Annotated in this window: 50 protein-coding genes and 1 riboswitch; of the genes, 31 read left to right on the top strand and 19 right to left on the bottom strand. The window is 72.6% G+C overall.

From position 1 onward, the window contains the following. Window positions 1-282 precede the first annotated feature (282 nt). The 6 genes from ACIQWA_RS04350 to ACIQWA_RS04325 all read left to right on the top strand — a co-directional run bounded on the left by ACIQWA_RS04350 (window position 283) and on the right by ACIQWA_RS04325 (window position 5271). Window positions 283-1302: an LLM class flavin-dependent oxidoreductase gene (locus ACIQWA_RS04350; RefSeq protein ID WP_402477995.1), complete on the top strand. Its 1020-nt coding sequence runs from the start codon at window positions 283-285 to the stop codon at window positions 1300-1302. 295 nt (window positions 1303-1597) lie between these two features. Then, entirely contained in the window at window positions 1598-2164 is a 567-nt protein-coding gene (locus ACIQWA_RS04345; protein ID WP_402477992.1) for a TetR/AcrR family transcriptional regulator, read from the top strand. Window positions 2165-2316: 152 nt separating this feature from the next. Then, window positions 2317-2901 carry a DUF4865 family protein gene (locus tag ACIQWA_RS04340; protein WP_402477990.1) on the top strand — a complete coding sequence of 195 codons (585 nt, stop codon included), beginning with the start codon at window positions 2317-2319 and terminating at the stop codon, window positions 2899-2901. Window positions 2902-2918: 17 nt separating this feature from the next. Further along, window positions 2919-3542 carry a carboxymuconolactone decarboxylase family protein gene (locus tag ACIQWA_RS04335; RefSeq protein WP_402477987.1) on the top strand — a complete coding sequence of 208 codons (624 nt, stop codon included), beginning with the start codon at window positions 2919-2921 and terminating at the stop codon, window positions 3540-3542. Next, window positions 3539-4489 carry a phosphotriesterase gene (locus ACIQWA_RS04330; protein WP_402477984.1) on the top strand — a complete coding sequence of 317 codons (951 nt, stop codon included), beginning with the start codon at window positions 3539-3541 and terminating at the stop codon, window positions 4487-4489. Before ACIQWA_RS04335 ends, ACIQWA_RS04330 begins: the two co-directional genes overlap by 4 nt. Before the next feature lie 125 nt (window positions 4490-4614). Next, on the top strand, window positions 4615-5271 hold the full coding sequence (locus tag ACIQWA_RS04325; protein WP_402477983.1) for a Pr6Pr family membrane protein: 657 nt from the start codon (window positions 4615-4617) through the stop codon (window positions 5269-5271). A gap of 122 nt (window positions 5272-5393) precedes the next feature. Here the strand turns inward: ACIQWA_RS04325 and ACIQWA_RS04320 are convergent, their stop codons facing one another. After that, on the bottom strand, window positions 5394-6158 hold the full coding sequence (locus ACIQWA_RS04320) for an SDR family NAD(P)-dependent oxidoreductase (RefSeq protein ID WP_402477980.1): 765 nt from the start codon (window positions 6156-6158) through the stop codon (window positions 5394-5396). Between the two features lie 137 nt (window positions 6159-6295). Between ACIQWA_RS04320 and ACIQWA_RS04315 the strand changes: the two genes are divergently transcribed. Next, window positions 6296-6922: a TetR/AcrR family transcriptional regulator gene (locus ACIQWA_RS04315; protein ID WP_402477978.1), complete on the top strand. Its 627-nt coding sequence runs from the start codon at window positions 6296-6298 to the stop codon at window positions 6920-6922. Window positions 6923-7197: 275 nt separating this feature from the next. Then, complete coding sequence (locus tag ACIQWA_RS04310; protein ID WP_360229691.1) at window positions 7198-8358, top strand: alpha/beta hydrolase-fold protein; 1161 nt, start codon at window positions 7198-7200, stop codon at window positions 8356-8358. A gap of 121 nt (window positions 8359-8479) precedes the next feature. Here ACIQWA_RS04310 and ACIQWA_RS04305 read toward each other — a convergent pair whose 3' ends face one another. After that, window positions 8480-8815 (bottom strand): MoaF-related domain-containing protein, encoded by a 336-nt coding sequence (locus ACIQWA_RS04305; protein ID WP_360229689.1) that lies wholly within the window; start codon window positions 8813-8815, stop codon window positions 8480-8482. Between the two features lie 420 nt (window positions 8816-9235). Further along, window positions 9236-9399, top strand: a riboswitch (cyclic di-AMP (ydaO/yuaA leader). 2 nt (window positions 9400-9401) lie between these two features. On the opposite strand from ACIQWA_RS04305, the gene ACIQWA_RS04300 reads away from it, so the two are divergent. Beyond that, window positions 9402-10748 carry a hypothetical protein gene (locus tag ACIQWA_RS04300; RefSeq protein WP_402477975.1) on the top strand — a complete coding sequence of 449 codons (1347 nt, stop codon included), beginning with the start codon at window positions 9402-9404 and terminating at the stop codon, window positions 10746-10748. A 158-nt stretch (window positions 10749-10906) separates the two neighbouring features. Here ACIQWA_RS04300 and ACIQWA_RS04295 read toward each other — a convergent pair whose 3' ends face one another. Further along, window positions 10907-11551, bottom strand: a complete 645-nt coding sequence (locus ACIQWA_RS04295) for a hypothetical protein (RefSeq protein ID WP_402477973.1) — start codon at window positions 11549-11551, stop codon at window positions 10907-10909. 172 nt (window positions 11552-11723) lie between these two features. Beyond that, a complete protein-coding gene (locus tag ACIQWA_RS04290; RefSeq protein WP_360229683.1) occupies window positions 11724-12521 on the bottom strand; it encodes an IclR family transcriptional regulator in 798 nt (265 codons plus the stop codon). 201 nt (window positions 12522-12722) lie between these two features. On the opposite strand from ACIQWA_RS04290, the gene aceB reads away from it, so the two are divergent. Next, window positions 12723-14375, top strand: coding sequence for a malate synthase A (gene aceB / locus ACIQWA_RS04285; protein WP_402477970.1), 1653 nt, complete (start codon window positions 12723-12725; stop codon window positions 14373-14375). Between the two features lie 162 nt (window positions 14376-14537). Then, a complete protein-coding gene (locus tag ACIQWA_RS04280; protein WP_402477968.1) occupies window positions 14538-14939 on the top strand; it encodes a gamma-glutamylcyclotransferase in 402 nt (133 codons plus the stop codon). Window positions 14940-15300: 361 nt separating this feature from the next. On the opposite strand, the gene ACIQWA_RS04275 is transcribed toward ACIQWA_RS04280, so the two are convergent. The 7 genes from ACIQWA_RS04275 to ACIQWA_RS04245 form a co-directional block, all read right to left on the bottom strand. Beyond that, window positions 15301-16686 (bottom strand): 8-oxoguanine deaminase, encoded by a 1386-nt coding sequence (locus ACIQWA_RS04275; protein WP_402477965.1) that lies wholly within the window; start codon window positions 16684-16686, stop codon window positions 15301-15303. 69 nt (window positions 16687-16755) lie between these two features. Next, on the bottom strand, window positions 16756-18246 hold the full coding sequence (locus ACIQWA_RS04270) for a nucleobase:cation symporter-2 family protein (protein ID WP_402477962.1): 1491 nt from the start codon (window positions 18244-18246) through the stop codon (window positions 16756-16758). 379 nt (window positions 18247-18625) lie between these two features. After that, the gene (gene pucL, locus ACIQWA_RS04265) at window positions 18626-19546 is read right to left on the bottom strand and encodes a factor-independent urate hydroxylase (RefSeq protein ID WP_360229673.1); all 921 of its coding nucleotides are present in this window, start codon (window positions 19544-19546) and stop codon (window positions 18626-18628) included. Between the two features lie 30 nt (window positions 19547-19576). Further along, window positions 19577-19912, bottom strand: coding sequence for a hydroxyisourate hydrolase (uraH, locus tag ACIQWA_RS04260; RefSeq protein ID WP_188309321.1), 336 nt, complete (start codon window positions 19910-19912; stop codon window positions 19577-19579). A gap of 146 nt (window positions 19913-20058) precedes the next feature. Next, window positions 20059-20562: a 2-oxo-4-hydroxy-4-carboxy-5-ureidoimidazoline decarboxylase gene (uraD, locus tag ACIQWA_RS04255; protein WP_360229670.1), complete on the bottom strand. Its 504-nt coding sequence runs from the start codon at window positions 20560-20562 to the stop codon at window positions 20059-20061. Window positions 20563-20799: 237 nt separating this feature from the next. Then, window positions 20800-21180: a helix-turn-helix domain-containing protein gene (locus tag ACIQWA_RS04250; RefSeq protein WP_360229668.1), complete on the bottom strand. Its 381-nt coding sequence runs from the start codon at window positions 21178-21180 to the stop codon at window positions 20800-20802. Next, the gene (locus tag ACIQWA_RS04245) at window positions 21177-21422 is read right to left on the bottom strand and encodes a thiamine-binding protein (RefSeq protein ID WP_380404961.1); all 246 of its coding nucleotides are present in this window, start codon (window positions 21420-21422) and stop codon (window positions 21177-21179) included. Before ACIQWA_RS04245 ends, ACIQWA_RS04250 begins: the two co-directional genes overlap by 4 nt. Window positions 21423-21640: 218 nt before the next feature. On the opposite strand from ACIQWA_RS04245, the gene ACIQWA_RS04240 reads away from it, so the two are divergent. The 12 genes from ACIQWA_RS04240 (at window position 21641) to ACIQWA_RS04185 (ending at window position 36658) form a co-directional block, all read left to right on the top strand. Then, window positions 21641-22483 (top strand): TIM barrel protein, encoded by an 843-nt coding sequence (locus tag ACIQWA_RS04240; protein WP_402477957.1) that lies wholly within the window; start codon window positions 21641-21643, stop codon window positions 22481-22483. Between the two features lie 144 nt (window positions 22484-22627). Next, on the top strand, window positions 22628-23521 hold the full coding sequence (locus tag ACIQWA_RS04235; RefSeq protein ID WP_360229662.1) for a 2-hydroxy-3-oxopropionate reductase: 894 nt from the start codon (window positions 22628-22630) through the stop codon (window positions 23519-23521). Window positions 23522-23999: 478 nt separating this feature from the next. Further along, complete coding sequence (locus tag ACIQWA_RS04230) at window positions 24000-25142, top strand: glycerate kinase (protein WP_402477953.1); 1143 nt, start codon at window positions 24000-24002, stop codon at window positions 25140-25142. A 305-nt stretch (window positions 25143-25447) separates the two neighbouring features. Further along, window positions 25448-26806 (top strand): allantoinase AllB, encoded by a 1359-nt coding sequence (allB, locus tag ACIQWA_RS04225; RefSeq protein WP_402477950.1) that lies wholly within the window; start codon window positions 25448-25450, stop codon window positions 26804-26806. A 67-nt stretch (window positions 26807-26873) separates the two neighbouring features. Next, the gene (gene alc, locus ACIQWA_RS04220; RefSeq protein ID WP_402477948.1) at window positions 26874-28148 is read left to right on the top strand and encodes an allantoicase; all 1275 of its coding nucleotides are present in this window, start codon (window positions 26874-26876) and stop codon (window positions 28146-28148) included. Between the two features lie 86 nt (window positions 28149-28234). Then, window positions 28235-29695, top strand: coding sequence for a catalase (locus ACIQWA_RS04215; RefSeq protein WP_360229654.1), 1461 nt, complete (start codon window positions 28235-28237; stop codon window positions 29693-29695). 335 nt (window positions 29696-30030) lie between these two features. Beyond that, a complete protein-coding gene (locus ACIQWA_RS04210) occupies window positions 30031-30810 on the top strand; it encodes an IclR family transcriptional regulator C-terminal domain-containing protein (protein WP_360229652.1) in 780 nt (259 codons plus the stop codon). A 207-nt stretch (window positions 30811-31017) separates the two neighbouring features. Beyond that, window positions 31018-31935, top strand: coding sequence for a metal-dependent hydrolase (locus tag ACIQWA_RS04205; protein ID WP_402477943.1), 918 nt, complete (start codon window positions 31018-31020; stop codon window positions 31933-31935). Between the two features lie 192 nt (window positions 31936-32127). After that, entirely contained in the window at window positions 32128-33222 is a 1095-nt protein-coding gene (locus ACIQWA_RS04200; protein WP_402477942.1) for a PDR/VanB family oxidoreductase, read from the top strand. A 13-nt stretch (window positions 33223-33235) separates the two neighbouring features. Then, window positions 33236-34216: a M24 family metallopeptidase gene (locus tag ACIQWA_RS04195; protein ID WP_402477939.1), complete on the top strand. Its 981-nt coding sequence runs from the start codon at window positions 33236-33238 to the stop codon at window positions 34214-34216. Beyond that, window positions 34213-35982 carry an SDR family oxidoreductase gene (locus ACIQWA_RS04190; protein ID WP_402477936.1) on the top strand — a complete coding sequence of 590 codons (1770 nt, stop codon included), beginning with the start codon at window positions 34213-34215 and terminating at the stop codon, window positions 35980-35982. Before ACIQWA_RS04195 ends, ACIQWA_RS04190 begins: the two co-directional genes overlap by 4 nt. A gap of 55 nt (window positions 35983-36037) precedes the next feature. Then, a complete protein-coding gene (locus ACIQWA_RS04185; protein ID WP_402477933.1) occupies window positions 36038-36658 on the top strand; it encodes a LysE family translocator in 621 nt (206 codons plus the stop codon). Between the two features lie 46 nt (window positions 36659-36704). On the opposite strand, the gene ACIQWA_RS04180 is transcribed toward ACIQWA_RS04185, so the two are convergent. From ACIQWA_RS04180 to ACIQWA_RS04155, 6 genes are all read right to left on the bottom strand, one after another. Further along, window positions 36705-37004: a hypothetical protein gene (locus tag ACIQWA_RS04180; RefSeq protein ID WP_360229640.1), complete on the bottom strand. Its 300-nt coding sequence runs from the start codon at window positions 37002-37004 to the stop codon at window positions 36705-36707. A 236-nt stretch (window positions 37005-37240) separates the two neighbouring features. Further along, window positions 37241-38443: an XdhC family protein gene (locus ACIQWA_RS04175; protein ID WP_402477930.1), complete on the bottom strand. Its 1203-nt coding sequence runs from the start codon at window positions 38441-38443 to the stop codon at window positions 37241-37243. A 91-nt stretch (window positions 38444-38534) separates the two neighbouring features. Beyond that, complete coding sequence (locus tag ACIQWA_RS04170) at window positions 38535-40019, bottom strand: NCS2 family permease (protein ID WP_402477927.1); 1485 nt, start codon at window positions 40017-40019, stop codon at window positions 38535-38537. Between the two features lie 353 nt (window positions 40020-40372). Beyond that, a complete protein-coding gene (gene pucD, locus ACIQWA_RS04165) occupies window positions 40373-42739 on the bottom strand; it encodes a xanthine dehydrogenase subunit D (RefSeq protein ID WP_402477924.1) in 2367 nt (788 codons plus the stop codon). Beyond that, window positions 42736-43224: a (2Fe-2S)-binding protein gene (locus ACIQWA_RS04160; RefSeq protein ID WP_360229632.1), complete on the bottom strand. Its 489-nt coding sequence runs from the start codon at window positions 43222-43224 to the stop codon at window positions 42736-42738. The genes pucD and ACIQWA_RS04160 overlap by 4 nt, the downstream gene beginning before the upstream one ends. Then, on the bottom strand, window positions 43221-44108 hold the full coding sequence (locus ACIQWA_RS04155; RefSeq protein ID WP_360229630.1) for an FAD binding domain-containing protein: 888 nt from the start codon (window positions 44106-44108) through the stop codon (window positions 43221-43223). The genes ACIQWA_RS04160 and ACIQWA_RS04155 overlap by 4 nt, the downstream gene beginning before the upstream one ends. Before the next feature lie 408 nt (window positions 44109-44516). On the opposite strand from ACIQWA_RS04155, the gene ACIQWA_RS04150 reads away from it, so the two are divergent. Beyond that, window positions 44517-46109 (top strand): PucR family transcriptional regulator, encoded by a 1593-nt coding sequence (locus ACIQWA_RS04150; protein ID WP_402477920.1) that lies wholly within the window; start codon window positions 44517-44519, stop codon window positions 46107-46109. Between the two features lie 174 nt (window positions 46110-46283). Here ACIQWA_RS04150 and ACIQWA_RS04145 read toward each other — a convergent pair whose 3' ends face one another. Then, window positions 46284-47417 carry an alpha/beta hydrolase gene (locus ACIQWA_RS04145; protein ID WP_402477917.1) on the bottom strand — a complete coding sequence of 378 codons (1134 nt, stop codon included), beginning with the start codon at window positions 47415-47417 and terminating at the stop codon, window positions 46284-46286. Window positions 47418-47727: 310 nt separating this feature from the next. Here ACIQWA_RS04145 and ACIQWA_RS04140 point away from each other — a divergent pair, with 310 nt between their 5' ends. The 7 genes from ACIQWA_RS04140 (at window position 47728) to ACIQWA_RS04110 (ending at window position 55586) form a co-directional block, all read left to right on the top strand. After that, complete coding sequence (locus ACIQWA_RS04140; protein WP_360229624.1) at window positions 47728-48747, top strand: sugar ABC transporter substrate-binding protein; 1020 nt, start codon at window positions 47728-47730, stop codon at window positions 48745-48747. Beyond that, a complete protein-coding gene (locus tag ACIQWA_RS04135; protein WP_360229622.1) occupies window positions 48744-49784 on the top strand; it encodes an ABC transporter permease in 1041 nt (346 codons plus the stop codon). The genes ACIQWA_RS04140 and ACIQWA_RS04135 overlap by 4 nt, the downstream gene beginning before the upstream one ends. Beyond that, a complete protein-coding gene (locus tag ACIQWA_RS04130) occupies window positions 49781-50695 on the top strand; it encodes an ATP-binding cassette domain-containing protein (RefSeq protein ID WP_402477914.1) in 915 nt (304 codons plus the stop codon). The genes ACIQWA_RS04135 and ACIQWA_RS04130 overlap by 4 nt, the downstream gene beginning before the upstream one ends. Further along, window positions 50692-51798, top strand: a complete 1107-nt coding sequence (locus ACIQWA_RS04125) for an ROK family glucokinase (protein WP_402477911.1) — start codon at window positions 50692-50694, stop codon at window positions 51796-51798. The genes ACIQWA_RS04130 and ACIQWA_RS04125 overlap by 4 nt, the downstream gene beginning before the upstream one ends. A gap of 247 nt (window positions 51799-52045) precedes the next feature. Beyond that, a complete protein-coding gene (ggt, locus tag ACIQWA_RS04120) occupies window positions 52046-53836 on the top strand; it encodes a gamma-glutamyltransferase (protein ID WP_402477908.1) in 1791 nt (596 codons plus the stop codon). 174 nt (window positions 53837-54010) lie between these two features. Next, window positions 54011-54814, top strand: coding sequence for an exodeoxyribonuclease III (locus ACIQWA_RS04115; protein WP_402477905.1), 804 nt, complete (start codon window positions 54011-54013; stop codon window positions 54812-54814). A 184-nt stretch (window positions 54815-54998) separates the two neighbouring features. Further along, the gene (locus tag ACIQWA_RS04110) at window positions 54999-55586 is read left to right on the top strand and encodes a hypothetical protein (protein WP_360229616.1); all 588 of its coding nucleotides are present in this window, start codon (window positions 54999-55001) and stop codon (window positions 55584-55586) included. A gap of 99 nt (window positions 55587-55685) precedes the next feature. On the opposite strand, the gene ACIQWA_RS04105 is transcribed toward ACIQWA_RS04110, so the two are convergent. Continuing rightward, complete coding sequence (locus ACIQWA_RS04105; protein WP_402477903.1) at window positions 55686-56396, bottom strand: lysoplasmalogenase; 711 nt, start codon at window positions 56394-56396, stop codon at window positions 55686-55688. Between the last annotated feature and the right edge of the window lie 310 nt (window positions 56397-56706).

Raw genomic sequence — 56706 nt, 5'->3', positions numbered from 1 at the left:
GCAGCACCGTGCGCTGACGCCGCCCGCGGGCCGCCAGGCCCGCCCCGGTCCACCCCCGGTGCTGCCCGTCCGAGCGCAGCGCCGCGCGGCCGTGCCCCTGCCTCCGTACCCGCGCCTCCGCCGGTGCCACGCGCGCCGCACCATGCCGCGTCGTCACGGGCTCCCCGCATCGGTCCCGTACCCCGCGTCGGTCCGGTGCCCCGCGCGCCCCGCACCCGCAGCGCCCTGTACGGCCCAGCGCCGTTCCGTCGTCCGACCACCGAGCGCCCCAAGGAGACCGCCGTGCGGTTCACCGTCTCGTCCCTCGTCGCCAACACCCCCGATCCCGTCACCGGCATCCACCGCACCCCGCAGCAGAAGCTGTGGAACGTGGTCGACCAGGCCGTCCTCGCCGAGCAACTCGGTTACGACGGCTACGGGGTGGGGGAGCGGCACGGCGAACCGTTCCTCTCCCCGGCGCCGCCCGTGCTGCTGAGCGCGATCGCCGCCCGCACCAGCACCATCCGGCTGTTCACCACGGTGACGGTGCTGAGCATCCTGGACCCGGTCCGGGTCGCGGAGGACTACGCGATGCTCGACCAACTCTCCGGGGGCCGGATCGAGTTGATCATCGGCAAGGGCAACGACCCGCGTCACTTCGGGCTGTTCGGCCTCCCCGAGGAGCGCCAGTGGGAGGCGCTCGCCGAGAACTACGGCCTGCTGCACCGGCTCTGGCGGGAGGAGAAGGTGACGTGGCGGGGCTCGACCCGTCCGCCGCTCACGGAGGCGACCGTCTCGCCGCGTCCGCTCCAGGACCCGATCCCGGTCTGGCACGGCAGCGCGACCAGCACCCGCTCGACCGACCTCGCCGCCCGCTACGGCGATCCGCTGTTCTCCGCCAACTCCTTCCACCCGTTGGCCAAGTACCGCGCCCTGGTGGAGGACTACCGCGAGCGCTGGGAGCGCTACGGCCGCGACCCGAAGGAGGCCCGGGTGGGCGCGGGCTTCGGCGGACTGTACGTCGCCAGGCGCTCGCAGGACGCGGTGGAGGGCTTCCGGCCGTACTGGGACGCCATGGTCAACTCGGCAGCGGGCAAGCACAACAACTCGCCGTTCCGTTCACTGGAGGACGCGCTGGAGGAGGGTTCGGCCCTGGTCGGCAGCCCGCAGCAGGTGATCGAGAAGATCCACCGCTACCACGAGGCCTTCGGCAACGAGGTGGTCGGTATCGGGGTCGACGCGCTGACCGAGGATGTCCAGCGGGAGCAACTGGAGCTGTTCGCGGCCGAGGTGGCACCGGTGATCCGGCGCGAACTGCCCTGAGCGCCCGCCCGCGCGGGGCGCCGCGCACTCCCTGTGCGGCGTGACGCCCGACACCGTGCGTAACGTGACGCGCGCCACCTGGTCGGGCCGAATGCCCGTGGCCGGTGCGGGGGATGACGAACGGTCGAGGGGCCGTGGCCGCCGGGGGGCGGCGCACGGCCCTCGGTCTTTCCGTCTCCCTCCGCCGGCCGGCGCCCATCGACCCCACCGCCCTCGGCTCGCTTCGCCCCCGTTCCCGCTCTCGGTGTCCAAGAAGTCTCTTCCCTCTGTACCTACTGGTATGTACAGTGGACCCATGACCACCCAGGACCGCCTCATCGAGAGCACCCAGGCCCTCCTCTGGGAGCGCGGCTACGTCGGCACCAGTCCGAAGGCCATCCAGCAGCGCTCCGGCGTCGGCCAGGGCAGCATGTACCACCACTTCGACGGCAAGCCCGGCCTCGCCGCCGCCGCCCTGCGCCGCAGCGCCGAGCAGATGCGGAGCATCGCCGAGGCCGACCTCGCCGCCCCCGGTACCGCGTACGACCGGATCGCCGCCTACCTGCACCGCGACCGCGAGGTGCTGCGCGGCTGCCGGATCGGCCGGATGGCCCAGGACCCTGACGTGGTCGCGGACCCGCAGCTGCGCGCCCCGGTCGAGGAGACCTTCGACTGGCTGCGCGGCCGGATCGCCGAGCTGATCGCCGAGGGCCAGGCGCACGGCGAGTTCGCCGCCGGCCTCGACCCGGCGGACACCGCCGCGGCCGTGGTCGCCGTCGTCCAGGGCGGCTACGTCCTGGCCCGCGCCGCGGACAGTGCCGTCCCCTTCGAACAGGCCGTCCGCGGCGCCCTCGGCCTGTTGGCCACCCACCGCCGGGCCTGACGGGCGGCGACCCGCCCCTTCCGTTCACCGGCCGAGACCGTCCACCGAGCCCGTCTGCCGAGCCCGTCTGTCCACCGAGCCCGTCTGCCGAGCCAGCCAGCCGACGCTGCGACTCGACGGCCGCCACTCGCCCCCGACCCAGGGAGCCCGCCGTGCATGCCATGCAGTACGAGATCACCCTCCCCGCCGACTACGACATGGCCGTCATCCGTCGACGCGTGGCCGACAAGGGCCACCTGCTGGACGCCCACCCCGGCCTCGGCCTCAAGGCGTACCTGGTCCGCGAACGCGGCCAGGACGGCTCGCCGGTCAACCAGTACGCGCCGTTCTACCTCTGGCGCACGGCCGAAGGCATGAACCGGTTCCTGTGGGGCCCGGGCTTCCGCGGTCTGAGCGCAGACTTCGGCCGCCCGGTCGTCCGCCACTGGCTCGGCGCGGGCCTGGCCGAGGGCGCCCGGACGGAGGCTCCGAGCACCGCCACGCGCACGGTCGTCCGGCTCCCGGAGACCGCCGACCCGGCCGAGGCCGTCGAGCGGGCCCTCGCCGAGCTCCCTGCGCACCCGTCGCACCCCGCCCTGCACACCGCCGCCGTCGCCGTGGACCCGAGCCGCTGGGAACTGCTCAGCCTCGCCCTCTGGTCCGGCCCCGCCCCGGAGGACGCGCCCGGCACCCGCTTCCGGGTGCTGCACCTGTCCCGTCCCGAACTCGACCGGCTGCCGGTCGGCCGCCACTGGTGAAAGGCCCCCTCACCGTGATGCCCGCCACGAACCCCGCCACCGCCACCGCCCCGGCCAACGCCGCGACCCGGCCCTTCACCCGGGCCGATGCCACCCCGACCGACGCCGTCCCGACCGACGCCGTCCCGACCGATGCCACCCCGACCGACGCCGTCCCGACAGGCCTCGTCCCCGTCGACCTCACACCGGCGCCGCTCGACCGAGAAGCCGGCTACGCCCTGCTCGCCGAGCTCGCCGGCCCGGCCGCCGCCGGCACCCTCAGCGGTCTGGACGCGCTCGCCCCCGGCTTCGCCGACTGGATCGTCACCAGCCTCTTCGGTGGTACCTACCAGCGCCCCGGCCTCGCCCTGCGCGACCGCCAGATCGCCAACCTGGCCGCGCTCACCGCCGTCGGCGGGGTCGAGCCGCAGCTCGCCGACCACGTGCGCAACAGCCTGCGGATCGGGATGAGCCGCCAGGAGATCACCGAGGTGATCGTCCACCTGGCCCCGTACGTCGGCGTCCCCAAGGCCCTCGCCGGCCTCCGGGTGGCCACCGCCACCTTCGCGGAGTCCGCAGCCCCAACGCCCGCAGCCCCGCCGACCGCCGCCCCGACGGCCGACGCTCCTGTGACCGACACCCTGGCAGAGGACGCGGCATGACCGCCACCCGCACCGTACGGACCGTCCTGGGCGACCTCGCCCCCGGCGACCTGGGCGTCACCGACTCCCACGACCACCTCTTCATCCGCAGCCCCCTGCTCCCCGGCCAGGAGCTCGACGACCCGGTCGCCGCCGAGGCGGTGCTGCGCGAGTACGCCGCAGCCGGCGGCCACTCCTTCGTCCAGTGGACCCCGCGGGGCATGGGGCGTGGTGCGGGCGACCTCGCCGCGCTGTCCCGCGCGACCGGCGTCCACGTGGTCGCCGCCACCGGCGCGCACCAGGCGGTCCACTACCCCGAGGACCGGTTCCCCGCCGGTACCCCCGGCACGACCGGAGGCCCCGCCGCGTCGGCCGACCTCGCCGAGCACTTCGTCACCGAGCTCAGCACCGGGCTCCCCGGCGCTCGCGAGGGAGTCCGGGCCGGTCTGATCAAGATCGCCGACGACGCCGGCCCGCTGACCGGGCACACCCGCCGGACGATGGCCGCCGCGGCCGAGGCGTACCACGCCACCGGTGCCCCGATCGCCGTCCACCTCGAACCCGAGGGCGACCCGCACGGCGTCCTGCACCGGCTGCACGGGCGGCACGGCGTCGACCCCGACCGGATCATCCTCGGCCACCTCACCCGCTTCACCGACCGGTCGCTGCACCGCAGCCTCGCCGCCGAGGGGGCGTTCCTCGCCCTGGACAGTCCCGCACGGATCGGCCACCCCGCCGACCTCCAGGCCTTCGAGGTGATCGCCGACCTGGTCGAGGCGGGCCACGCCGAACGGCTGCTGCTCGGCGCCGACACCACCACCCGGACGGCCCGCGAGGTCGGCGGCCCCACCCGGCTGCTCACCGACCTCGCCCCGCGACTGGCCCGCACCTTCGGGCCCGAGCTGTGCGAGCTGCTGCTGGTCGCCAACCCGGCGGCGGCCCTGGCCACCGACTGGCGCAGCCCCTGAGGCCTCCTCTGAACGGCTCCTGAACCGGTCCTGGAACGCTCCCTCATGTGGCCGAGTCCGCCCGCCGGGGTTTGAATCCGAAGAGCCCCTGTCCGGACCACGCCCCAGAGAGGCGGTTCCCGACGATGAACTCGTGGCTCGCCCCCGCCCGGCTCGCCGTCGCGGCCTTCCTGGTCGTCGCGCTCTGCTTCTCCGGCTACCACGCGGCGACGGACGGCTCCGGGGTGGTGAACTTCCTCAGCTACTTCACCAACCTCGCCAACCTTGCCGGAGCGGCCGTCCTCGGCTACGGCGGCTGGGCCGGGCTGACCGGCCGCCGGCCCGTACCGGACACGGTGCGCGGCGCGGTGGTGCTCTACCTGGTGGTCACCGGGTTGGCGTACGGCACGCTGCTGGCGACGTACCCGGCGCCGCTGGTGATCCCTTGGGTGGACGACGTGGTCCACCGCGTGATGCCGCTGCTCGTGCTCGCCGACTGGCTGGTCGACCCGCCCGCCCGGCCCGTCCGGGCCCGGACGGTGCTCGGCTGGCTGGGGTTCCCACTGGTCTACCTGGCGTACGCGCTGCTCCGCGGCCACGCGGTCGGCTGGTACCCGTACCCGTTCCTCGACCCCGCCCGGCACGGCGGCTACCGCCGGATCGCGGGGGCGTGCTTCCTGCTGGCGGTGGCGTTCCTGCTGCTCGGGGCCGCGCTCGCGGCGGTCGGCAACGCCCTGGCCGCCCACCGCGACGCCCGGCAGGGCGTGGCCTCGAACGGTCGGCACGCCCGGGCTACCGGCTGACCGCTACCAGCTGACTGCGACCGGAAGCCTGAGGAGCCTGAGAAGCCTGAGAAGGAGGACGCCGACAGGGCCCGTGCCCGATGGGGGAGGGCACGGGCCCCGCCGGTGACCGGACCGGGGGCTCACATGTGGGTGCCGCCGTCGATCCGGAGCTCGGTGCCGGTGACGAAGGCGCCGTCGTCGGAGGCCAGCATGGCGATCACGCCGGCCACCGTGTCCGGGCCCGCGAAGCCGTGGCCGAGGGCGGGGGAGAGCTTGGCCAGCAGGCCGAAATCGGCGTCGGCGGGCAGGCCCGGATTGTTGGTCATGCCGCTGTCGATGCTGCCCGGAGCGACGCAGACCGCGCGCAGGCCCTGCTTCGAGTACTCCGAGGCGATCGCGTGGGTGAAGGACTGGATGCCGCCCTTGGTCGCGGCGTAGGCGGCCATGTAGGGGTGGGCGAAGCTCGCGGAGGTGGAGCTGAAGTTGACCACCACGCCCTTACCGGTGGCGAGCAGCGCGGGGAGCGCCTCGCGGGTCATCAGGAAGGTGCCGGTCAGGTTCACCGCGAGGAGCTTGTTCCAGAACTCCAGGGTGGTCTGGTGGGTGTGCGAGGAGCGGAGGATGCCGGCGGCGTTCACCAGGACGTCCAGACCGCCCAGGCCCGCGACGGCCTCGGCGACGCCCGCCACCACGGCGGCCTCGTCCGAGATGTCCAGGACCTGGATCGTCAGGCGGTCGGCGGTGCCCTCGGCGGCCGCGCGGTCCAGGGTCTTCTTCAGGCCGTCCTCGTTGACGTCGACGGCGACGACCTTCCCGCCCTCGGCGAGGATCCGGTGCACGGTCGCCTGGCCGATGCCAGAGCCGCCGCCGGTGATCAGGACGTTCCGTCCGCTGAAGCGCTCCATGGTGGTCCTCCTTCGTTCGTGGTCTCTCGACCTCAAGAGACACGGTACGTCCATGTGGCACGTTGTGCCAACAGGGCTTGATGTGCCACTCGGGCGCGATGTGTCGTGACCTTGATCGCTTGCGTACGCTGAGCCCTGTGACCGGACGCCCGACCCTGACCCAGCGCCGCCGTGACGCCACCCGGCTGGAGATCGCCCGTACCGCCGCCGCGCTCTTCGCCGAGCAGGGCGCCGAGGCGACCACCGCCGAGGAGATCGCCGCCGCCGCGGGCATCTCGCTGCGCACCTTCTACCGCTACTTCTCCGTCAAGGAGGACGCCGTCGCCCCGCTGCTGGCGGCCGGCGGGCAGCGCTGGATGGACCTGCTGGCCGAGAGCCCGGCGGACGTACCGCTGCGCGAGGCGTTGGAGCGCTCGGCCGTCGAGTCGCTCACCCCGGCCGACGACGCGGCCGTCGAGGCGATGCACTGGACCCGCGACCTGCTGCGCGACCCGCGGCTGGACGGCACCTGGCAGCGGGTCCATGCCGGGTCGGAGGAGCGGCTGCGGGGCGTGCTGGCCGCCCGCTGTCCGGACGGCGTCGATCCGCTGGAGGTCCGGCTGGCCGCGGCCGCGGCCACGGCGGCGATCCGGGTGGCCCTGGAGCAGTGGGCGGGCTCCGACGCGGCTGTCACCGGCCCCGGCTCCCCGCAGGACCTCGGTGCCCGCTGCATGCGCGAACTCACGGTGGGGCTGCGGCTGTGGGCTCAGCCGGCGGGGGAGTAGCGGGCCGGCGGCGAGCGGGCGAAAGCGAACAGACGGCCGCGAACAGGTGACAGCGAACAGCGAACAGATGACAGCGAACAACTTTCGAAATCTGTTATCTGTTATCTGAAAGTTGAACTCTGTCATCTGTTCGCGGCCTGCCCACAGCCCCCGATCAGCTTCCTCACAGCTCCCGCTAGGGTTGGTGCTCGCGCCCCGGTGGGGGAACCGGGGTGACCTCCTCGGATGTCCCTGAACGGAGGGGTGGGAGTTCGAGGCGTGGGAGCAACTGGAACATGGGTCTGACGAGCCACAAGGTGCTGGCACTGGCCGTGCTGATGGCGGTCGTGATGATGGTCGGCACGGTCTGGCTCTGGCCCAGACTCGCCCGGAAGAGCTGGCAGGCGGTGCTCGGCCGGATCGGCGCGCTGCTCGCCACCCAGCTGGCGGTGCTCGCCGCGCTCGGGCTGGTGGCGAACAACTACTTCGCCTTCTACAGCAGTTGGGACGACCTGATGGGCACGGGCAGCACCGGCCCGGTGGTCATCCACAACAAGGCGGACGCCTCCGGCCGACTGCTGGTCGAGACCATAGGCCAGGCCTCGGTCAAGGGCGGCGGCGCCATGGGCCGGGAGCCCAGCCAGTCCGGCGAGATCCGCAAGGTCCGGATCGACGGCAAGGAAAGCCGGCTGTCGACCGAGGGCTACGTCTACCTTCCGCCCCAGTACTTCCAGCCCGAGTACGCGCAGAAGCAGTTCCCGGCCGTGATCGTCAGCACCGGCTTCCCAGGAATCGCCGAGAACCTGATCACCCGCTTCAACTACCCGGGCGCCGCGCTCAAGCTGCTGCAGGAGGGCCGGATGCAGCCGACCGTCATGGTCCTGATGCGCCCCTCGCCCGCGCTGCCGCAGGACACCGAGTGCGAGGACATCCCCGGCGGCGCCCAGTCCGACACGTACTTCACCAAGGACGTCCCGTCGGCGATCCAGGCCAGCTACCGGGTCTCGACCGACCCGCAGGCCTGGGCCTTCATGGGCAACTCCACCGGCGGCTACTGCGCGCTCAAGCTGGCCATGCGCCACCCGGACGTCTTCCCGACCGCCGTGTCCCTCTCCGGGTACTACGAGGCGGCCGACGACCCGACCACCGGCGACCTCTTCGGCGGCAGCAAGCAGCGCCGCAACGAGGCCGACCTGATGTGGCGGTTGAAGAACCTGCCGCAGCCGAACGTCTCCGTGCTGCTGGCCGGCACCAAGAAGGGCGACGGCAACTACAAGCAGGACACCGAGGCGTTCATCGACGCCGCGAAGAGCCCGATGAAGGTCTCCTACAGCATGCTCGAGAACGGCGGCCACAACTTCGAGACCTGGAGCGCCCTGCTGCCGTCCTCGCTGGAGTGGCTGTCCCAGCACCTCAAGGTCCCGAACCAGCCGGGCCACCCGGGCCAGACCGTCTGACGGCGCCGCCCGCGGAACGCACAGGACACGCAGAACACACGGAACAGGGCAGAACACACACGGAACACACCGACCCCCCGGAAGCCGCGGCTCCCGGGGGGTCGGTCCGTTCCGGCGCCGGTCAGGCGACCCGCTCCAGCGTCCCGGTGTGCAACTGGCCGACCCGGCCGCCCTCGCCCTCGAAGGTCCAGAAGGCCCGTACGGTCAGCGCGTTGAGGTCCATCACGTGGCTGACGGTGATCCCGCTCTGTTCCGTCCAGCTGACGAAGTAGATCTCCGGTGCGACCTCGGCGACGTGCAGCCGCACGTCCTCCCACTGGCCCGCCGACTCACCGAGGCCCTCCCAGCGCAGCCGGGTGCCGTCGGCCGAGTAGGAGTTGCGGAAGGCCGCGCCGTTGTCGGCCCGGAAGACGTAGGTGCGGCCGGCGAAGGCGGGCAGGGGCGCGGGCGCGGTCATGGTGGGGCGGAACCTCTTCTCCGGAACGGGGGACGGGTCGTACGGCTCTGGTCGGTGCTCTTGTGCACCGTGGAAAATCCCAGGGCTCCAATTTATCCGACCGGGCGGATACGGGCGGCTCCACGCCACGGATGTCACGGTTCGGCGGTCACGGTACGGTCCGGCACCGTCGTACCGCGCACCGTGTGCGGCGGGCAGTGCGGCCGGCAGTGCGGGCGGGCCGGACGGGGGAACCGGGCGGCGTCGACTCCGGTGATCAACTCGGCCACCACGCAGCGTCGTTGATCGACACCACTGTGAGCTGTGCGACAACCGGCTTGATCAGGTTGTCCGTCCACGGACGGCCTGCCTAGCCTGCAGTCGTCGTCCGCCGTCGCGGACCCCGCCGCCGGGACGCCGAGTCCCGTCCACCCGCCGGCGAGTACCCGAGCACCACAGCGGACGGGAGCGGGGGAACCAAGGTCAGCGCCCGGCCCGTACGCACCAGCGTGCGGGTCGCGGCTAGGGGTGAAGCCGCTCCACAGGCGGCCGGGCAACTGCAGCCCGAATCCGACAGCTCACCTCGCAGGCGTCGCAGAGGATCCCCATGCACCAGCCTGCCCGGCGCCGTCGCGCGCCCCGCCACGCCCGTCCGTCCCACCGTGGCCGCAACGCCGCCCTCGCCACGACCGGGGCGCTCGCCATCACCGGTGCCGGCCTGCTCGGCCTGCCGTCCGTCTCCGGCGCCCAGGCCGCCACCGGCCCGACCGTCACCCAGGACCGGCTCGCCCCCGCCACCATGGTCGCCGGCAAGGCCGGCACCGCCTCGCTGGCCCTGCACTCCTCGTCCTGCTTCACCGCCAGGACCGTCGGCGTCGGCGTCCGTGACGCGCGCGGCACCAACCTGGACTTCCCGGGCAACGCGAGCAACGTGCAGATCTGCCCCGGCGGATTCAACTACACCAGCGCCGCCCGCACCCTGGCCGCCGGGACGTACACCCAGTTCGGCTTCTGGCAGGACCTCGGCGGCGCGTGGCACAACCTGCCCTCGCAGCAGCTGGTGGTCTCGGCCACGGGTACGCCCACGCCGGCCCCCTCCCCGACGGCGACCCCCACCGCGACCCCCACCGCGACCCCCACGGCGAAGCCGACCGCGACCCCCACGGCGACCCCCACCGCGACCCCGACCCAGACCCCGGCCCCGGCCCCGACCAGCACCCCGACCGCCACGGCCACCCCGACGACCCCGGCGCCGTCCTCCCCGATCGCGGGCAAGTCGCTGACCTGGTCCGACGAGTTCAACGGCCCGATCAACTGGGGCCAGCGCTGGGTCGGTGACAAGAGCACCTCGTACAAGTACGGGAACCACAACCCGGACGACAACAAGCTCGACTGGCTGAACAAGAACAACGTCACCGTCGGGAACGGCGTCGCCACGTTCACCGCCACCCCGGGCGGCCCCACCCTGGAGAACGGCAAGCAGTCCTGGAACACCGGCTTCCTGACCACCGAGGGCTCCGCCGAGGGCTTCCAGGTCAAGACCGGCGACTACGCCGAGACCCGGGTCAAGCTGCCCGCCGGCACCGGCGCCTGGCCCGCCCTGTGGACCTGGAAGAACGGCAACGGGGAGATCGACTCCTTCGAGTACCACCCCGACAACCCGAACCTGCTGGAGCTGACCAACCACGTCAACCCCGGCAACCCCGACTACTACACCGATGCGAGCGCCGTCGCCGCCGACCAGTGGGTGACCATCGGCACCTACTACGGCGCCAACTCGGTCGACTGGTACGTCAACGGCGTCAAGGTGTTCTCGGACGGCAAGGGCGTCGGGGCCAACTTCTCGGCGTACCTGATCCTCAACCTCTCGGTGAGCGCCGGCAAGTACCACCCGGCGCCGCAGGGGAACGCCCCGATCACCATGGCCGCCGACTACGTCCGCGTCTACCGGTGACCGCGTCTACCGGTAACCACTTGTACCGGTGACCACGTCCACCGGTGACCACCTGTACCGGTGACCACGTCCACCGGTAACCACGAGCCCGCCCCACCCGTCACCGGGATCCGGCAGCCGCTCACCGGCGGCCGGTGACCGGTGGGGCGATCCGGCCGTCAGCCCTCGGTCGTCTCGACGACCCGGATGTCGAACGGCTCCCGGTGGCGGATGCCGCCCGGGTCGTCCGCGCTGCGCACCTCGACCGAGCCGCCCACCAGGACCCCGAGCGGCAGATCGGGGGAGAGCAGGACCGGGACGAGGGCGGTCGCGCTGCGCCCCTCCTTCAACCCGGAGCCGAAGACGCAGCGCACCTGCCTGCCGCGTGCGACGACCTTGCAGTCCGTGGGGTAGAACGGGGGGTCCGCGCTCACCCCGTCCGGGAGGGTGACCGTCACCGTGAACGGGGACGCGGTGGTGTCCGGGCCCGCGTTGGCGACGAAGGCGTGAATGGTGGTGGTGCCGCCGGGCGACGCCGGGTCCGGGTCGATCCGGACCACCTCCAGGTGCGATGCGGACGGCTTGGCCACCACGGCCGGCAGTGTGGACGCCTCGGCCGCACCCGGCGCGACGACCCCCAGGTCCGGGCGTGGCACCGGGTGCCGCACCGCCCAGGACGGGCCGGCGGCCAGTGCGGCTGCCGCGCAGCCCGCCGTCACCGCCGCGCCCCATCCGACCCGGCCGACCCATCCGGCTCGGCCGATCAGGCCGATCCGGCCGAACCCCCTGCGCCCCGCGCCGCCCCGTACTCCGTGCTGTGCCACGCCGTTCACCCTGTTCCCGTGCTCCGGCGGCCCGCGCCGTCGCGGGCCGCGTCCGCCCCAGGGTGTCCGAGCCGCCGACGCGGCGGCGCCACAACTCGCCCACCGCCACTCGAACGGCGGGGCGCCGTCATCGGCCCGATCGCTCTTGTCGAGGACGGCTGTTGACTGGTCGTCAGGGTGCCAGGACCTGCCCGAGCCGGGCCGCGATCTGGTGCATCACCGGTACCAGTGCGGACGCCCCCGCCTGTTCCTCCAGTGCTCGGATTCGAGCCTCCGGGCCGGACACCGAGAGCGCGGTGGGCGTGGGGGCGCCCGGGACGGCGAGGGCGATGCAGCGGACGCCGATCTCCTGCTCCTGGTCGTCGACCACGTACCCGCGCTCGCGCGCCTCGGCGAGCTGGTCCATCAGCGCCTGCGGGTCGGTGAGGGTGTACTCGGTGTGCGCGGGCAGCGGGTTGGGGCCCAGGACCGCACGCGCCTCGTCCTCGGGGAGCTGGGCGAGCAGCGCCTTGCCGACGCCGGTGCAGTGCGGCTGCACCCGTCGGCCGACCTCGGTGAACATCCGCATGGAGCGCCGCGACTGCACCTGTCCGACGTACACCACCTCGCCGCCCTCCAGCACCGCCAGGTTGGCGGTCTCGCCGGTGGCCTCCATGAGCTCGGCCAGGTACGGGCGGGCCCAGCTGCCGAGCAGTCGGCCGGCCGTCTCGCCGAGCCGGATCAGCCGGGGGCCGAGGGTGTAGCGCCGGGCGGTGTCCTGGCGGACATAGCCCTGCTGGACGAGGGTACGAACCAGTCGGTGGATGGTCGGCATCGGGAGGCCGGAGCTGGTGGAGAGCTCGCTGAGGGTGGCCACGCCACTCGAGTCGGCCAGCGCCTCCAGGAGTTGGAAGGCGCGCTCGACGGACTGCACGCCGCCGCTCGCGCGGTCGGCGCCTGTCGTCGATGCTGTGTCGGGGGTCGCAACCACCGGCGTTCCCTTCGCTGTCGGGGAGGAGTAGAGTCCCGGCGACCTCGTCAACAAACCGTTGAAATTCTGTATCGCGGAAACTAGTCTCCACCTTACAGAATCGAATCCGCCGACAGGCGGGTAACGATCGAGGAAGTACCCGAGGAAGTTCCCACCGGAGCTCCCTTCGCCAGGCTCAACCGTCTTAGGAGTGTCCTGCTCATGGCTGCAGATCAGGGGCCCGTCGGCGCCTCCCCCGCCGCTCCGGTCGTCACTGTCGCCGGACCGCGCGTCCATCGGGCCGAGGAGGTGCTCACCCCGGAGGCGGTCGCCTTCGTCGTGGGCCTCCATCGCGCCTTCGAGGGTCGTCGACAGGAGCTCCTGGCGAGGCGGAAGAGCCGACGGGCCGAGATCGCCCGCACCGGCACACTGGACTTCCTTCCCGAGACCGCCGACGTCCGGGCCGGCGACTGGAAGGTCGCCGAGGCGCCGCGCGCCCTCCGGGACCGCCGGGTCGAGATCACCGGGCCCACCGACCGCAAGATGGTCATCAACGCGCTCAACTCCGGGGCGAAGATCTGGCTCGCCGACTTCGAGGACGCCACCTCCCCGACCTGGGAGAACGTGGTCAGCGGGCAGGTCAACCTGATCGACGCCTTCGAGGGCCGGATCGACTTCACCAGCTCGGCCGGCAAGGCCTACACTCTCAAGCCCGCCGCCGAACTCGCCACCGTCGTGGTCCGCCCGCGCGGCTGGCACCTGGACGAGAACCACCTGCTGGTCGACGGCGTCCCGGTGGCCGGCGCGTTCGTCGACTTCGGCCTGTACTTCTTCCACAACGCCGCCCGGCTCATCGCCAAGGGCGCCGAGGACCCCAACTCCGGCCCGTACTTCTACCTGCCGAAGACCGAGAGCCACCTCGAGGCCCGGCTCTGGAACGACGTGTTCACCCACGCCCAGGCCGAGTTGGGCATCCCGTACGGCACCGTCCGGGCCACCGTCCTGATCGAGACCATCACCGCGGCCTTCGAGATGGACGAGATCCTGTACGAGCTGCGCGACCACGCGGCCGGCCTCAACGCCGGGCGCTGGGACTACCTCTTCTCGATCGTCAAGAACTTCCGCGACGCCGGCGAGCACTACATCCTGCCGGACCGCAACAGCGTCACCATGGCCTCGCCGTTCATGGCCGCCTACACCCGGCTGCTGGTGCAGACCTGCCACAGGCGCGGCGCCCACGCGATCGGCGGCATGGCCGCGTTCATCCCCAGCCGCAGGGACCCGGAGGTCAACGCCGCCGCGCTGGAGAAGGTCAAGGCGGACAAGGACCGCGAGGCCGGCAACGGCTTCGACGGCTCCTGGGTCGCCCACCCGGACCTCGTCCCGGTCGCCCGGGCCTCCTTCGACGCGGTGCTCGGCGAGCGGCCCAACCAGAAGGACAACCCGGGCCCCGCCGAGCCGGTCACCGCCGCCGAACTGCTCGACATCGCCGGCGCCGGAGGCACCTGCACCCGGGCCGGGCTGCACAACGCCGTCCAGGTCGGCGTCCGCTACATCGAGGCCTGGCTGCGCGGGCTCGGCGCGGTCGGCATCTTCAACATGATGGAGGACGCCGCCACCGCCGAGATCTCGCGCTCGCAGATCTGGCAGTGGATCCACAACGGGGTCGTGCTGTCCGACACCGGCGAGAAGGCCACCGCCGAGCTGGTCCGCACCCTGGTCGCCACCGAACTGGCCGAGCTCCGTGCCGAGTTCGGCGACGAGGCCTACCGGGCAGGCCGCTGGCGCGAGGCCGCCCAGCTCTTCGAACAGGTCGCCCTGGCCGAGGAGTTCGCGGACTTCCTGACCCTCCCCGCGCTTCCCCTGCTGGGCTGAGCACCAATCTATCCGTCGGCGCCACCGCTGCCGCCTGCCGGGTCGTAGCAGTTCCGCCGCCCTTTGCTCCGTTCCGTACGGCGACGAATCCACCTGTCCTCTCGTCGCCGTGCGGAACGGTCTTTTTCTTTGTACGGCCTTTCCCTTCTGAGGAGTTCACCGATGGCACGCATCTTCTTCAACGGCCAGGCGATGGTCGGCGGACCGTTCCACGACAAGGTCGCCGACGCCCTGATCGGCCCGGCCCGGACCGCCCCCGGCTACCGCTTCTTCTCCATCGACCACAGCGGAGGGACGGACGTCTGCCCGGGGCTGCTGGCCGACCCGTCCGTCGACACCGCGATCGAGGGCGAGCTGTACGAGATCAGCCTGGAGCGCCTGCGGGACGTCATCCTGCCCGGCGAGCCCAGGGAGTTGGAGCTCGGCGTGATCGAGCTGGAGGACGGCTCCGCATGCTTCTCGATGCTGCTCGCCCGCGGCGAGGTCGAGCGCGGGGTGCACCGCGAGATCACCCACCACGGCGGCTGGCGGACCTACCTGGCGACGCTGGGGCGCACGGCCTGACGGGGCGGGCGGCCGACGGCCGCGGGACGGATGTCGGCGAAACAGGTAACAGGTAACAGATAACAGAAGACAGATAACAGCGAACGGATAACAGATCATGAAAGTTGTCATCTGTCATCCGTTCGCTGTTATCTGTTCGCCGCTCCGCCTCCGCCCTCGCCCCCGGGCAAGCTCCCCGCCCCCCCCCCCGCTCCCCGCCCCCGGGCACGCCGCGGCCCCGAACCCTCGCCGTGGGTTCGGGGCCGCGGTCCGTACGCCCTGACGGGTGTACGGAGTCCGGGTCACGCACCGTCCCTGGGCGCGCTCCGGAACCAGTGGGCCGGGCGGGCCGGAGGGCAGCTCCGGCCCGCCCGGCGGGCCGTCAGACGGGCCGGGAGGCGAGCTCCTTGGCCGCGCGGGCGCAGGCACGCGCGATCCGGTCCTCGTTGACGGTGGTCAGCTCGCCCTTCTCGACGACGGCGTTGCCGTTGACGAACAGGGTCGCCAGCGGCGGCAGCGCGCCGAAGGTGAGGGCCGCGACCGGGTCGGCGATCGAGGAGTGCATGACCCCGTCGATCTTCCACAGGGCCAGGTCGGCCAGCTTGCCGGCCTCGATGGAGCCGATCTCGTTCTGCCGCCCGAGCACCCGGGCGCCGCCCATGGTGCCCAGCCGCAGCGCCTGGCGCCCGGTCAGCGCGGTCGGGTAGCCGTGCAGCCGGTTGATCAGCAGCGCGTTGCGCAGCTCGGTGCCCAGCTCGCCGGACTCGTTGGAGGCGGTGCCGTCGACGCCGAGCCCGACCGGTACGCCGGCCTTGAGCATGTCGGGCACCCGGGCGATCCCGGCGGCCAGGCGGGCGTTGGAGGAGGGGCAGTGCGCCACGCCGGTGCCGGTCTCGGCGAACTTGGCGATGTCGGAGTCGTTCATGTGGACGCAGTGCGCCATCCAGACGTCCTCGCCGAGCCAGCCCACCGACTCGAAGTAGTCGGTCGGCCCCATGCCGAACAGCTCCTTGCAGAACTGCTCCTCCTCGGCCGTCTCGGAGCCGTGGGTGTGCAGCCGGACGCCCTTGCGGCGGGCGAGCTCGGCGGACTGGCGGAGCAGGTCGGTGGAGACCGAGAAGGGCGAACAGGGCGCCAGCGCGACGTGCAGCATCGAGCCGAAGGAGGAGTCGTGGTAGCGGTCGACGGCGGCCTCGGAGGCGGCCAGGATGTCGTCCAGCTCCTCGACGGCGTGGTCCGGCGGCAGTCCGCCGTCCTTCTTGCTGCGGTCCATCGAGCCGCGCAGCGCGGTGAAGCGCAGGCCGAGCTCCTGGACGGCCTCGATCGAGGCGCCGAGGACGTCGCCGCCGTCCTTGGGGAAGACGTAGTGGTGGTCCGAGGCGGTGGTGCAGCCGGACTTGAGCAGGGCGGCGGCCGAGCCCTGGCTGGCGGCGTGCACGAGCTTGTCGTCGATCCGGGCCCAGGTCGGGTAGAGGGCGACCAGCCAGTCGAAGAGGATGTTGTCCTGGGCGAGGCCGCGGGTGATCCACTGGTAGAAGTGGTGGTGGGTGTTGACCAGGCCGGGGGTGAGCAGGTGGCCCTCGCCGTTGATCCGGCGCACCACGTTGTCCAGCCACGCCGGGGCGGGGCCGTTGCCGACGGATTCGATCCGGTTGCCGAGGATGACCACGTGGCCGCGGGCGTACTCGGTGTCGACGGCGTCGACCGTGGCGATCGCGACGTTCTCGATCACGATCCGCTGGTCGGCGGGTGGGGGCTGGACTGCCATGGTGTCACTCCTATGGGGGAGGGCCAGGAGGGGCGCGCACCGAGTGGTGTGCGCCCCTGCCCGGACCGGTCAGTACGGTGTCGCCGTCGGCACCGTCGCGCCGGGGGCCTCGCCGGATCTGGACTGCGATTCGGACCGGCGGGCGGTTCCGACGTGGTGGAACAGCAGGTTGAGCAGGACGGCCATCACGCAGCCGGCCGAGATCCCCGAGTGCATCAGGGTCCGGACCGCCTCCGGGAAGGCGTCGTAGAAGGTGGGTACGGCGATCGGGACGATGCCGACACCGAGCGAGACCGACACCAGGATGGTGTTGGCGCTGGACTCCATGCCGGCCTCCGCGAGGGTGCGGATCCCACTCGCCGCGACCGTGCCGAAGAGTACGATCCCGGCTCCGCCGAGGACGGGTTGCGGCACCAGCGAGACGACCGAGCCGAGGACCGGGAAGAGCCCCAGCAGGATCAGGATGCCTCCGCCGGCCGCGACCACGAAGCGGCTGCGGATCCTGGTCAGCGCCACCAGTCCGATGTTCTGGGCGAAGGCGCTGGCGGCGAAGCCGTTGAAGACGGGGCTGATCGCGGTGGCCAGGCCGTCGGCCCGGAGGCCGGCGGCGAGCGTGGGTTCGTCGGCCTCGCGCTCGACGATCTTGCCGAGGGCGAGCATGTCGGCAGTGGACTCGGTCATCGAGACCACCATGACGATGCACATCGAGACGATCGCGGCCGCGTCGAAGGCGGGCGCGCCGAAGTGGAACGGGGACGGGAGCGCGAAGATCTTCGCGTCCTGGACCGCGCCGAAGTCGGCCAGGCCCAGCGGGAAGGCGACCAGGGTGCCGAACGCCAGACCGACGAGCAGGGACAGCTGCTGCCAGAAGCCGCGCAGCAGCCGGTTGCAGAGCACCACCGCGGCGAGGGTGATCGCGGCGAGGCCGACGGCCCGCACGGAGCCGTACCCGGGGGCGCTCGGCGAGCCGCCGCGCGCCCAGTTCACCGCCACCGGGAGCAGGGACACCCCGATGAGGGTGATCACGGTGCCCTGGACGACCGGGGGGAAGAACCGGATGAGCTTGCAGAAGTACGGTGCCGCGAGGAAGCACAGGGCTCCCGCGACGATCACCGCGCCGAAGATCACCGGGAGGGCGTCCTTCGGTCCTCCCGTCCGTTCGATGGAGCCCTTGGCAATGGCGATCATGGGCGCGACGCCCGCGAACGACACGCCGTTCACGAACGGCAGCCGCGCGCCGATCTTCCAGATGCCGAGGGTCTGGAGCAGGGTGGCCAGTCCGGCGGTGAACAGGCTGGCCGAGATGAGCAGGGCGAGGTCGGTGGCGGAGAGTCCGACGCCGGCGCCGACGATGAGCGGGGGTGCGACGACTCCCGCGTACATCGCGGCGACGTGCTGGAGTCCGGTGGAGAGCAGTTTCACCGGGGGCAGCACCTCGTCCACGGGGTGGGTCCCGGACCCGGACGGCCCGCCGGGGAGGCGGGTCGACGTACCGTCCGGGCCTGGGGTTCTTGCAGGGGTGGAACCGCCGTCGTTACTGCTGGTGTTGCTGGGTGCCATGTCGAGCCCCTCTTGTGCCCGTGGCTCCCGGCGCGCCCGTGGCGCTGGAGACCCCCCGAGGGCGGGACGGCGGAGCAAGGATCCCTCGGGACGCTTCTCCAGTGCCCCGGGCCGGCCGCCGCGAGGCGAACACGAACTCCGGTTGGTGGGGGTGGAGAAACAGGTGGAGCGTGGTGCGGTGATACGGGCCGTGCGGGTGGTGCAGGTCGTGCGGGTGGTGCAGGTCGTGCGAATGGTGCAGGTGACGCGGGTGGTGCGGTCCGCCCGGACTCGACCGGCCCGAGCGGGCCGGAGGGTGCGGCGATTCCGGGCGGAGTCCATGGGGTGAGCGGGCTGAGTGGCGTGCGTGGCGTGCGTGGCGTGCGTGGCGTGGGGGAGGTCAGACGACCGGGATGACCGGGACGACGCCCTCGCGGTGCACGGTGCCCTCGATCAGGCCGTACATGCGGTCCGCGGCGTAGTAGACCTCGTTCTCGTTCTTGAGGCCGAACGGCTCCAGGTCGACGAGGAAGTGGTGCTTGTTGGGCAGTTCGAGGCGTACCTCGTCCACCTCGGCGCGGTTGTTGAGGACCCGGGTGCCCATCGCGTGCAGGGTCTGCTGCAGCGAGTAGGAGTAGGTCTCGGCGAACGCCTCCAGCATGTGCCGCTTCACGTGGGTGTAGGAGCGGTTCCAGTTGGGCTGGGCCTCGCCGTCGCGACCGCTGTAGCCGTACTTCCAGCGGGCGGTGACCTGGGTGGCGAGGATGCGGTCGTACGCCTCCTGGAGGGTGGTGTACTTGTCCTTGATGTAGCCCCAGAACTCCGAGTTGGTGGAGTTCATGACGATGAGGTCCTTGAGGCCGGAGATGACCTGGACCCGCTCGCCGTCGTAGACGATCTCGGTGGTGCGGGTCTCCTGGCCGTTGCGGACGAAGGAGTGGCCGACCTCCTCCGAGCCGATGAACCGGGCCGAGCTGTCCGGCGTCCGGATCCGGTCCCAGGCGTACTCCTCGATCCGGATCCGGGCGCTGTGCACGACGCCGCGCTCGGTGTCGTCGACGAAGTGCCGGGCCAGCAGGATGCCGAAGGCCTCGGCCGAGTCGATGCCGTACTCCTTGGCGAAGGCGTACACGGTGTTCTTGGTGGTGTCGGTGGGAAGGCAGTTGGCGTTCGACCCGGTGAGGTGGACGTCCTCGAACTCGCCCTGGAGGGAGACCGAGACGTTCAGGTCCTTGATCTCGTGCCGGGTGGAGTCGCGGTAGACCCGGACGATGCGGTTCTCCGCCTTGCCGTACTGGTTCTGACCGAGCACGTGGGCCATGACAGGCTCCTAAGCTTCCAGGTCGGTCTACTAGCTTCCGCGGTAGACCGAGTATCCGAACGGGTTCAGCAGCAGGGGCACGTGGTAGTGGTGCTGCTCGGGCGCGACCGTGAAGACGATCGAGACCTCGGGGAAGAACGGCGGCTCCGCGGACTTGAGCGCGTAGTACGCGCCGGTGTCGAAGAGCAGCCGGACGACCGAGCCCGCCTCCACGGCCGGGAGGTCCTTGACCCGGCCGTCGGAGTCCGTGGCGGAGGTGCCGAGCACCTGCCAGCCACCCTCGGTGTGCAGTGCGAGCTCGACCGGGACGCCCTCGGCCGGGCGGCCGAGGCTGGTGTCGAGCACGTGGGTGGAGATGCCAGTCATGGGTGAAGTGACCTTACTGATGGCAGAGGTGATGGTACGTCAGATCGCGCGGGGCGCACGTCCGGAGGCGGGGCCTCCGAGGTGGGGCGCTTCCGGAGACGTTCCCGGATCGGACGTCCAGCCCACGAAGCATTCTTGACGATGCGTCAGGAAGCGTCGAGGAGGCGGTTCAGCCGGATGTCGTTGATCTTGCGCAGCTCGCCCCGGACGATCTCCGCCTCGGTGGCGGGGTCGTTGGGGTGGCGCTCGCGCAGGGCCGTGAGCATGGTGGCCGCGGTGCGGCCGGTCGCGCAGATCAGGAACACGTGGCCGAACTTCGCCTCGTAGGCGGCGTTGGCCTCGCGCAGTTCGTCGAGGACGGCCCGGTCCACGCCCTGGATGCCGGCCTGTTCGCGTTCGGAGGTGGCGTCGCCCTCCTTGGGCTGGCCGATCCGGGCGTGTCCGGCCATCGCGTCGCGCAGGTCCGCGACGGTCAGTGCGGCCATTGCTTCCGCGTTGGCGGCGAGCAGGGCCTCACGGCTGGACCAGGGCCGGGCCTGTGCGACGGCGGCGGCCCAACGGGGGCTGGAGCATACCTCCAGCAGGATCTTCTCCAGTTCCGCGGCATCGGCCGCGGCCAGGGAGTCGAGGGCGTGGGGGTGGTTGGTCACGAGTGGACCTCCTGAAGAGTGGTGCCACCCGGAAAAGCTAGATCGGCCCCACCCTGTCGTCAACAGTTTGTTGAACGCTTGGTGGTTACGTTTTGAACCGGGCCGCGCTGCCGGGCCCTTTCGTGTGCGATTCACCAAGTGTGCCCCGCCGTGGGCCGGTCGAGACTGTCCACAGCGGCGGGGCCACCCGTTCGCAAGCTCCTCGCGAGCCGCGCTCAGGACGGCTTCGAGCCGCGCTCAGGACGGCTTCGAGCCGTCCTGGCGGTTCAGGTAGTTGTACACGGTGAAGCGGCTGACGCCCAGGGCCGAGGCGACCGTCTCGACCCCGTGGCGGACGGTGAAGGCGCCGCGCTCCTCCAGGAGGGCGACGACCCGCTGCTTCTCCCAGCGGTCCAGCTCGGCCAGCGGGCGGCCGTCGAACTGTCGGGCCATCTCGGCCAGCAGCCGGTCCAGCGCACTGCTCAGGTGCGGCAGCCGGACGGCCAGGGCCGGGGTGCCCTCCCACTCCAGGACGACGTCCTCGGCCTTCGCCTCGTCCAGCGGGACGGGTGTCGCGCCGACCGCGTCCAGCAGCGGCTTGACCGCCGCGGCGAGCGGGTGCTCCACGTGCTCGGTCACGGCGTACCGCCCTCCTCTCCCAACACGCTCACCTGGACGGAGATGCGGGTCGCCCCGGCGTCCAGGGTCTCCCGGAGCAGTCGGGTCACCGCGGCGAGGACCTGGTCGGCCTCGCCCTCGGCGCCGGTCCCGAAGGGGCCGACCGATACGTCCAGGCCGGCCTCGTCGACGACCTTGCGGGCCGTCGCGGCGTGCTCGGGGAACGTGTCCAGTTCGAACGGTTCTGTCGTGAACTCCACCATCAATCGCACCTGCTCACTGTATCGAGCGGGGGTGGGTGGGGGCAGGGGCTGGGCGATCGAACAGTCGCGGGGCCGGTGGGCGGACCCCTCCGGGCTACTTCAACAAAATGTTGCGGCAGCCTTGACACCTGCTCCGCGAGCCGGAGATGCTTCCACCACACAGAATCCCTCTTCCGGATCGTGGAAGTTGCGGATGAAGGAAGAGAGAGTGAGAGGTGATGGACGTGACGGCGGCTGCCAAGCACGGCTTCACGGTCAACCTGTCGATCCTGTTCGGCGAACTCCCGCTGCTGGAGCGCCCCGCGGCCGCCGCCGCGGCCGGCTTCACGGCCGCCGAACTCTGGTGGCCCTTCGGCACCGAACACAACCCGAGCCGGGCCGAGCTCGACGCGCTGCGCAAGGCGTTCAGTGACGCGGGCGTCCGGCTCACCGGCCTCAACTTCCTGGACGACCTCAGCCAGGGCGCCCGGGGAACCGTCTCGGTCCCGTCCGAGCGGGACCGCTTCCGGGCCAACGTCCCGGTCGCCGCGGACCTGGCCTCCTCGCTCGGTGCCACCGCGCTCAACGCGCTGTACGGCAACCGGGTCGAGGGCGTCGAGCCGGCCGAGCAGGACGCGGTCGCACTGGAGAACCTGGTGCTCGCGGCCCGGGCGGCCCACGAGATCGGCGCCGTCCTGCTGATCGAGGCCCTCAACAAGGCCGAGTCCCCGGACTACCCGCTGGTCTCCGCGGCCGCCGCGGTCGAGGTGGTCGACAAGGTCAACGCCGCCACTGGCCTGGGGAACGCCAGGTTCCTCTGCGACCTGTACCACCTGGCCAAGAACGGCGAGGACCTGGCGGCCGTCATCGACACCTACGCCGACCGGATCGGCCACGTGCAGATCGCCGACAACCCGGGCCGCAACGAGCCCGGCACCGGCGAGCTGGACTTCGAGGACCTGTTCGCCCGGCTCAGCGCGGCCGGGTACACCGGCTCGATCGGCCTGGAGTACCGCCCCTCCACCGGCGTCAGCGCCGACAGCTTCGACTGGCTGCCGCGCGAGCTGCGCGCCGCCCGCTGACCCGGCGCCCACTGGCCCGGCGCCCACTGGCCCGGCGCCCGCAGCCCGCTACCCGGCGCCTCTCCGGCCCGCGTACGCGGCGTACCGCGACGCCCGTCCGGCCCGTCACCCCTCCCCACCCGCACACGTAAGGAACCCGACGCGATGAGCGCCTCCCGCAAGATTGCCTTCGTCGGCCTCGGCATCATGGGCAAGCCCATGGCCGTCAACCTGGTCAAGGCCGGCCACCACGTGACCGGCTTCGACCTCTCCCAGGCCTCGATCGACACCGTGGTCGCGGCCGGCGGCCACGGCGCCGCCAGCATCGCCGAAGCGGTGAAGGACGCCGAGGTCGTCATCACCATGGTCCCGGCCGACCCGCACGTCGAGGCGGTCATCCTCGGTGAGGGCGGCGTCCTGGAGAACGTCCAGGCCGGCACCCTGGTGATCGACATGTCCTCGATCACCCCGCAGACCTCCATCAAGGTCGGCAAGGCCGCCCGCGAGAAGGGTGTGCGCACCCTGGACGCCCCGGTCTCCGGCGGCGAGGCCGGCGCGATCGAGGCGGTGCTGTCGATCATGGTCGGTGGCGAGGCGGCGGACTTCGCCGAGGCGAAGCCGCTGTTCGACGCGCTCGGCACCACGGTCGTCCACGTCGGCCCCGACGGCGCCGGCCAGACCGTCAAGGCCGCCAACCAGCTGATCGTCGCGGTCAACATCCAGGTGCTCGCCGAGGCCGTGGTGTTCCTGGAGAACGCCGGTGTCGACCTCGCGGCCGCGCTGGACGTGCTCGGCGGCGGCCTGGCCGGCTCCACGGTGCTCAACCGCAAGAAGGCGAACATGCTCAACCGCGAGTTCGCCCCCGGCTTCCGGATCGACCTGCACCACAAGGACATGGGCATCGTCACCGACGCCGCCCGCGCCGTGGGTGCCGCGCTGCCGGTCGGCGCCGTGGTCGCCCAGCTGGTCGCCTCCGCCCGGGCCAACGGCGACGGTTCGCTCGACCACTCGGCGCTGCTGCGCGGCGTCGAGCGGCTCTCGGGCCGCGAGGTCGCCTGACCCGAGGGGCTCCGGCCCCCCAGACTCCTCCTGGTGGCGTGTACCTGATCCGGTCGTGCCCGCGCCACCAGGAGGCCAGACCCGACCGGCGTGCGGGCAGGGGCTCATCCGCCCGCCCGCCGGTCGATCCAGGCCGGTGACGCACACACCCTCCCGGGGGCACTTCGGTCGTGCCAGCGGTGCGTCGCCTGGCCCCCTCCTCGCCGAGGGGAGCCCCTCGAACGTCGGAAGCGGGTCGAGGGGAACGGCGGGGAGGGGGTCGCACCCCCCTCCGGGACCGGCGCTCCAGCAGGGCGGATGCTCCTTCGGGACCGGCACTCCTGCGGGAGCCCGGCCCCGGGCCGGGCCCCGGGCCGTGCCCCCGGGCCGGCCGCACCGCCCGGCCGGGGGGTCGCAACCCGGCGCCACCGGACCCATGCTTGTCCGGACCAGAGTTCGTCAGCACACCGCCCGACCCGCACGGAAGTGAGGACCACCGATGCCCCCCACCCCCCTCAAGGGCCACGTGGTCGTAGCGCCGGACAAGTTCAAGGGCACCCTGGAGGGTGCCGAGGTCGCCGCCCGGATCGCCGCCGGCATCCGGCGCGCCGCGCCCGGCAGCGACGTGCGCGAACTGCCCGTCGCCGACGGCGGCGAGGGCACCCTGGCCGCCGCGCTCGCGGCCGGCTTCGACCGCGTCCCGGCCAAGGTGGCCGGCCCGACCGGCCTGCCGGTGGACGCCGCACTGGCCGTCCGCGGCGACACCGCCGTGGTCGAGCTGGCCCAGGCCTCCGGGCTCGCCCGGCTGCCCGGCGGCCGGACCGCCCCGCTCGCGGCCGGCTCCTACGGCGTCGGCCAGCTGATCTCCCGCGCGGTGTCATCGGGCGCCAAGCGGATCGTGCTCGGCCTCGGCGGCAGCGCCTGTACGGACGGCGGGGCCGGCATGGTGCAGGCACTCGGGGTCCGGCTGCGGGACGCCGACGACGTCGAACTGCCGCCCGGCGGAGCCGCGCTGCGCCGCCTGGAGCGGATCGACCTCGGCCCGCTGGCCGAGCTGCTGACCGGCGTGGACGTCGTGGTCGCCTGCGACGTGGACAACCCGCTGCTGGGCCCGCGCGGCGCCACCGCCGTCTACGGCCCGCAGAAGGGCGCCGACGGGGACGACCTGGTGGTCCTGGAGCAGGGGCTGACCCGCTTCGCCGACCAGGTGGCCGCGGTGACCGGACGGGACGTGCGGGAGGCCCCCGGCGCCGGGGCCGCGGGCGGGGTGGGCTTCGCCGCCCTCGCCCTGCTCGGCGCCACCATGCGACCCGGTATCGAGCTGCTGCTCGAACTGCTGGGTTTCGACGAGGCCGTGCGTGGGGCACGCCTCGTCGTCACCGGTGAGGGCTGCCTGGACGCTCAGACGCTCCATGGCAAGGCCCCCGCCGGAGTCGCCGCGGCGGCTGCCCGGGCGGGGGTTCGGGTGGCCGCTGTGGCGGGTCGGCTGGAGCTGTCCGAGCCCGAGTGGCGGGCGGCCGGCTTCACCGCCGCGATCGCCCTCACCGACCTGGCCGAGCAGCCGGGGGACAGCATGACCAGGGCCGGTGAGCTGGCCGAGGTGGCGGGGGAGCGGCTGGCCGAAACGCTGCTGCGGGGCTGATCCCGCGGAGCTTCCGCCGGATGTTCCGGCGGATGTTCCTCCGGACGTTCCGGCGGATGTTCCTCCGGACGTTCCGCCCTCCGTTCCTCCGTATGTTCCTCCATTGACGTTTTGTTGAAGGCGGGCCTAGGCTCCCGGCAATCCTTCGGTTCCAGCCACGCCGACCGGCCCAGGCCGCCCCACGCCGACCGCCCCACGCCGATCACCCCCTGCCCACCGCTCCGCGAGCGCCTCCCCGGGCCGCGTGCCCGGTGTGCCCCGCGTACCGCCATCCCCCAGTCCCAGTCCAGGTTTCGGAGGTCCCCATGCCGATCAGCCAGCCAGCGGTGATCCGCTCCCGCCGGGCGGTGCTGCCCGACGGCGAGCGCCCCGCGGACGTGCTGATCCGGGGCGGCAGGATCGAGCAGGTCGCCGCCCACGGATCGCTCGTGGTCGGCGACAGCGAACTCGTCGACCTCGGCGACACCGCGCTGCTGCCCGGCCTGGTCGACACCCACGTGCACGTCAACGAGCCCGGCCGCACCGAGTGGGAGGGCTTCGCCACCGCCACCCGGGCCGCCGCGGCCGGCGGCGTCACCACGATCATCGACATGCCGCTCAACTCCGTGCCGCCCACCACCACGGTGGCGGGGCTGGACGTCAAGCGGAAGACCGCCGAGGGCCAGGCCTGGGTCGACCTCGGTTTCTGGGGCGGGGCCGTCCCCGGCAACGTCTCGGACCTCGAACCCCTGCACCGGGCGGGCGTGTTCGGCTTCAAGAGCTTCCTCGCCCCGTCCGGCGTCGACGAGTTCCCGCACGTCGAGGCCGCCGACCTGGAGGCCGCGCTGGCCGAGCAGGCCCGGCTCGGGGCACTGGCGATCATCCACGCCGAGGACCCGGCCGTGCTGGCCGCCGCGCCGCAGCAACCCGGCGTCCACTACCGGGACTTCCTCGCCTCCCGCCCGGACGGGGCGGAGACCGCGGCGGTCGCCCACCTGCTCGACACGGCCCGGCGCACCGGCGCCCGGGTGCACATCCTGCACGTCTCCTCGGCCGCCGTGCTGCCCCTGCTGCGCCGGGCCCGCGAGGAGGGCGTGCGGGTCACCGCCGAGACCTGCCCGCACTACCTGACGCTCGCCGCCGAGCAGGTGCCGGACGGCGACACCGCCTTCAAGTGCTGCCCGCCGATCCGCGACGAGGCCAACCGGGACGCGCTCTGGCAGGCCCTGGCCGACGGCGAGTTCATCGCCGTCGTCTCGGACCACTCGCCGTCCACTCCCGACCTCAAGCTGCTGCCCGAGTTCGGCGGCAGCGGCGACTTCGCGGCGGCCTGGGGCGGCATCGCCTCGCTCCAGCTGGGCCTGCCCGCCATCTGGACCGAGGCCCGCCGGCGCGGCCACACGCTGGCCGACGTGGTGCGCTGGATGTCCTCCGGACCGGCCGAACTGGTCGGCCTCACCGGCACCAAGGGCGCCATCGCGGCGGGCTGCGACGCCGACCTGGTCGCCTTCGACCCCGACGGGGAATTCGCCGTCCATGCGGGCGAGTTGCACCACCGCAACCCGGTCACGCCGTACGCCGGACGGACCTTGAGCGGCACCGTCCGCACCACCTGGCTGCGCGGCCGGGCGGTGGACACCGGGGCCGAGCCCTTCGGCCGCCAGCTGCTGCGCCCGGCGCCCTAGGCCGTGTCCAGGCCCTCGCCTCGGGCCCGCCAACTCCCTTACCCACCAAGTCTTCCGAGGAGAGTCAGTGACCACTGCCGACACCCCGAGCGCTCCCTTCACCGAGCTGGTCAACCTGGCCTCCCGGCTGCTCGGTGCGGGCGTCGTCGCCACCAATGAGGACACCTTCGCGGACGCCGAGAACCTGCTGGTGGCCAAGCCGGCCGAGTTCCGCCCGCACACCTTCGGCCACAAGGGCCAGATCATGGACGGCTGGGAGTCCAAGCGCCGCCGCGGCGTCTCCGCCGACCAGCCGCACCCCACCGACCAGGACCACGACTGGGCGATCGTCCGGCTCGGCGTCGGCGGCGTGATCCGCGGCCTGATCGTCGACACCGCCCACTTCACCGGCAACTACCCGGAGAGCGCCTCGGTCGAGGCCGCCTCCGTACCCGGGCACCCCTCGCCCGAGGAGCTGCAGGACGCCGAGTGGACGGCCATCGTGCCGCGCACCCCGCTCCAGGGGGACACCGCCCACGAGTTCGCCGTCCAGGACGACACCCGGTACACCCACGTGCGGCTGAACATCTTCCCGGACGGCGGCGTCGCCCGGCTCCGGGTGCACGGCGAGGTGCTGCCCGACCCGCGCGAACTGGACGGCCTCACCTTCGACCTGGCCGCTCAGGAGTACGGCGGCGTGGCCGAGGCGGCGTCCGACCGCTACTTCTCCTCCCCGCACAACCTGAACGCTCCCGGTCGCGCCTCCGTCATGGGCGAGGGCTGGGAGACCCGTCGTCGGCGCGACAAGGCCAACGACTGGGTTCAGATCGCCCTGGCCGGGGGCGGTGAGGTCCTGGCCGCCGAGGTGGACACCACCCACTTCGTCGCCAATGCCCCCGGCTGGGCCGACCTGATCGGCTTCGACGCCTCGACCGGGCAGGCTGCGACTTCACAGGCACCGGCCGACGGCGAGTGGTTCGAGATCCTGCCCCGCACCCGCCTGCAGCCCGACACCCGGCACCGCTTCCGGCTCGACGTCGGCCGCCCGGTGACCCACGTGCGGATCAACGTCTACCCGGACGGCGGCCTCGCCCGTCTCCGGCTCACCGGCCGCCTCACCGAGGCCGGCCGCGCGGCCCTCGCGCTGCGCTGGTTCAACGCCGTCCCGGCCGCGGAGGCCGCCGCCGCCCTCGCCGAAGCCGGCCTCGACGCGGAGGAGGCCGCCGCCCTGGCCGCCGCCCGCCCGCTGGCGGACCCGGCCGCGGCCACCGCCGCGGTCGCCGGCCTCAAGCCGGCCGACGGCCCGGACGGCGAGCACTCCGCCCGCCGCCGCTCGGCGCTGTGGCGCCTGCTGGGCATCTGAGCGGGGCTCGCCCGCTGCAGCACCCGGCCGCGCCCGCCCGCTCCACCTCTCCACGCACCGCCTTATCGACACCTGAAGGACCCTCCATGTCCAAGATCCTGACCACGGAGTCCGGCGCCCCGGTCGCCGACAACCAGAACTCGGCCTCGGCCGGCGAGTACGGCCCGCTGCTGATCCAGGACCAGCAGCTGCTGGAGAAGCTGGCCCGGTTCAACCGCGAGCGCATCCCGGAGCGCGTCGTGCACGCCCGCGGCTCCGGCGCGTACGGCTACTTCGAGGTCACCGACGAGGTGTCGAAGTACACCCGGGCGGCGTTCCTGTCGGAGGTCGGCAAGCGCACCGAGGTCTTCCTGCGCTTCTCCACGGTGGCCGGCAACCTCGGCGCCAGCGACGCGGTGCGCGACCCGCGCGGCTTCGCGGTGAAGTTCTACACCGAGCAGGGCAACTACGACCTCGTCGGCAACAACACCCCGGTGTTCTTCATCAAGGACCCGGTCAAGTTCCCCGACTTCATCCACTCGCAGAAGCGCGACCCGTACACCGGCGTGCAGGAGGCGGACAACGTCTGGGACTTCTGGGCCCACTCGCCGGCCTCGACCCACCAGATCACCTGGCTGTTCGGCGACCGCGGCATCCCCGCCTCGTACCGCCACATGAACGGCTACGGCTCGCACACCTACCAGTGGGTCAACGCCGAGGGCGAGGCCTACTGGGTGAAGTACCACTTCAAGACCAACCAGGGCATCCGCAGCCTGGACGGCGGCCAGGCCGCCGAGGTGGTCGGCGCCGACGCCGACTCGCACCAGCGCGACCTCCACCAGGCCATCGAGCGGGGCGTGTTCCCGTCCTGGACCCTCTACGTCCAGCTGATGCCGGTCGCCGAGGCCGCGGACTACCGCTTCAACCCCTTCGACCTCACCAAGGTCTGGCCGCACGCCGACTACCCGCTGGTCAAGGTCGGCCGCCTGGTGCTCAACCGGAACCCGGAGAACGTCTTCGCCGAGGTCGAGCAGGCCGCGTTCTCGCCGAACAACTTCGTGCCCGGCATCGGCCCCTCCCCGGACAAGATGCTCCAGGGCCGGCTGTTCGCCTACGCCGACGCCCAGCGCTACCGCCTCGGCGTCAACCACACCCTGCTGCCGGTGAACGCCCCGCGCGCCACCGAGGCCAACAACTACGGCCGGGACGGCTTCATGGCCGCCAACAGCGCCGGCCGCGGCAAGAACTACGAGCCCAACTCGTACGACGGCCCGGCCCAGACCGACAGCGCGCTCGCCGCGCCGGTCAAGGTCGACGGCTACACCGGCACCTACACCACGCCGGCCCACACCAAGGACGACGACTTCTTCCAGGCCGGCGAGCTCTACCGGCTGATGTCGGAGGGCGAGAAGACCCGCCTGATCGACAACATCGCTGGCTTCCTGTCGCAGGTCACCCGGGACGACGTGGTGGAGAAGAACCTCGCCCACTTCCACGCCGCCGACGAGGAGTACGGCGCCCGCCTGGAGGCCGCCGTCGCCAAGCTCCGCGCGGGCGACGAGGGCTGACCCTTCGCGGGCCGACTCCCTCGTACCTCCCGTACCCTCCGTACCCTCCGCACCCTCAGGACCGCCGGGGCCCGCACCCCGGCGGCTCCACGACGGGCCCCTCCCCCCGGGCAGTGGGGGAGGGGCCCGTCGGGCTTCCCGGGGGCGCCGAGGCGGACGAGCTGCCGGGCGCGGGTTCCGTCCGTGCGGGGCGCGGGGCCCCTTGTACCAGCCAACCGGCCGTGCTCCACGGAATGTTCACGGATATTCACGGACAGCAGTCGCCCGGGGCCCGGGGTGGATAGGCTGGAGACCGCCCGCGGTCGCTCCGTGGGGGGACATCGGAAGGGGACGACATGTCGACACCAGCCCCGGGTCGTCACGCCGCGCTGGACCAGGGCCCGACGGGCCCGTTCACCTCCCTGCAGCACGCCCTCAGACTGCTGGAGGCCGTCGACCGGCACCCCGACGGCGTCACCCTGGTCGGGCTCGCGCGGGAGACCTCGCTGGGCCTGCCGACCGTCCGCCGGCTCGCCGAGATCCTCGAGATCGAGGGCTACCTCCAGTGCCAGGACGGCGGTTGGGTGCTCGGCGGCACCTTCGCCCTGCTCGGGCAGCAGAACCGGGAGCAGCTCGTCAAGGCCCGGCTGAACCGCAAACTCGCCGAACTCCGGGACGAGTTGGGCGCAGCGGTCTACTTCTCCCGGTACCACGACGGGGAGTTGTCGGTCGAGGCGGTCTCGGCCGCCGACTACGCGCCCGCCGTGCAGGAGTGGGTGGACTTCCGCGCCACCGCGCACGCCAGCGCGATCGGCAAGTGCCTGCTCAGCCAACTCGACGCGGACGGCCGGCGGGACCACCTCTCCCGGCACCCGGTCGCCCGGCTGACCTCCCGCACCGTCACCGACGCCGACCAGCTGATGCACCGGCTGGAGCGCCAGCCCGCGACGGTGCCGGTGCTGGACATCCAGGAGTACGCGCTCGGCACGGTCTGCGCGGCGGTGCCGATCACGGCGGGCAGTACGGTCGGCTGCCTGGCCACCTCGATGCCGGTGGACAACATCCACAAGCTCAGGGCTGCCGCCGAACTGCTGGCGGCCCGGGCGGCGCCGCTGATGCTGGCGATGGCGGTCTGAGCACCGCTCACTCGTGGGGCCCCGTCGGACGCGTCGTCCGGCGGGGCCCGCGTGCTTTCCACGGAAGGGTTTCGGGGGGTACCCGGCGGTGCACATCACTTATTAGACTCGATGTCGATAAGAGTGGTCGAATCCCTTGTCCCCACCGCTACCGGCGAGTACGTTTCCGAGAGTCGAGCCGCCGCCCCCAGGTCAGGAGGGCCTGCCATGCCCCGCTCCACCCCCGTCCCCGCCGTCGCCGCCCCCGCCGCGCGGGTGCACGAGAGCCTCGTCCTGGAGCCCCGGGACGTCCGCTTCGACTGGGCCCGGCTGCCGCTGCACTGGATCCCGGACGAGCCGATGGCCACCCACGTGATCAACGTGCTGCACCTGCTGCTGCCGGAGGGCGAGCGCTGGTTCGTCAAGGTGTTCAAGGAGGCGCTGCCGCTGATCCGGGACGAGCAGCTGCGCGAGGAGGTGCTCGGCTTCATCGGGCAGGAGGCCATCCACGCCGAGGCCCACCAGGAGGTGCTCGACCACCTGCTCGGCCAGGGCCTCGACCCGCGCCCGTACGTCCGGCAGATCTCCTGGCTGTTCCAGCGCGTCCTCGGCGACAAGCCGGGCCTGACGTCGGCGCAGCGGCGGGAGAACGTCATCGAACGGGTCGCCTTCGTCGCGGCGATCGAGCACTTCACCGCCTTCCTCGGCAACTGGGCGCTCAACTCCCCGGGCCTGGACCGGGCCAAGGCCGACCCGACGATGCTGGACCTGCTGCGCTGGCACGGCGCCGAGGAGGTCGAGCACCGCAGTGTGGCCTTCGACCTGATGGTCCACCTGGACCCGGGCTACCTGCGGCGGGTCCGCGGCATGGTGATCTCCGGGCCGCTGCTGGTGCACCTCTGGGTGCGCGGCGCCCGCTTCCTGCTCGCCGCCGACCCGACCCTGGAGGGGCGGCTCAAGCCCACCTGGCGGGAGGCGGGCCGGATCGCCAGGCGTGGACTGCTGCCGGACCCGATCCGCTCCGTCCGCTCCGGGCTGCGCTATCTCCGGCCGGGCTACCACCCGACCCAGGAGGGCTCCTCCAGTCAGGCGCTGGGCTACCTCGCCACCTCCCCGGCCGCCCGGGCTGCGGCCGGGCGGGGGTGACGGGGAACAGCTGACAGCTGACAGGTTTCAACGAACAGCGAACGTTATCTGTTCGCTGAAATCTGAAATCTGAAATCTGAAATCTGAAATCTGTCAGTTGTCAGCCGTCAGTCGTCGGCCGCCAGCTTGCCGCCCGCGCCGCCGCCCGCCCGCCCGCCGCCCGCCCCCTCTCCCCGCCAAGGATCCGCCCGGATGGACCTGCTCACCCCGCCCCCCGACCTCTACGGCCGCCCCCGCGCCGACGGCTTCATGCGCTGGCTCACCGCCTTCGGTGACCGCTACTCCCCGGCGCTCGGCGGCCCGCTGCTGCGCCGCAACCCCCGCCGCCCGCACAGCCGCCCGACCCCGCTGCTCCGGCTGGTCGTCGCCGAGCGCCGCCAACTCGCCTCCGACGTGATCGAGTTGACCCTCGCCGACCCCTCCGGCGGTCAACTGCCGCCCTGGCAGCCCGGCGCCCACCTGCGGCTCGCCCTGCCCTCCGGCCGCGAGCGCCACTACTCGCTCAGCGGCGACCCCGCCGACCGCCGGCACTACCGGATCGCCGTCCGGCGGCTGCCCGGCGGCGGTGGAGGGTCCGTCGAGGTCCACGACACCCTGCACCCGGGCGCCCGCCTCGCCGCCCGCCGCCCGCGCAACGGCTTCGCCTTCTGCGCCGAGCCCGCTGTCCTCCTGCTGGCCGGCGGCATCGGCGTCACCCCGCTCCTCCCGATGGCCCGCGAGGCCCAACGGCACGGCCTCGACTGGAAGTTGGTGCACGTCGGCCGCAGCGCCGACACCCTCCCGTACACCGACGAGCTGCGCGCCCTCGACCCGCACCGGGTCGTGCTGCGCACCGACGACGAGCACGGCGGTGTCCCCACCGGCGCCGAACTCCTCGCCCACGCCCCGCGCGGCGCCGCCGTCTACTGCTGCGGCCCGGCCCCGATGCTCGCCGCCGTCCAGGCGGCACTGGACGAATCCTCCGCCACCGCCCTGCACTTCGAGCGCTTCGGCGCCGCTCCGGTCGCCGACGGCCGGCCCTTCGCCGTCCGGCTCGGCGCCGACGGCCCGACCCTGGACGTCCCCGCCGACCGTTCCGCCCTGGACGTGCTGCGCGAGGCCCGCCCCGACCTCCCGTACTCCTGCCACCAGGGCTTCTGCGGCACCTGCGAGGTCCGTCTGCTGGCCGGTACGCCCGAGCACCGGGACCGCCGCCTCACCCCCGAGCAGCGTGCCGCCGGCGCCCTGCTGCCCTGCGTCTCCCGCGCCGCCGAGGGTGAGACCCTCGTGCTCGACCTCGACGTCTAGAAGGAGCCCCCCGATGCCCCCGACGGCGTATGCGATGCCGACGTTCTCCTACTCCGAGCGCGACCTCGCCCGCTTCCGCGAGACCCAGCAACTCGCCTACCACTGCGCCGAACAGGTCGCCGCCTGGATCGAACCCGGGGTCACCGAGCGCCAGACCACCGCCGAGCTGCGCCGCCGCCTGGTCGCCGCCGGGGTGCAGGACTTCTTCCACGTCCCCTTCGCCTGGTTCGGCGACCGTACGGCCTTCCGGCACTTCCACACCCCGCTGCAGTTCTTCGCCGGCAACCGCCGCCTGGAGGAGGGCATGCCGTACGTGCTGGACTGCGCGCCCGTCGTGGACGGCTACACCGCCGACATCGGCTACGGCGGCAAGGTCGGCGAGAACCGGGTCTGGGACCGGCTGGCCGCCGACCTCCAGGTCTACCGCGAGCTGATCCTCACCGAGGTGCGCGCCCGCAAGCCGCTCAACGAGGTATACGCGGCGGTGGACGCGCAGATCGCCGCGCACGGCTACGACAACCGGCACCAGGTCTACCCGGGCCGGGTGATCGGCCACCAGGTCACCCGCAACACGGCGCGCGGCCCGGCCGGGGTGAACGTCTTCGGCTTCGGCGTACGCACCCTGCAGACCCTCGGCCGCGAGCTCATCTCCGAGCGTCTGCACGGCCGTTCGCCGCTGTGGGCGGACGGACGGTCGTCCCGGCACGCGCCCACTCCGGGGCTGTGGGCGGTCGAGCCGCACATCGGGTTCCGTGGCGTGGGCATCAAGTTCGAGGAACTGCTGGTGGTCACCGAGGACGACGCCTACTGGCTGGACGACGACCTCCCGCACGTCCGCCGCTGGACCGCCGCCGCTACCGCCACCACCCCCGCCCCCGCCGAGCCGACCGCCCCCGCCGAGCCAGCCGCTGCCGCCCCCGCCGAGCCGACCGCCCCCGCCGAGCCAGCCGCTGCCGCCACCGCCGAGCCGACCGCCCAGGAGGCCACCCGATGACGACCCCCACCCGCCGCCGGACCGTCCACTCCGGCGGCATCCCGCTCGCCGTCTTCGAGCAGGGCGACCCCGAGGCCCCCACCGTCCTCCTGGTGCACGGCTACCCGGACACCCACACCGTCTGGGACGACATCGCCGCCGACCTCGCCCGCGACCACCACGTGGTCCGCTACGACGTGCGCGGCGCCGGCGAGTCGGGCGCCCCGGCGCACCGCGACGGCTACCGCCTGGAGCAGCTCGCCGACGACCTGTTCGCCGTCGCCGACGCCGTCAGCCCGGACCGCCCGGTCCACCTGGTCGCCCACGACTGGGGCTCGATCCAGTCCTGGGAGGCCGTCACCGCCCCCGGTGCCGAGCGCCGGATCGCCTCCTACACCACCCTGTCCGGCCCCAGCCTGGACCACATGGGCTTCTGGCTGCGCCACCGGCTGCGCCGCCCCACCCCGCGCCACCTCCGCCAACTGCTGCACCAGGGCGCGCACTCCTGGTACATCACCGCCTTCCACCTGCCCTTCCTCGCCCCGGCCGTGTGGCGCCTCGGCCTCGCCCGGGCCTGGCCGCGGGTGCTGCGCGACCTGGAGCACGTCACCCCGCGGGCCGACCACCCGCAGCGCACCCTGCGCCGCGACGCGGTCCGCGGCATCGAGCTGTACCGCGCCAACTTCCGCCCCACACTGGGGAGTCCGCGCGAACGGACGACCGAGGTGCCGGTCCAGCTGGTCACCCTCACCCGGGACCGCTACGTCGGCACCTACCTCTCCGAGGGCCTGGAACGCTGGGTGCCCCGCCTGACCCGCCGCACCCTGCACGCCGGCCACTGGTCGGCGCTGCTGGAGAAGGGATCCGCCGTGGCCGGCATGGTCCGCGAGTTCACCGCCCGGATCGACACCGGCAGCGCGACAGGGGCCCAGGAGTCGGGAGGAGCCCAAGAGTCGGGAGGCGCCCAAGAGTCGGACGGCGACGGGCGGTTGGTGGTGGTCACCGGCGGCGGCAGCGGCATCGGCCGGGCCACCGCGCTCGCCTTCGCCGAGGACGGCGCCCGGGTGGTGGTCTGCGACCTCGACCTCGCGGCCGCCGAGCGCACCGCCGAACTCGCCTCCCTGATCGGCCCGCAGGCGCACGCCTACCAGGTGGACGTCTCCGACGGCGCCGCGATGGACGCCTTCGCGCAGCGCGTCGCCGCCGAGCACGGCGTGCCCGACGTGATGGTCAACAACGCCGGTATCGGCCACTCCGGGACGTTCCTGCAGACCACCGAGAAGGAGTGGCAGCGCGTCCTGGACGTCAATCTCTGGGGCGTCATCCACGGCTGCCGCGCCTTCGGCACCCTGATGGCCGACCGGGGTCAGGGCGGCCACATCGTCAACGTCTCCTCGGCCGCCGCCTATCTGCCCGCCAAGGCGCTCACCGCCTACGCCACCAGCAAGGCCGCCGTCTTCATGCTCTCCGACTGCCTGCGCGCCGAGTTCGTCGACCACGGCATCGGCGTCTCCACCATCTGCCCGGGCATCGTGAACACCAACATCACCCGCACCTCCACCTTCTCCGCGACCACGGCCGCCGAGCAGTCCGCCAAGCGGGCCCGCGCGGCCAAGCTCTACGCCCGCCGCGGCTTCCCGCCGGAGAAGGTGGCCGCCGCCATCGTCACCGCCGTCCGCACCGGCAAGCCGGTCGTCCCGGTCACCCCCGAGGCCAAGGCCGCCCGCCTCCTCTCCCGCCTCAGCCCCGGCCTGCTCCGCCTCGCAGCCCGCCTCAACGTCACCTGAGCGGCCCCCGGGCGGCCCGCAGCGGCCGCCCGGGCCTGTGAGAGCATCGAGGCCCATGGAGATGACAACAGCTCTGTGGTCCTTCGCCCTCGTCGTGGGGCTGCTCACCCTCACTCCCGGGCTCGACACCGCGTTGATCCTGCGGACGTCCGCGCTGGGGCGGCGGCGGCAGGCATGGGGGGTCGTGCTGGGGATCCAGACCGGGACGCTGATCTGGGGGACGCTGACCTCGGCGGGCGTGACGGCGCTGCTCACCGCCTCGCAGGTGGCGTACGAGGTGCTGCGCTGGGCCGGTGCCGCCTACCTGGTGTGGATGGGCGTCGGGATGCTGCGCAAGCGCGGGGCGGAGGCCGGGGCCGAGGAGGAGCCGGCCGAGGGCGGGTTCGTCCACGGCTGGCGGCGCGGGACGCTGACCAATCTGCTCAACCCCAAGGTCGGGGTGTTCTACGTGGCGGTGCTGCCGCAGTTCATCCCGGCCGGGGCCCCGCACTTCGCCGCCGGGGTGGCGCTGACCTGCGTGCACGTGGTGGAGGGCGTGCTGTGGTCGACGGTCCTGGTCGGCTTCGCCCGGGTGCTGCGCGGTTGGCTGCGCCGCCCGGCCGCCCGGCGGGCGATGGACCGGGTGACCGGCGCGGTGGTGGTGGGCTTCGGCCTCAAGCTGGCGCTGGCCGACTGAGCCGAGCCGCCGTACGAGACCGGCCCAAGCCGGGCCGCAGCCGGGTTCAGGCCGGTGCGATCCGCCGCAGCCCCTCGCGCAGATCGTCGGCGTTCATGGCGATGCGGACGTTCACGTTCGCCTCCAGCCGTAGCCAGAACGGCTCGCAGATCGCGACGATGGAGGCTTCGTCCGGTACGTCCACGACGAGTAGCATGCTGCGGCGGCCGTCGCCGCTGGCGAAGAAGTACGAGGCCTCGGGCTTGAGTTGGCCGAGGAGGCGTTCCAGTTCGGTGCCCATCGAGCCGTCGGCGATGAGCTTGTTGGAGGCAGCGGTGTCGAGGGTGACATCCAGCAGGGCGCGCATGGTCCCCGCTCCTTCCCCGGGCTCGGGGTGAGTCCGCACCTCCAGCCTCCCGCCGCCGTCGCGGCCACGCAACGTGACACCGGAGCGGCCACGCACCGTGGGACCGGCCCCCCGGACGGTCCTCAGACCGCGTACGTCCGGCCGCGTGCGTACCGGCCGCGTACGTCCGGCCGCGTACCTCAGGCCGCGTGCGTCAGGCCGCGTGCGTCCGGCGGGCGTGCGTCCGGCCGCGTACGTCAGGCCGCGTGCGTCCGGCGGGCGTGCGTCCGGTGCGCGGGCGTCGGCTCCTCCGCGGCTGGCGGCGCGGTGTCGTGGTGGATCGGCCCGTCGCCGGCGCTCAGCGGCAGGCAGCTGCCACCGCGGCGGTGGGCGATGATCTCGGCGGCGACCGAGACGGCGGTCTCCTCGGGGGTGCGGGCGCCGAGGTCGAGGCCGATGGGGGAGCGCAGCCGGGCGAGTTCGGCGTCGGTGAGGCCGGCGTCGCGGAGTTTGGCCTGCCGGTCGCGGTGGGTGCGCCGGGAGCCCATGGCGCCGACGTAGCCGACCGGCAGGCGCAGGGCGCGTTCGAGCAGCGGGACGTCGAACTTGGCGTCGTGGGTGAGCACGCAGAGCACGGTGCGGCCGTCGATCCGGCCGAGCTGGGAGTCCAGGTAGCGGTGCGGCCAGTCGACGACGACCTCGTCGGCCTCGGGGAAGCGCCGGGTGGTGGCGAAGACGGGCCGGGCGTCGCAGACGGTGACGTGGTAGCCGAGGAACTTGCCGATCCGCACGACGGCGGCGGCGAAGTCGATCGCGCCGAAGACGAGCATCCGGGGCGCGGGCACGTAGGACTCGACGAAGCAGGTGACCGTCCCCTGTTCCTGTTCGTCGCAGGGCCGGCCGTCGAGGCCGAGCACGATCCGTCCGGTGCGTCCGGCGTCGAGCATGGCCCGGGCCTCCGTGACGAGGGCGCGTTCGAGCGCGCCGACGGTGGACGGTCCGACGCTGAGCGCGCCGTGCTGGCCCTCGGCGGTGACGGCGAGGGTGGCGCCGAGGAGTCCGGCCGGGCCGTCGATCACCCGGGCGAGGGCGACGGGCGTCCCGGCGGCGATGTGGCGCAGGCCGGCGTCCATGCCCGGGTCGGTGCCGGGCACGACCGGCTGGACGAACACGTCGAGGATCCCGCCGCAGGTCAGGCCGACGGCGAAGGCGTCCTCGTCGCTGTAGCCGAAGCGTTCCAGGACGGGTTCGCCGGATTCGAGGGCGGCCTGGCAGAGCTCGTAGACGGCGCCTTCGACGCAGCCGCCGGAGACGCTGCCGACGGCTTCCCCGGCGGCGTCGACGGCCAGCGCCGCCCCGGGGTCGCGCGGGGCGCTGCCGGAGACGCCGACGACGGTGGCCACGGCGAAGGAGCGCCCGGACGCGTGCCAGGCCTGCAACTGCTCGGCGATGTCCTGCATGTCGGATGCTCCTTACACGTTTCGACAGTAGCGGGGGCGCCGCCGTACGGGAAACGATCCCGTACGGCGGCGGTGGTGATCAAAGGTGCACTCAGTGCACGCCCAGCCAGGACTTGACGGGGCTGAGGGCGAAGTACACGACGAACACCGCGGTGAGGACCCACATCAGCAGGCCGGGCTCGCGCCACTTGCCCTGGCCGGCCTTGATCACCGAGTAGGAGATGACGCCGGCGGCGACGCCCGCGGTGATGCTGTAGGTGAACGGCATCAGTACGGAGGTGAGGAAGGCCGGGATGGCGACCTCGCGGTCGGACCAGTCGATGTGCCGGGCCTGGCTCATCATCATCGAGCCGATCACCACCAGGGCGGCGGAGGCGACCTCGACCGGGACGATGCCGGCCAGCGGCGAGAAGAACAGCATCAGGGCGAACAGGCCGCCGGTGACGGTGGAGGCGAGGCCGGTGCGGGCGCCGTCGCCGACGCCGGTGGCGGACTCGACGAAGACGGTCTGTCCGGAGGCGCCGGCCAGGCCGCCGACCGCGCCGCCGGCGCCGTCGATGAACAGGGCCTTGGACAGGCCGGGCATCCGGCCCTGCCGGTCGGCGAGCCCGGCCTCGGTGCCGACGCCGATGATGGTGGCCATCGCGTCGAAGAAGCCGGCCAGCACGAGGGTGAACACGGCCACCGAGGCGCTGATCGCGCCCAGACCCTTGCCGCCGAAGGCGCCGAACAGGTCGACGTGGCCGAAGAGGCTGAAGTCGGGGGCGGCGACGGGGCTTCCGGGCCACACCGGGACGGAGTTGCCCCAGGCCTTTGCGGGTACGTCGGCGAGCTTGTTGACGACGACGGCGACCACGGTGCCGCCGGCGATGCCGATCAGGATCGCGCCGCGCACGCCGCGCGCCATCAGCACGAAGATCGTGAGCACGGTGAGGCAGAAGATCAGGACGGGCCAGCCGGAGAGTTCGCCGAAGGGGCCGAGCGACAGCGGGGTGGGGCCGCCGGTGTGCACGAAGCCGGCCTTGTAGAGCCCGATGACGGTGACGAACAGGCCGATGCCGATGGTGATCGCGTGCTTGAGCGGCAGTGGGATGCCGTTCATGATCTTCTCGCGCAGTCCGGAGACCACCAGCAGCACGATCAGCAGGCCGTAGATCACGCACAGGCCCATGGCCTGGGGCCAGGTGGTGTGCGGTACGACGAGCGCGGAGACCGCGCCGGAGACGGAGAGCCCGGCCGCCAGCGCGAGCGGCACGTTGCCGACCACGCCCATCAGGATGGTGGTGACGGCGGCGGCCAGGGCGGTGGCGGTGGTCAGCGCGGCGTGGTCGAGCTTGACGCCGTTGACGTCCGCGCCGCCGAGGATCAGCGGGTTGAGCAGGATGATGTACGCCATCGCCATGAACGTGGTGAGGCCACCGCGTAGTTCGTTGGCGAGGGTCGAGCCGCGGGCCGAGATCTTGAAGTACGCGTCGAGCGCGCCCTTGGGCTCCGCTGTCGAGGACGAGGGGTGGGGCTCGTCCTCGGCGGGTCTGTCTGTTTCAGTGGTGCCGGGCTCCGTGGGGATCCTGGTCATGTCCACTCCCAAGTGTCAAAGGGGGTTGGGGTGGGCGAGCCGACCTGACTGCCAGTCAACGAAGTTGGCACAGGGGGACGGTATCGACTCACTGGTGGCACTCGTAGGGGAGTGCCAGCGGTGCGGATGGGGCGGTGCGTTGTGGTGGCGCCTGGTGGTGGTGCCTTGTACCGGCGCCTGGTGGTGGTGCGTTGTGCTGGTGGCGCGGATGAGGGTGGTGCGCACCACTGCGGAACCCCGGCGTGGGCAGGGCAGCGGATGTGGGGGGTGGGGGTCCCGGGGCGGTGGGGAAGACGTGTCACCGCCCCGGGAAGTACTGCCGTGGTGGAGGCTCGCTGGTCGAACTCCCGGGATCAGCCGGGCTGTTCGGTGGTCAGGTGCTCCGGCCGGACCGGGATCCGGTTGAGCGCGAGCCCGGTCGCGTTGCGGATAGCCGCCACGATCGAGGGGGTCGCCGACACGGTCGGCGCCTCGCCGACGCCGCGCAGCCCGTACGGGGCGTGCGGGTCGGGCAGTTCGAGGACGTCCACCGGGATCGGCGGGGTGTCCAGGATGGTGGGGATCAGGTAGTCGGTGAAGGAGGCGTTGCGCACCTTCCCGTCCCGGACGATGATCTCCTCCATCACGGCCAGGCCGAGCGCCTGGGTGCAGCCGCCCTGGATCTGGCCGACCACGGAGAGCGGGTTGAGCGCCTTGCCGACGTCCTGGACGGCGGTCAGCTCGACCACCTTGACCAGGCCGAGTTCCACGTCCACGTCCACCACGGCACGGTTGGCGCAGAAGGTGTACTGGACGTGGCCGAAGCCCTGGCCGGTCTCCTTGTCGAAGGCCTGGGTGGGCCGGTGGTGGTGCTCGCGGGTGAGGTCGATGGCCTCGTCGCCGAGCAGGTCCACCATGGGCACCAGCACGCCGGCGCTCTCCGAGACGACCTTGCCGCCGGTCAGCGTGATGTCCTTGTGGGTCCAGCCGTAGCGGCGCCGGCCCTTCTCGATCAGCTCCCGCCGGACGGCCTCGGCGGCGAGCTTCACGGCGCCGCCGGTCATGTACGTCTGGCGCGAGGCGGAGGTCGAACCGGCCGATCCCACTTCGGTGTTGGCCGGGTGGATGGTGACCTGCTCGACGCCCAGCTCGGTGCGGGCGATCTGGGCGTGCACGGTGACGCCGCCCTGGCCGACCTCCGCCATCGCGGTGTGCACCATGGCGACCGGCTCGCCGCCGATCACCTCCAGGCGCACCCGGGCGGTGGAGTAGTCGTCGAAGCCCTCGGAGAAGCCGACGTTCTTGATGCCGACCGAGTAGCCGACCCCGCGCACGATGCCCTCGCCGTGCGAGGTGTTGGAGAGCGCGCCGGGCAGCGAGCGTACGTCGAGGTGCTCGGTGTCCAGCGGCGGCGGCAGCGGCATGTCCTTGGCCCGCTGCAGCAGTTCGGCCACGGGGGCGGGGGAGTCGATCTGCTGGCCGGTGGGCATGAAGTCGCCCTCCGACATCGCGTTCAGCTGCCGCAACTCGACCGGGTCCATGCCGAGTTCGGCGGCCAGCTTGTCCATCTGGGTCTCGTAGCCGAAGGCCGCCTGGACGGCCCCGAAGCCGCGCATCGCCCCGCAGGACGGGTTGTTGCTGTAGAGCGCGATGGCGTGCATCTTGACGTTCGGGATCACGTACGGCCCGTGCCCCAGCGAGGCCGCGTTGCCGACGACGGCCGGGGAGGCGGAGGCGTAGGCGCCGCCGTCCAGCACGATCCGGCAGTCGGCGAAGACCAGCTTGCCGTCGCGGGTGGCGCCGTGCTCGTAGTGCATCCGTGCCGGGTGGCGGTGGACGTGGCCGTAGAAGGACTCGTCCCGGGAGTACACGATCTTGACCGGCTTGCCGGTGTGCTGGGCCAGCAGGCAGGCGTGGATCTGCATCGAGATGTCCTCGCGGCCGCCGAAGGCGCCGCCGACCCCGGCCAGGGTGAGCCGGACCTTCTCCTCGGGCAGGTCCAGCACCGGGGCCATCTGCTCGCGGTCCACGTGCAGCCACTGGGTGGCGATGTAGAGGTCGATGCCGCCGTCCTCGGCGGGCACGGCCAGGCCGGACTCGGGGCCCAGGAAGGCCTGGTCCTGCATGCCGACCTCGTAGTCGCCGCTGACGATGACGTCCGCCATCGCCCGCACCTCGTCGGTCACGCCGAGGCCGGAGACCAGCTTCTGCTCGTGGCAGATGTTGCCGTACGCGTGGGACTTGTACTCGTGCGGCTCGTGCACGTACCCGTGGGTCTCCGGGTCGAGGCACTGCTCCTCGGTGACGATCGGGGTGAGCACCTCGTACTCGACCTTGATCTTCTTCACCGCGCGCCGGGCCGTCTCCGGGTGGTCGGCGGCGACCAGGGCGATCGCCTCGCCGTGGTAGCGGACCTTGTCGATCGCCAGGGCCGGCTGGTCCTGGATCTCCAGGCCGTAGTACTTGGAGCCGGGGATGTCCTCGTGGGTGAGCACCGCGTAGACGCCGGGCACCTTGAGCGCCTCGGAGATGTCCACCGAGAGGATGTTGGCCCGGGGGTGCGGCGAGCGCAGCGCCATACCCCAGAGCATGTCCTCGTGCCACAGGTCCGAGGAGTAGGCGAACTCGCCCTTGACCTTCAGGTTGCCGTCCGGGCGCAGCGGCGAGCCGCCGATGCCGTCCTTCGAGGCCTGGTTGATGTTCTGCAGGTTCTTCTGGCCCTGGATCGTCCTGGTGCTCATGCCGAAGCCCCCTCACCGGCGCACTTGCGGGCGGAGGCGAGCCGCACCGCGTCCATGATCTTCTCGTAGCCGGTGCAGCGGCAGAGGTTGCCCGACAGCGCCTCGCGGATGTCGTTGTCGCTCGGCTGGGAGTCCTTCTCCAGCAGGGCGTCGGTCTGCACCAGCAGCCCCGGGGTGCAGAAGCCGCACTGGACGGCCCCGGCGTCGACGAACGCCTGCTGGACCAGGCCCAGTTCGCCGTTCTCCTCGGCCAGGCCCTCGACCGTGCGCACCTCGCGGTCCTGCACCTGGCCGGCCGCGACCAGGCAGGAGCAGACCGGCACGCCGTCCAGGTAGACGGTGCAGGAGCCGCACTCGCCCTGCTCGCAGGCGTTCTTCGACCCGGGCAGGCCGACCCGCTCGCGCAGCACGTAGAGCAGGCTCTCGCCCTCCCACACGTCGTCGGCCTCGACCGGCTTGCCGTTGGCGGTGAACGTGACCTTCATGCCGCGCTCCTGATCTGCTTGCTGTAGTCGTTCCAACACCAGGTGAGGGTGCGGCGGGCCATCACGGCCAGCGCGTGCCGCCGGTAGTCGGCGGTGCCGCGGACGTCGTCGATGGGGGAGGCGGCGGCCTTCACCAGCTCGCCGAAGCGCTGGATCACCTCGGTGCCGAGCAGTTCCCCGGACTCCCAGAGCCCGCGCTCGGCGAGCACGCCCTGGAGGTACTCCTCGGCCTCGACGGCGCGGCGCGGCGTGGGGGCAGCCGAACCGATACCGGTGCCGACGGTGCCGTTCTTCGGGTGAAGGGCGAAACCGAAGGCGCAGACCGCGATCACCATCGCGTTGCGGGTGCCGATCTTCGAGAACTGCTGCGGGCCGTCCGCGACCGGGATGTGCACGGCCCGGATCAGCTCGTCGGCCGCCAGGCTGTTGCGCTTCACGCCGACGTAGAACTCGTCGATCGGGATCAGCCGGGTGCCGCGCACCGAGGCCGCCTCGACGAAGACGTCCCGACCGGCCGCCAGCAGCGCGGGGTGCGCGTCACCGGCCGGGGAGGCGCCGCCGAGGTTGCCGCCGACGCCGCCGCGGTTGCGGATCTGCGGCGAGCCGACGGTGTGGGCCGCCAGGGCGAGCCCGGGCAGCGGCCCGGACAGCTCCGAGATGATCCGGGCGTACGGGACGGAGGCGCCGAGTCGGACGACGCTGCCGTCGTTCGTCCATTCGGTGAGCTCGGTGACGCGGTTCAGGTCGAGAATCGCGGATGGCCGGTGCACGTCGAAGTTCAGCTCGACCATGACGTCCGTGCCGCCCGCGATGGGCAGCGCGGTCGGGTACTCAGCCTTCGCCGCGAGAGCCTCGTCCCAGGTGGCGGGCCGAAGGAACTCCATGCGGGTTTCTCCTCAGGTCTTCGCCGACCGGGTGTCCGGCGGCGTGTCGCCCAGTGAACTCCTGTGACGCGGCCCACTGGCAGTCACCGATGGCATGAAGCCCCGGCTGTGAGCCCGCCCGGCATCCTGTACGTTCCTCTAAGCAGGAGAATCCGCAGCCCAGGTGTTCGCCGAGTGCTACCTACGACCGTAATCCGGCCGTGATTCGCGGGCTACGGGCCCGTAACCCGGCGGCCCGCTGGTACGTAACGCCGAGCACGGATGTTCGGGCACACTGTCACCCCCGGACGGCGTGCCCGGCAGCCCCCCACCCCCGTCCAGGCCCCCGTCCAGGCCCCGATCCCCGCTTCCACCCCCGCTTCCACCCCGCTTTGCCACCCCGTTCCAGCCCCCGTTAGGAGTCCGCGGATGCGTGTCCGTGACCTGCTCGCCCCCGGCGCCCCCCGACTGCGCCTGCTCGCGGCGGAGGAGGAGCTGGACCGGCAGGTCAGCGGTGTGATGACCACGGACCTGCACGACCCCGGCCGCTACCTGCACGGCGGCGAGCTGGTGCTCACCGGGATGCTCTGGCGCGGCGGCCCCGCCGACTCCGAGCGCTTCGTGCGGACCATCGCGGCCGGCGGCGCGGTCGCCCTGGCGGCCGGCGAGGCCGAGGTCGGCCCGGTGCCCGAGGACCTGGTCGAGGCCTGCCGCCGGCACCGGATGCCGCTGCTGGCCGTCCCCGACGACATCGCCTTCGGCACCGTCACCGAGTTCATCGGCCGTCAGGTCTCCGCCGACCGCGCCGCCGACCTCGCCGCCCTGGTCGACCGGCACCGGCTGCTGGTCTCGGCGGCCGGCGGCGGCGGACTGGACGCCGTGCTGGACCTGCTCGGCGGCGACCTCGACCTGGACTGCTGGGTGCTCACCCCGACCGGCGCGGTGATCGCCGGCCCGGCCGACCGGCTCACCGCCGAGGACCGCGACCAGCTGGTCCGCGCCCACCTCGCCGCCCAGCGCCAGCGCCGCCGCCCCCCGCACCGGGCCCGACTGGCCGGCGGCGCCTACTCGCTGCTGCCCGCCGCGGCCTCCGCCGAGCACGAGGCACCGCTGGTCGACTGGGTGCTCGCGGTGGCCGGCGACGTCACCGAATGGACCACCAAGCGCCAGCAGCTCGCCGAGAACCTGGCCCGGCTGGTCGCCGCCGAGCGCCACCGCCGGGACGAGGGCCGCCGGCTGCGCCGCCGACTGGCCGACGAACTGCTCGCCCTGCTGCGCCGCGACGCCGACCCGGCCGAGATCAGCCGCACCCTGTACGCCTCCTCGGCGATGGCCGCCCGCTACGAGAGCCCCGAGCCCAAGTCCCCGGCCCAGGACGCCTCCTGGCTGGTGCTCAGTGCCGAGGGCACCGGCCTGCCCGAGGGCACCGTACGGGCCGTGCTGGAGGAGGCGCTCGGCGGCACCGGTGACCGCGCCCTGGTCGCCGGGGCGGGCAACGGCGCCGTGGTGGTGCTGCCCGCGCTGGACACTCCGGTGCCCGCCGACACCCTGCGCGAGCTGCTCGCCCCGCTGGAGGCCGGGCTGGGCTCGGAGGGCCGGATCACCCTCGGCGTCTCCGCCCCCGCCTCCGAGGCCGGCGGCCTGCGCGGCGCCCTGGAGGAGGCCCGGCACGCCCGTCGGATCGCCGCCGCCCGGGTCGGCCGGGTCTGCGTCGCGGGCCCCGAGGAGCTGGCCTCGCACGTGCTGCTGCTGGCCGCCGTCCCGGACGAGGTCCGCCGCGCCTTCCGCAGCCGGCTGCTGGACAAGGTGATCTCGTACGACATCGAGCACCAGGCGGACCTGGTCCGCACCCTGGAGGCCTTCCTGCGCTCGGACGGCTCCTGGACCCGCTGCGCCGGGCAGCTGCACGTCCACGTGAACACCCTGCGCTACCGGATCGGCCGGATCGAGGAGCTGACCGGGCGGGACCTCTCCCGCCTGGAGGACCGGGTGGACTTCTACCTGGCGCTGGAACTGGCCTGACCGTTTCCTGACAGTTCTGCCCGATGAACACCGGCCCCAGGAACGGCCGCTTCCTGGGAGGTCACTGGAGGGCGCCGGAACCGGCCGGGAACAGCCAGGAGTGGATGGAATCGGCCGGGGGCCCGCCGCGATCACTCGCGACGGGCCCCCGGCCGTTCCGGCGGTGCCGGTCGGTCACTGCACCGGGATGATCCCGGTCAGCCACTCGAAGGCGCTCGGGACCATCCGCTTCCACATGTCGGTGGTGTGCGGGCCGGTGCTCTCCTCGACCTGGATCTTGGTCGGCTCCTTGGCCGCGGCGGCGATCGCCTGGCCGTCCTCGTAGCCGTCGCCCTTGGCGCCGCTGACCAGCAGGGCGACCTTCGGCGGCTGCTGGGCGGACTTGAGGATGTTGACCGGGTTGTTCTCGGTGCGCAGCTTCGGGTCCTTGCCGACCAACGAGTCGCCCTCGGTGGCCGGGTCGTTGTAGCCGGACATCGCGATGGCGGCGCGGTAGCGGTTGGGGTGGGCGAGCGAGATCTTGGCCGCGCAGTGGGCGCCGGCCGAGTAGCCGGCGATCGCCCAGCGGTCCGCGGACGGGTCGGCGCGGAAGTTGTCCAGCACCATCTGCGGGACGTCGCGGGTGATCCAGGCGTCCGCGTTGATCTTGCCGGGGATGTCGGTGCAGCCGGCGTCCTGGTGGTTGCCCAGCAGCAGGGTGCGCGGCGAGACCAGGATGAAGGGCGCGACCTTGCCCTGCTGCATCAGCGGCTTGAGCTGCTCGGAGACCTTGAGGGTGCCGTACCAGGTGGAGGAGGAGCCCGGGTAGCCGGGGATCAGCTCGACCACCGGGAACTTCTTGTCCTTGAACGCCGGGTCGTTGTACTGCGGCGGCAGCCAGACCAGCACCTCGCCGTCGACCCCGGACACCTGGCCCTTGAGCTCGGTCTTCTGGACGTCGCCGGGCACCGCCGGGTCGTTCACGCCGCCGAACTTCTGCAGCACCTTCGGCGGCTGCTTGGCGGCGTCGCCGGAGCCGTCCTTGCCGTTGCCGGCCGGGTCCACCGGCGCCACCGAGGGCACCGCGCGGACGTGGTCACCGGTGCCGAGCAGGTCGTCCCAGTTGCCGTAGATCAGGTTCGCGTTGTTGACCATCACGAAGACCATCAGCACGGCGGTGACCTGGCAGAACATGATCATGACGATCCGGGACAGGGTGCGGACCGGCTGGGGGCCGCGCACCTTCCCCCAGAAGAGCAGCGCCACCGCGATGGACACCGGCACCAGGATGACGGTGAGGATGAAGAATGGCGTACCTGTCAGTTCCATCGAGTTCTCGTATCCGGGTCGCTCGCCGCCCGGGCCCCACTCGCCCGAACGCACGTCAATGGCATCAGACGGCAACCAGCGGATGATCGGTTGCCGTCCGAATCTGTGCGGAACCTGAGAGGAACATCACGTTTCCGAGCTGCTCCCGCTTCGGGTCGGCGCCTAGTCTGTCACCCGGGCGGCGGTGCTCCGGACCAGATGTTCAGCGAACTTCCAGGAAGGTCCCCCGGGGCACCTTACCTGGCGCGCCGTTCGCGCTGCCGGGCGAGGCGGTGCGATCCCGCGCGGCCGGGCCAGAGAGACTATGGGGATGAGCACAACCCGCTTTCGCCCGTCCCGCCGCTTCTGGCCCGTGTGCGCCGTCCTGGCCCTCGCGGTCACCGCGGCCGGTTGCAGCAGTACCGGAGGCAGACGCGCCGAGGAGGCCCGCGCCAAGGCCGCGGCCACCGGTGGCAGCGCCGTCACCACCCCGCGCTGGAAGGTCGCCATGGTGACCCACGCCGGCGCCGGCGACGCCTTCTGGGACAGCGTGCGCAAGGGCGCCGAGCAGGCCGCCGCCAAGGACAACATCACCTTCCTGTACTCCAACGACGCGCAGACCCAGAACCAGGTCCAGCTCGTCCAGGCCGCCATCGACCAGAAGGTCGACGGCCTGCTGGTCACCCTCGCCAAGGGCGACGCGATGGCCGACGTCCTCGGCAAGGCCAAGGCGGCCGGCATCCCGGTCATCACGATCAACTCCGGTCAGGAGTTCTCCGCGAAGTTCGGCGCGCTCACCCACATCGGCCAGGACGAGTCCTCGGCCGGCCAGGCGGCCGGCACCGAGCTGGCCTCGCGCGGCCGCAAGAACGTGCTGTGCGTGATCCACGAGCAGGGCAACGTCGGCCAGGAGCAGCGCTGCTCCGGCGCCCAGTCCAAGGCCGGCGGCGGCTTCCAGGTGATGTACGTCAACGGTGTCGACATGCCCGACGCCCGGGCGGCGATCTCCGCCAAGCTCCAGGCCGACCCGTCCATCGACACCGTGCTCACCCTCTCCGGCCCGATGGCCGCCACCGGGCTGCAGGCCGTCCAGGACGCCCACCGCGGCGTGGAACTGGACACCTTCGACCTGGGCCAGCAGGTGGTCGCCGGGCTCAAGTCCGGCAGCGTCGGCTTCGCCGTCGACCAGCAGCCCTACCTCCAGGGCTACGAGGGCGTCGACCTGCTCTGGCTGTACAAGTCCAACCTGGACATGCTCGGCGGCGGCAAGCCGGTCGCGACCGGCCCGCAGATCCTGACCAAGGACGACGCCGGCGCGCTCGCCGAGTACGTCGCGAGGGGGACCAGGTGAGCGGCTCCACCACCCCGGACCTGCTCGTCCAGGACCGTCCGGCCGCCCTGCGGCGCCTCCTCGCCCGCCCGGAGCTGGGCTCGCTGATCGCCGCGGTCGCGGTGTTCGCGGTCTTCGCCGCCGTCGCCGAGCCGTTCCTGCGGGTCTCCTCGCTGGGCACCGTGCTCTACGCGGCCTCCACCATCGGGATCATGGCCGTGCCGGTCTCGCTGCTGATGATCGGCGGCGAGTTCGACCTGTCGGCCGGCGTGCTGGTCACCACCGCCGCGCTGACCTCCTCGATGGTCTCGTACCAGTTCACCGCCGTCACCTGGGTCGGCGTGCTGGTCTCGCTCGCCACCACGCTGGCGATCGGCGGGTTCAACGGCTGGATGCTCGGCCGCACCAGGCTGCCCAGCTTCATCGTCACCCTCGGCACCTTCCTGATGCTGACCGGCGCCAACCTGGGCGTCACCAAGGCGATCTCCGGGACGGTCTCCACCAAGTCGATCGCCGACATGCAGGGCTTCGAGAGCTGCCGGTGGCTGTTCGCCTCCGAGGTGAACATCGGCGGGCTGACGGTCAAGGCCACCGTCTGGTGGTGGCTCGGCCTGCTGGTGGTCGGCAGCTGGGTGCTGCTGCGCACCCGCTTCGGCAACTGGATCTTCGCCGTCGGCGGCGACGCGGCGGCCGCCCGCGCGGTCGGCGTGCCGGTCGCCCGGACCAAGACGCTGCTCTACCTGGGCGTCGGCTTCGGCGCCTGGGTGCTCGGGCAGCACCTGCTGTTCTCCTTCGACACCGTGCAGTCCGGCGAGGGCGTCGGCAACGAGCTGATCTACATCGTGGCGGCGGTGATCGGCGGCTGCCTGATCACCGGCGGCTACGGCTCGGTGGTCGGCTCCGCGCTCGGCGCGCTGATCTTCGGCATGGCCAGCAAGGGGATCATCTACGCCCAGTGGAACCCGGACTGGTTCAAGTTCTTCCTCGGCGCGATGCTGCTGCTGGCCGCGCTGCTCAACGCCTACGTCAAGCGCCGGGCGGAACGGGGTCCGCGATGAACGACCAGCTCGGCTCCGGCACGGGGTCCGCGACGAACGACCGGCTCGGCTCCGGTACGGAGCACCCGGTGGCCACCGAACCGGCGGGCACCGAACTGCTCGCGCTGGAGGGCGTCGGCAAGACCTACGGGACGGTCCGCGCGCTGCAGGACGTCTCGCTGACCCTGCGGGCCGGTGAGATCAGCTGCGTGCTCGGCGACAACGGGGCCGGCAAGTCCACCCTGATCAAGATCATCGCGGGGCTGCACCGGCACGACGAGGGCCGCTACACCATCGGCGGCGAGGAGGTCCGGCTGGACTCCCCGCGCCAGGCGCTGGACCGCGGCATCGCCACCGTCTACCAGGACCTCGCCGTCGTCCCGCTGATGCCCGTGTGGCGCAACTTCTTCCTCGGCTCCGAACGGGGCACCCGCCGCTGGGGCGGCCTGCGACTGGACGCCGAGGGCATGCGCGCCACCACCCGCGAGGCGCTCGCCAGGATGGGCATCGACCTGCACGACGTCGACCGGCCGATCGGCACCCTGTCCGGCGGCCAGCGCCAGTGCGTGGCGATCGCCCGTGCCGTGCACTTCGGTGCCAAGGTGCTCATCCTGGACGAGCCGACCGCGGCGCTCGGCGTCAAGCAGTCCGGGGTGGTGCTCAAGTACGTCACCGCGGCCCGCGACGCCGGGCTCGGGGTCGTCCTGATCACCCACAACCCGCACCACGCCTACCTGGTCGGCGACCACTTCACCCTGCTGAAACGGGGGCGGATGGCGGGCAGCCACCCGCGTGCCGAGATCGGCCTCGAACAGCTCACCACCGAGATGGCCGGCGGCTCCGACCTCGCCGAACTCTCGCACGAGCTGGCCCGACCGTCGGCCCCCGGCCCCACCGAACCCGACTCTCGTGAGGAGCGTCCGCAGCCGTGACCAGCCCCCATGGCAGCACTCGGCCGACCGTCCTGCCCACCCTGCTCGGCCTCGGCCCGCGCGCCGAGCGCCGCCGCCGGGCCCTGCCCGCGGGCATACTGCGGCTGCCCACCATCGGCGTCGACATCGGCGGCACCAAGGTGGTCGCCGGGGTCGTCGACGGCGAGGGGAAGGTGCTGGAGAAGCTGCGCACCGACACCCCCGACAAGAGCAAGAGCGCCAAGGTGGTCGAGGACGTGATCGTCGAGCTGGTGCTCCAGCTCGCCGACCGGCACGACGTCCACGCGGTCGGCATCGGCGCGGCCGGCTGGGTCGACGCCGAGCGCTCCCGGGTGCTCTTCGCCCCGCACCTCAACTGGCGCAACGAGCCGCTCCAGCAGGCGCTCAGCGAGCGGCTGCGGTTCCCGGTGATCGTGGAGAACGACGCCAACGCGGCCGCCTGGGCCGAGTGGCGCTTCGGCGCCGGGCGCGGCGAGGACCACATGGTGATGCTCACCCTGGGCACCGGCATCGGCGGCGCGGTCGTCCGGGACGGCTACGTCGACCGCGGGAAGTACGGCCTGGCGGGCGAGTTCGGACACATGCAGGTGGTGCCCGGCGGCCACCGCTGCCCGTGCGGCAACCGCGGCTGCTGGGAGCAGTACTCCTCCGGCAACGCGCTGGTGCGGGACGCCCGCGAACTGGTCGCCGAGGAGTCCCCGGTGGTGCAGCCGCTGCTCGCCCGGGCCGGCGGCACGGTCGAGGGCATCACCGGGCCGCTGGTCACCGAGGCCGCCCGGGAGGGCGACCCGACCGCCACCGAGCTGCTCTACGAGGTCGGCACCTGGCTCGGGGTCGGCATCGCCAACCTGGCGGCCGGCCTCGACCCGGGGCGCTTCGTCATCGGCGGCGGCGTCTCCGAGGCCGGCGACCTGCTGCTCGGCCCGGCTCGGGACACCTTCCGCCGCACCCTCACCGGTCGCGGCTTCCGGCCCGAGGCCACCATCGTCCACGCGGCCCTCGGCAACGAGGCGGGGCTGGTCGGCGCCGCCGACCTGGCGCGGCAGGTCGCGCGGCGGTTCCGCACCATCAAGCGGCGGCGGGTGGAGCGCAGCGCGCTGTAGCGGGGGTGGGGCGGCGAACAGGGTTCAGCTGACAGATTTCAGATAACAGATTTCAGCGAACAGATAACAGATAACGAAATCTGTTCGCTGAAATCTGTCAGCTGTCATCCGTTCCCCTCCGCGCCCTCCGCCCCTCCCGCCCCTCCCGCCCCTCCTGTCAACTACCCATTGGTAGCCGTGCGGTGTGGTTGTCTGATTCATGTCTCCTGTGGAACAACTGACGTGACGTCGACTCAGGAGGACTCGGATGAGGGCTCTGACCCGCCTAGCGCCATCACTGTTGATCGCCACCGCACTGGTCTGGGCCACCACGACCGGGCCAGCCGGCGCCGCGGCGCCGCCGCCCAAGGCGCCCGAGGCGGTGGGCTGGGGCGGGGCGGTGGCCTCGGTGGACGCCGACGCCACCGCCGCCGGGATCGAGGTGCTGCGCAAGGGCGGGAACGCGGTGGACGCGGCCGTCGCCGCCGCGGCCGCGCTCGGCGTGACCGAGCCCTACTCCTCCGGGATCGGCGGCGGCGGGTACTTCGTCTACTACGACCACGCCACCGGCAAGGTGCACACCATCGACGGCCGCGAGACGGCCGGCCGCGCCGCCGACGCCGGACTGTTCCTGGAGGGCGGCAAGCCGCTCGCCTTCGCCGACGCCGTCACCAGTGGACTGTCCGTCGGCGTCCCCGGCACGCCGGCCACCTGGGACTCCGCACTGCGCCAGTGGGGTACCCGCTCGCTCGCGCAGAACCTCGAACCCGCCGAGCGGATCGCCGAGAACGGCTTCGTCGTCGACGACACCTTCCGCGGCCAGACCTCCGACAACTACAGCCGCTTCAAGGACTTCCCGGCCACCGCGAAGATCTACCTCCCCGACGGCAAGCTCCCCGAGGTCGGTTCCGTCCTGCGCAACCCCGACCTCGCCGCGACCTACAAGCTGCTCGCCAAGGACGGCGTGAAAGCCTTCTACCAGGGCGAGTTGGCGCAGGACATCGCCAACACCGTGCAGCACCCGCCAGTTGACCCGGCCTCCGGCCGCAACGCCCGCCCCGGGAAGGTCGACGCCGCCGACCTGGCCGCCTACCAGGTCCGCCGCCAGGCGCCCACCCACGTCGCCTACCGCGACTACGACGTCTACTCGATGGCGCCGTCCAGCTCCGGCGGCACCACCGTCGGCGAGGCGCTGCACATCCTGGAGGACGGCGACCTCTCCGGCTACAGCGGCACGCAGTACTACCACCACTTCCTGGAGGCCTCGCGGATCGCCTTCGCCGACCGCAACCGCTGGGTCGGCGACCCGGCCTTCGCCGACGTCCCGACCAGGCAGCTGCTCTCCGAGCGCTACGCCGCCTCCCGGGCCTGCCTGATCAGCCCGGACCGCGCGCTCAGCAGCCCGCTCGCCCCCGGCGACCCGTACCACCCGGCCGACTGCGCGGACACCGGGCAGGCCCTTCCCGAGCCGTACGAGGGCCCCAACACCACCCACCTGACGGTGGCGGACCGCTGGGGAAACATCGTCTCGTACACCCTCACTATCGAGCAGACCGGCGGCAGCGGCATCACCGTCCCCGGCCGGGGCTTCCTGCTCAACAACGAGCTGACCGACTTCGACTTCGTCCCGCTCGCCGCCGGCGTCCCCGACCCCAACCTGCCCGGCCCGGGCAAGCGGCCGCGGTCCTCGATGTCCCCGACCATCGTGCTGCGCGACGGCGAGCCGCTGCTGGCCACCGGCAGCCCGGGCGGCGCGACCATCATCACCACCACCCTCCAGGTGCTGCTCGGCCGCCTCGACCGGGGCCTGAGCCTGGAGCAGGCGATCGCCGCGCCGCGCGCCAGCCAGCGCAACAGCGCCGTCACCCAGGCGGAGCCCGGCTTCCTGGCGCTGCCGGAGCGGCCCGCGCTGGAGGCCCTCGGGCACCGGTTCGCCGCCGGCGGCGAGATCGGCGCCGCCACCGGGGTGGAACGTCTGCCGGACGGCCGCTGGGTGGCCGCCGCCGAGCCGGTGCGACGCGGCGGCGGCTCGGCCGCGGTGGTCCGCCCCGCGGGCTGACCACCGGGCCCGGCTGGACCACCGCCGGGCCCGGCCGTGGCGCCGACCGCCGAGCGCCCGGCCGTGGCGCCGGTCGGGCCGGGTTGTCGGTGCCGGGCGGTATGTTCGGGGTGGGTCTCCCCGTGGGGCCCACCCCCGTCCGTACCGACCGAACCACCGGGAAGGCCGCCCGCCGTGACCGTCCGCATCGCCACCTGGAACATCAACTCCGTCACCGCGCGGCTGCCCAAGCTCCTGGAGTGGCTGGAGAGCGCCAAGCCCGACGTGCTCTGCCTCCAGGAGCTCAAGTGCGCGGCCGACGCCTTCCCGTACGAGCAGGTCCGCGAGCTCGGCTACGAGACGGCCGCGCACAGCACCGGCCGGTGGAACGGCGTCGCGATCGTCTCCCGGATCGGCCTGGAGGACGTCGTGCGCGACCTGCCCGGCCAGCCCGGCTACCTGGCCGACGGCGCCCTGCTGCCCGACGTCGAGCCGCGCGCCATCGCCGCCACCTGCGGCCCGGTCCGGGTCTGGTCCGTCTACGTGCCCAACGGCCGCGAGGTCGACCACCTGCACTACCACTACAAGCTGGAGTGGCTGGAGGCGCTGCGCAAGGCCTCCGCCGAGGACGCGGCCGGCCCCCGCCCCTTCGCGATCCTCGGGGACTTCAACATCGCCCCCACCGACGCGGACGTCTACGACGTCGCCGCCTTCGAGGGCCTCACCCACGTCACCCCGGTCGAGCGCGCCGCGCTGGCGGCGCTGGGCGAGATCGGCCTGCACGACGTGGTGCCGCGTCCGCTCAAGTACGACCACCCCTACACCTACTGGGACTACCGCCAGCTGGCGTTCCCGAAGAACCGCGGCATGCGGATCGACCTCACCTACGCCAACAAGCCCTTCGCCGACGCCGTCACCGACAGCTACGTGGACCGCGAGGCCCGCAAGGGCAAGGGCACCTCGGACCACGCCCCGGTCGTGGTGGACCTGGACCTCTGAGGCTCCGGGGCGGCGGTGACGCCGGGTGGTGGTGACGGAGGGTGACGGGCCGTCGCTCGAACGGTCCTGAGCGGTGGCCGGGCCCGGTGGGCCTGCCTACCGTCGGTGAATGACCGGGTGCAGTTGACACACCACGTGGACATGGGAGTCCCCGGCTGCGCCCGAGAATCCCGGAGGTTCCGGCATGCGCCCCACGCGTACGGCCGCCGCCGCCCTGATCGGCGCGACGGTGCTGACCGGTCTGACGGCCCCCCTCGCAGCAGCCAGGGACGGCGCGGCCTCGGTCAGCCCGTCCCAGGCCGCACCGGGCCAGACCGTGACGGTCACGGTCTCCTGCGAGAAGTCGGACAAGCCCGACGCCAAGACCATCACCGCCCACTCCGCCGCCTTCGAGGGCGGCCCCGCGACCCTCACCCTGGGCTCCGACGGCAAGCACACCGGCTCGGCCCGGCTCGCCTCCCAGCACAACGGGGACAGCAAGGTCGACGGCACCTGCCCGGACGGCGGCGCCTTCTCCACCACCGTCAAGGTCACCACCGTGGCCGCCACCGCCCCCAACAAGGGCCTCGGCGACTGGGGCGAGGCGGCGGGGGAGTGGGCCGGCTCGCTCGGACAGTCCGGCGCCGGCAGCCAGCAGGTCGCCCCGCACGGTGCGGTGAAGACCGGGCTCGGCGGCTCGGTCGCGGGGGACCCGGCGGAGCTGGCCGGAGGGCTGGCCCTGGTCGCGGGTGCCGTCGGCGGCTTCTGGCTGCTCCGGAGGCGCAGTGGCTGACGGCCCCGCCCCCCGCGTACGCGCGCGCCGCGCCGCCGAGCCCTGACCGGACCGGCGGCGCGGCGGCGTTTCGGTGGCGGGTGGGGCCGCGGCGGTGCGTCAGCGGGCCGCCCGCTCCTGCCGTTCCTCGTGCTGGAGCAGACCGCTGGCCAGCAGGTACTGGGCCAGCACGTACGTCGCCATGATCCAGAACTGATGCCCCGGCAGCTCGCGCCACTTCGCCAACTGGGTCGCGATCAGGGTGTCGGAGAGCAGGAACAGCGCCCCGCCCAGCCCGGTCCGCCAGCCCAGACCGGCCGCGGTGACCGCCGTCGAGGTGAGCAGCAGGCTGTAGCCGGCCACCGGGACCTTGAGCTCCCCGAGGTCCGGCCAGAGCTGACCGATCATGCCCACCCAGGCCGTCGCGTACGCGGCCGCGACCACCAGGGCGCGCCGCCGGTCGGTGAGCGCCCCGCGCCGGACGAACATCGCGACGTAGCAGACGTGCGCGGCCGCGAACGAGCCCATCCCGGCCAGGAACGCGGTGTCGTCGTTCAACTGGAGCAGCACGTCCCCGCCCGCGCTCGCCAGCAGCGCCGGGGTCAGCAGCTTCGGCGCCTCGCGCTCGGTCCGGGCCGCCGCCGCCACGCTGTGGGCGGCCAGCAGCGGCATCAGGGCCGGCTTGGTGGCGTTGCGCAGCACCGGGGCCCCGGAGAGGAGCGAGCCCAGGTGCACCGCCGAGGCGGCCGCGAAGCCGCCGAGCAGGCCGGTGGCCGAACGCAGGCGCCCGCCGAGGCCGGTGGTGGCGCGGGTGGTGGTACGGATGCTCATGCGGCGTCTGCCTCCGAGGTCGCCCGGGGTGGGGGTCCACCGGCCCCGAGGGGACCGGTGGGGCGGGGAAGACCAGGTTACCGGTGCGTAACCCGAGCGGGGAGGGGGGAGTGACGGTCCGGCCGGGAGAGCGGAGCGCCGGCGACCGCTTCGAGGGCTCCTGCGGAGACTTCCTCAGGAGGGCGGTTGCTGCCACCGGGTGAGCCGGTCACCGTCTAGATGAATGATGCGAAGGGTTAGTGGTCGTAGGCGGTCAGCGAGCGCATGACGGGCTGGCCGGTGTGGTCGTTGTGCCAGATCGCGCAGGTCA

The sequence above is a fragment of the Kitasatospora sp. NPDC098652 genome (assembly GCF_044760155.1).
In the GTDB taxonomy this organism is placed as follows: domain Bacteria; phylum Actinomycetota; class Actinomycetes; order Streptomycetales; family Streptomycetaceae; genus Kitasatospora.
The sequence above is the reverse complement of the archived record's forward strand: the minus strand, read 5'-3'. Positions and strand labels throughout refer to the sequence as shown.

Bases quoted from the DNA above. Each gene is read 5' to 3' on its own strand.
- ACIQWA_RS04240 (WP_402477957.1), top strand. From the start codon at position 21,641: ATGGACGTGACGGCGGCTGCCAAGCACGGCTTCACGGTCAACCTGTCG.
- ACIQWA_RS04275 (WP_402477965.1), bottom strand. From the start codon at position 16,686: ATGGCAGTCCAGCCCCCACCCGCCGACCAGCGGATCGTGATCGAGAAC.
- ACIQWA_RS04305 (WP_360229689.1), bottom strand. From the start codon at position 8,815: ATGACCGCGCCCGCGCCCCTGCCCGCCTTCGCCGGCCGCACCTACGTC.
- ACIQWA_RS04310 (WP_360229691.1), top strand. From the start codon at position 7,198: ATGGGTCTGACGAGCCACAAGGTGCTGGCACTGGCCGTGCTGATGGCG.
- ACIQWA_RS04245 (WP_380404961.1), bottom strand. From the start codon at position 21,422: ATGGTGGAGTTCACGACAGAACCGTTCGAACTGGACACGTTCCCCGAG.
- ACIQWA_RS04320 (WP_402477980.1), bottom strand. From the start codon at position 6,158: ATGGAGCGCTTCAGCGGACGGAACGTCCTGATCACCGGCGGCGGCTCT.
- allB (WP_402477950.1), top strand. From the start codon at position 25,448: ATGCCGATCAGCCAGCCAGCGGTGATCCGCTCCCGCCGGGCGGTGCTG.
- ACIQWA_RS04325 (WP_402477983.1), top strand. From the start codon at position 4,615: ATGAACTCGTGGCTCGCCCCCGCCCGGCTCGCCGTCGCGGCCTTCCTG.
- ACIQWA_RS04210 (WP_360229652.1), top strand. From the start codon at position 30,031: ATGTCGACACCAGCCCCGGGTCGTCACGCCGCGCTGGACCAGGGCCCG.
- ACIQWA_RS04200 (WP_402477942.1), top strand. From the start codon at position 32,128: ATGGACCTGCTCACCCCGCCCCCCGACCTCTACGGCCGCCCCCGCGCC.
- ACIQWA_RS04230 (WP_402477953.1), top strand. From the start codon at position 24,000: ATGCCCCCCACCCCCCTCAAGGGCCACGTGGTCGTAGCGCCGGACAAG.
- ACIQWA_RS04270 (WP_402477962.1), bottom strand. From the start codon at position 18,246: ATGGCACCCAGCAACACCAGCAGTAACGACGGCGGTTCCACCCCTGCA.
- ACIQWA_RS04160 (WP_360229632.1), bottom strand. From the start codon at position 43,224: ATGAAGGTCACGTTCACCGCCAACGGCAAGCCGGTCGAGGCCGACGAC.
- ACIQWA_RS04330 (WP_402477984.1), top strand. From the start codon at position 3,539: ATGACCGCCACCCGCACCGTACGGACCGTCCTGGGCGACCTCGCCCCC.
- ACIQWA_RS04345 (WP_402477992.1), top strand. From the start codon at position 1,598: ATGACCACCCAGGACCGCCTCATCGAGAGCACCCAGGCCCTCCTCTGG.
- ACIQWA_RS04180 (WP_360229640.1), bottom strand. From the start codon at position 37,004: ATGCGCGCCCTGCTGGATGTCACCCTCGACACCGCTGCCTCCAACAAG.
- ACIQWA_RS04140 (WP_360229624.1), top strand. From the start codon at position 47,728: ATGAGCACAACCCGCTTTCGCCCGTCCCGCCGCTTCTGGCCCGTGTGC.
- ACIQWA_RS04175 (WP_402477930.1), bottom strand. From the start codon at position 38,443: ATGCAGGACATCGCCGAGCAGTTGCAGGCCTGGCACGCGTCCGGGCGC.
- ACIQWA_RS04130 (WP_402477914.1), top strand. From the start codon at position 49,781: ATGAACGACCAGCTCGGCTCCGGCACGGGGTCCGCGACGAACGACCGG.
- ACIQWA_RS04235 (WP_360229662.1), top strand. From the start codon at position 22,628: ATGAGCGCCTCCCGCAAGATTGCCTTCGTCGGCCTCGGCATCATGGGC.
- ACIQWA_RS04195 (WP_402477939.1), top strand. From the start codon at position 33,236: ATGCCCCCGACGGCGTATGCGATGCCGACGTTCTCCTACTCCGAGCGC.
- pucL (WP_360229673.1), bottom strand. From the start codon at position 19,546: ATGGCCCACGTGCTCGGTCAGAACCAGTACGGCAAGGCGGAGAACCGC.
- ACIQWA_RS04300 (WP_402477975.1), top strand. From the start codon at position 9,402: ATGCACCAGCCTGCCCGGCGCCGTCGCGCGCCCCGCCACGCCCGTCCG.
- ACIQWA_RS04335 (WP_402477987.1), top strand. From the start codon at position 2,919: ATGCCCGCCACGAACCCCGCCACCGCCACCGCCCCGGCCAACGCCGCG.
- ACIQWA_RS04205 (WP_402477943.1), top strand. From the start codon at position 31,018: ATGCCCCGCTCCACCCCCGTCCCCGCCGTCGCCGCCCCCGCCGCGCGG.
- aceB (WP_402477970.1), top strand. From the start codon at position 12,723: ATGGCTGCAGATCAGGGGCCCGTCGGCGCCTCCCCCGCCGCTCCGGTC.
- ACIQWA_RS04145 (WP_402477917.1), bottom strand. From the start codon at position 47,417: ATGGAACTGACAGGTACGCCATTCTTCATCCTCACCGTCATCCTGGTG.
- pucD (WP_402477924.1), bottom strand. From the start codon at position 42,739: ATGAGCACCAGGACGATCCAGGGCCAGAAGAACCTGCAGAACATCAAC.
- ggt (WP_402477908.1), top strand. From the start codon at position 52,046: ATGAGGGCTCTGACCCGCCTAGCGCCATCACTGTTGATCGCCACCGCA.
- ACIQWA_RS04170 (WP_402477927.1), bottom strand. From the start codon at position 40,019: ATGACCAGGATCCCCACGGAGCCCGGCACCACTGAAACAGACAGACCC.
- ACIQWA_RS04150 (WP_402477920.1), top strand. From the start codon at position 44,517: ATGCGTGTCCGTGACCTGCTCGCCCCCGGCGCCCCCCGACTGCGCCTG.
- ACIQWA_RS04215 (WP_360229654.1), top strand. From the start codon at position 28,235: ATGTCCAAGATCCTGACCACGGAGTCCGGCGCCCCGGTCGCCGACAAC.
- ACIQWA_RS04105 (WP_402477903.1), bottom strand. From the start codon at position 56,396: ATGAGCATCCGTACCACCACCCGCGCCACCACCGGCCTCGGCGGGCGC.
- ACIQWA_RS04155 (WP_360229630.1), bottom strand. From the start codon at position 44,108: ATGGAGTTCCTTCGGCCCGCCACCTGGGACGAGGCTCTCGCGGCGAAG.
- uraH (WP_188309321.1), bottom strand. From the start codon at position 19,912: ATGACTGGCATCTCCACCCACGTGCTCGACACCAGCCTCGGCCGCCCG.
- ACIQWA_RS04110 (WP_360229616.1), top strand. From the start codon at position 54,999: ATGCGCCCCACGCGTACGGCCGCCGCCGCCCTGATCGGCGCGACGGTG.
- ACIQWA_RS04185 (WP_402477933.1), top strand. From the start codon at position 36,038: ATGGAGATGACAACAGCTCTGTGGTCCTTCGCCCTCGTCGTGGGGCTG.
- ACIQWA_RS04280 (WP_402477968.1), top strand. From the start codon at position 14,538: ATGGCACGCATCTTCTTCAACGGCCAGGCGATGGTCGGCGGACCGTTC.
- ACIQWA_RS04190 (WP_402477936.1), top strand. From the start codon at position 34,213: ATGACGACCCCCACCCGCCGCCGGACCGTCCACTCCGGCGGCATCCCG.